The organism is Streptomyces sp. NPDC035033 (genome assembly GCF_040636735.1).
GTDB lineage: Bacteria > Actinomycetota > Actinomycetes > Streptomycetales > Streptomycetaceae > Streptomyces.
On the sequence record NZ_JBEZUZ010000066.1, the window covers coordinates 1 to 44,871 of the forward strand.

Here is a 44,871-nt window from a genome sequence, read left to right on the forward strand (position 1 = left end):
CCGGGCCGGGCCCGCCTGCCCGGGGCGGTCCGTCGCCGGGCGGAGGGTGAGGGGCGGGCGGGCCGAGGTGGCGCGCTCCGCTCGCGGGAGCGGTTGTGGGGGCGGTGTGGCGGCGGACGCGAAGTCCACCGGGCGGGCGTCCTGTTCCGGCCGGGGGGCGGACGGCGCCGGAACCGGGACGGCGAAGCCCGCCGGGGCGCTCTCCCGGGGAGCGACGGCCTGCGCGGGGGCCGGGAAGAGGTCCTTCGGCCGCTGGTCGGCGGTCGGGCGGTAGAGGTTGACCGAGACGGTCGCACCGATGTCCCCGACCGAGGGGTGCGGCGGGGAGACTTCGAGCCGGGCCGCCGGATCGGGCAGGTCGGTCCTGCCGCTCCGCCGCAGCCGCGTCGCGGACTCCTCGCGCAGCAGCCGCGCGAGGTTCGCCACGGCGGGCCGGGGGCCGCCGTCCGGGGCGGGGGAGGCGACGATCCGCAGCCACGGCTGCCTGCCTTCTCCCAGACGGTGCCAGACCTCCGTCTCGGAGTGGACGTGATCCAGCCACGCGTCCAGCCGCTCCCGGTCCCGCGGGGTGAGCGTGCCGTCGTCGGGGAGCAGGAGGTTGGGGCCGTCCTTCCGGTGCTCACGGAGCCACGCGTTCAGTTCGGCGGCCGGACGGAGGGCGGGAAGCTCCCGCGCGTCGACGCGCCGGGGGCGGAGCGGTGCGGCGCTGCCGGGCCGGTCCTCGGTGACCAGCAGCGGTCCGGCGCCGCCGGGGACGACCGGGAACGCGCGGGCCCGCGCCGGCCCGGCCGGGACGACCGGCAGCGGACGGGCCTTCACCGGTCCGGCGGAGGACGCGGCGGGGCGACCGGCCGGCGTCCGCCGGCCGGTGTCGAGGCGGAGCGTTCCCGCCGGGGTCTCCAGCGGTTCCGCGGGAGGCAGCGGCCGGCCGGCCGGGCCGGACGCCGGGGCGGTGTCCGCGGCCCCGGTGCTCCGCGGAGGCAGGACGGCGAGCCATTGCCGGGGCGCTCCCCCGGGCTGCCTGAACACGGAGACGGCGAGGGGTCCGGAGGCGGAGACGGACGTTCCGGCGAGGGGGACGAGGTCGGCGCGGCCGGTGTGGACCCAGACGGTCCGGCCGGTGACGGCGGCCAGCGCGCGGGCCGGTTCGAGCCCGTCGAAGGGGGCGTCGGCGAGGAGGAGGAGCGGGGCGGTGGGGTCGCCGTCCATGCCGGGCAGCCGGGCGGCGTGGGCCGCGAACTCCCCGGCCTCCACCTCCCGGTCTCCCCCGGGCCCCGGGAGCACCAGGCGGCCCGGCGCCCTGCCGGGACGGACGCGCAGCAGGTAGGGGTCGCCCGCGCGGCCGTCCGCTCGCCGCCACGGGGCCCGGTGGTGCAGCACCCCCGCGACCGCCGGACGTCCTGACCGGTCCAGCGGCACGTCGGCCGTACGGTGGATGCCCGGGGCGTCGGCGAGGACGCGGTCGTCGCTCCCGGCGGGCCCGGTCAGGTCCCAGCCCGCCAGCCGTCCGTCGCGCAGCAGCGCCGCGCCGGAGGTGCCGTACGTGCGGGACAGGGGGTACTCGGGGACGAGCGGGCCGCCCGCCTTCAGCCCGTCCACCTGGTCGAGCTGGCCCTGGGTGAGCGTCAGCCCCAGCGGGTTGAGGACGTCGTCCATCACGCCGCCGGCCTCCTCCGGCGCGGTGGACCGGGGCGCCAGCAGGGCGCCGGGAGCCGCCTTCCCGTGGCCGAGGCCCACGTAGTGGAAGTACTCGTGGAGCAGTTCCGCGTCGGAGTGGCCGGGGTGGAGGGTCCGTTGCCGGGGGGCGGGAGGCGTGCCTCCGGCCGGGAGCCCACCGCCGAGGGCGATCGCGTCGGGGTGGCCGGGGTCGACGGTCAGCGCGGCCGACAGGTGCAGCTGGTCGCCCGAACCGAGCACGAAGCCCTGGCTGTTGACGTAACGGTCGAGCACGTCCTGGTAGCGGCGTGCGAAGCGGTCCACCTCGTCGGGGGTCATGCCGACGGGGGCGACCGGCAGCGGCACGACGACGTCGAACACCCAGCGGCCGTCACGGGCCTGGACCCGGCGCAGGCGGGCCCGGATCAGCGTCGTCCCCTGCGGGAGCTCCAGGGGGCGGCCGCCGGCCCAGACGTCGCCGCCGGCCGCGGGGTCGTACCGCTCCGTGCGGTGCTCGGCGTACGGGAGTCCCTGCGCGAGGGGTTTCCAGTCCTCGGGGCGGACGGGGTCGGCGGACCGCGCGCCCGGGCGGACCCGGCGGGGTTCTCCGCCGCTCGGCGAGTGTGCCGGGGCGCTCGAGGTGGTGTCGGGGCCGGCGGCCTCCCGGGCCCGTGCCCTCGCCTCCTCCCTTTCCCGGGTGAGCCGTCGCAGGCGCTCCACGGATTCCTTCAGGAGGGTTTCGGACGAGAGGAGTTCCAGGACCAGGGGCGGGTGGGAGCTGTGGCCGGGCCAGCCCTGCCAGTTGTAGGCGTTGCCCAGGCGGTTGCCCGCCTTGGAGTAGACGAACGTGTCCACCCGGTGGTCCTCGGCCAAGAAGTAGACCAGGGCGGCGCCGTGCTGGCCGCTGTCCAGGTGGATGTGCATGCCGTGGTGGAGGCCCGCGCCGCCGTCGCGCAGTCCCTCCCCGAACTCGGCCGCGCGCCGCAGCTGCTGGAGCTGGAGGGGGGTGAAGGTGTCCGCCAGCCCGTGTCGGTAGTGGAGGCGGCCGCTGAGCTCCCAGGTGCCGTGGTCCCGGGCGTTGAGGCGTGCGCGCCGTTCCCGGACGGCCTGGTCGGCGGCGTCCCGGGTCCGCTCCCAGACGGGGGCGAGCAGGTAGCGGAGGCGGGCGACGGTCTGGGACGTACGGGCTCCGAGGACGTCGAGGTCGCGGCGGCCGAGGCTGCGGCGGTAGGCGGCCAGGTCCTCCTCGAAGGTCGCCCCCGTTCCGCCCCGCCCTTCCAGGTGTGCGGCGAAGGAGAGCGGGCGGCCTCCGTCCTCCGCGAGCAGGTCGGCCAGGACCCGGGGGTCGGCGGCGGCCAGCACGAGGAGTTCGGGGTGGTCGGCCAGACGGGCGGTGAGGCCTCCGTCGTTCCGCAGTTCGGCGAGGAGCGCGGGCGCCTCCATGAGGTCGGCGGCCAGGGACGGCAGCAGGGCCGCGACCGGGGCGAGCGCGGGAAACGCCGCGGAGAGCTCGGCGACCGCCCGCGCCGCGTCCCGCGCGGCGGGGGGCGGGGCGGTGTCGCCCTGAGGACGCGGCGCCCCGTCCTCCCGCCGGTTCCTGGCGCGTCCCGCTCCTCGGCCGGAGGGGGCCGTGGCCTGCGGGGCGACCGGGCGTTCGGCCGCGCGGGGACCGGCCGGGTCGGGCCGGTCCAGCGCGGTGAGGAGCGGACGGAGGTCGACGGACCGGTCGCGGTCCGCGGATCGCCGGGACGCGCGCGGCGCGTTGTTCTGGAGGGCCGCCCTGAAGCGTGCCGGCCGGCCGGTGGCCCGGGCCAGGACGCCGGGCTCCGCGAGCAGCGCGGCGGCGACCTGCGGGCGCTGGTTGAGCAGGCTGGGGAGCTCGGGGTCGGTGATGAGTTCGCCCAGGACGCCGGCCGGCAGGGCCTCGGCCCGTTCCCGCGGGAGCTGTTCGAAGGCGGCCAGGAGGTCGGGGTTGCGGCGCAGCCTGCGGAGGACGTCGAGGTTCGCCTCGCCCACCGCTGTGGCGAGGGCGGGGACGCGGGCCATCGCGCGCCACAGCGGGCTGTCGGACTGCTGGTCCTCGTGGAGGAGGCGCTGGTGGCGCAGGGCGTGCAGGAGCCCGGGGTTCGAGGCGAGCGCCAGAGCGGTGGGGCGGCGTTCGGCGAGCTGCTCGGCCAGCCGGGGGTGGGCGCCGACGACCGCCCGCAGGTCCGCGGAGTCGGCCAGGGCCCGCAGGAAGTCGGGTTCGCGTGCGAGGGCGGCGGCGACACCGGGGCGGCCCAGCAGCCAGGCGACGGGGCCGTCGCCGAGCATGTGGGGGTGCAGGGCCGGGACCTGGGCCAGCAGGGGGAAGAGCTCCGGCCTGCTCAGCGCCAGGGGTGTCAGCCCGGGTTCCTCGACGAGGGTCGTCAGGGTGGCGCGGGTGAGCAGCGGGAGGAGGTCGGCCGTGGGGAGGCTTCTCGACGCCAGCGCGTCGCGGAGCGGGTCGATCCGGTTGAGCGTTTCGAGCAGGCCCGGGTCCGCGGCGAAGACGTCGACCGTCCGGGGGCTGGAGAGCACGGCTTCGATGAGCCGCTCGGCGCGCTCGTGATCCGGCTCGAAACTGGACCGGGGTGCCGGGGGCAGCGGGGGCAGTCCCGCGTTGAGGCGCTGGAGGTTGTTCACCCGTGAGGGGCCCTCGCCGAGCGTTTCCAGGAGTTCCGCGAGGGCGGGTGCCTCGCTCAGCCGCCGGAAGACGTCGAAGTCGGCCGTGATCGACCGGGCCGCCGCGGGGCTGTGGGAGATGAGGTTGGAGACCTGTCGCTTCCCCTGCATCACCTCGCGGACCCGGTTGTTCTCGATCAGACCCACCATGTCGGGGTTGACGACCATCGACATGCGGCCGCCGTCCGTCACCATGGCCCTGGCGATGAGGTCGGTGGCGATGAACCGCAGCGCCATGCGGTCGTGGTCGCGCAGTGATCGGCTCAGCAGGCGGTTGCCGTGGACGGCGGCCATGGCCGCGCGGTGGGGGTCGGCGAGGACCCGGACCAGCTCCGGGCGGGCGTAGACGGCGTCCGCCAGTTCCGGGACGGTGAGCAGCGCCGCGAGGGTGGGCGCGTCGTTCCTCAGCTCGGGTATGGGCCGCAGGGTGTCCTGCACCATGAGCCGGACCGCGTGGATGCGCACGGGGCCGCCGAGGAGGGCCGTGGCCGCCTCGTCGGCGAGGATCGCGTCGAGCACGGCCCGGCCCCGGTCGCCGCCGAGGACGATGGCCTCGGCGGCGCGCATCGCGGTGGGGTGGACGATGAGACCGGTGGGCGTGATGGTGCTGGGGCCGCTCTCCTCGACGAGCCGGCGCAGCGCGGCCTTCTCGGTGGCCCCGGTCAGGACGGCGCGCCGGGCCGTGTCCTTCACCCGGTCCAGGAAACCCGTGCGCGCGAGGGCCTCGGCGAGCAGGCCGTGGCGCAGGAGGTCACCGACCAGCCGCAGTCCCTCGGGCGCGCCCAGGACGGACATCAGGTCCTGGTCGTCGAAGAGGCGCCGCCAGTGCGCGGCGGTGCCCTCGCTCGTTCCGCCGGCCAGCGTTTCGAGCAGCCGGTCGTGGATCAGCAGGGTGCGCGGGGAGGGGTGGTCGCGCAGGGCGTCGGCCAGGCCGGCGTGGCCCGCGGCCAGCCGGACGAAGACTCCGTCGTGGGCCTGGAACAGGGAGACGTGTTCCGGGAGCAGGTCCCAGAGGCTCTCCTCCCGCTTCAGCAGGCGGGGGACCAGGCTGTCGCCGGTCAGCAGGGGGGTGAGGGCGGAACCCGTGCGTGACAGGACCTGGCGGGCGGCGTTGGCGTTGAGCAGGAGGTCGCGCACTCCCGAGTCGCGCCGGGCGGCGCGCAGCAGCTCCGGGTCCGCCGCCGCCAGTCGTGCGGTGTCGACGGGGCTGAGCGACGCGAGCCTGTCGGGCGCGTGGAGGAAGAGGGCCAGCACGTGCGGGCGGAGGAGGGACGGGTCGGTGAGCAGTCTCCGCCGGACGGGGGCCTCGGTGGACAGGAAGAGGCGCCTGGCCGTCACCGGCGTGTCCGCCAGGCCGGGGTGGGCCAGGAGGAAGGAGACGAAGTCCGGTTCTTCCTGGAGCACCCGCAGGACCTGCGGGGAGGGGAGCGCCCTGCCGTCGACGCTGTCGGAGAACAGCGGTCGCAGCGACGGCAGGGAGGCGAGCCGGCGCACCGTCGCGTCGCCCCTGGTGACGGGGGCGAAGGGCGCCGGGCCCCGTACGCCGGGCAGCACGCGCCGCAGTTCTTCGTGGCGATCGGGGGGCAGGAGGCCGTCCAGCAGGAGGGGGCGGGCCATGAGCGCGGCGGCCAGGTGGGGGTTGCGGAACGCCGCGCGCAGCAGCCCCGCGTCCCCGGCCAGCCGTTCGGCGAGCCTCGGGTTCTCCTCCAGTGCCAGGAGCAGGTCGGGAGCGCCCGCCATGAGGGGGAGCAGGCCGGGATCCCGTGCCACCGTCCGCAGCAGGGTGGGGTGGGAGGCCAGGTACCTCTGGACGGCGGGGTTCCTGCGCAGTGCGTTCCGCAGGTCCTGCCGGAGGGCGAGCTCGGAGAGGCGGTCCGGCGTCGCGGCGGCCCCTCGGGCGGGCCGCCCCATGTCGACGGTGAGGCCGCTGAACGCGGACAGGGTGCGCAGCGTGCCCAGGGGGTCCGCGTCGTCCAGGACGGCCCGTGCGAGAGCGGGCGTCGCGACCAGGGCCTTCCTGAGCGACCAGTCGTCCAGGACGCGGTGCAGCAGGGGGACGCTGCCTTCGACCGCGACGAGCACGTCGGGGCCGTCGAGCACTCCGTCCCGGAACTCCGCGTCCGCTTCCATGGCCGCCAGCAGGTCGGAGCGGGTGGCCAGGAGCCGGACGGCGGCGGGATGGTCGATCAGGCGGGAGATCCGGAACCGTCCCGCCGGGCCGGTGAGCGCTTCGAGCAGTTCGGGGTGGTGGGCGAGGGGGAACGTCAGTGCCGGGTGGGCCAGCAGCAGGTCGGCGAGCGGGGGGAGTTCCACCGCGGCCCGCAGGACGGTCCGGTGCTGGAGCAGCCGGTCGACGGCCGGCGCGGTCGACCGCGACACCGGCACCCGGGTGAGGAAGATCCTCGCGAGTTCGGTCGTGGGGGCCCGGCCGAGCGGATCGCGCAGGGCGGGCAGCACCGTCGCCATTCGCCGCTGCACCGCCTCGGTGATCTCGGCGTCGTGGGTGCCGAGTCCGTGGTCGTAGCGCTCGTGCCGGCTGAACCAGGAGTCCTGGTACGCCCGGACGGCGGCCTCGGCGACGGCGCGGTACGAAGCGGGGTCGGAGGGCCCGGGCGCCGCCTCCGGTTCCGTTGAAGGGCCCGCGGCCGCGGAGGAGGAGCCCGAAGGGCCCGCGGCGGAACGGTCGCCGGCCTTCTTCTTCCCCCTGCCGGCGCCCGGGCGGCCGGTCATCAGGGAGGCGGGCAGCCGTCCCGGCACGGCCAGCAGGACCTGCCGGGTCCGGTCCGGGTCGGTGTGGAGGGCCAGCGCGATGCGGACGACGGCGTCGCGGCGGCGCTGCCGTTCGGCGTCCTTGTCCGCCCCGATGAGCACCGGGTCGGGCAGGAAGGCGCGGAGCTCCAGCCAGGCGTCGCTCAGCAGGTGCTGTGCGGTCTCCTCGCCGGTCTCGGCCCGCAGGTCGTCCCACAGGCGCTCGGTCTCCGCCGCCCGCGTGGCCGTGCGGGGGGTCCGGCGGGAGGAGCGCCCGGGGGACGTCTCCGACCACCGGTTCATCCACGCGGCGAGCTGTCCGGGGCCCCAGTCCCGTCGCGGCCGGCCGTCCTGCGCCCGGTGCTTTCCCTTCCCTTCCGTCTCCGCGGCCGGCCGCGGGACGGCGCCGGGCGCCGACCAGGCGGTGAGCCCGCGGCCGGGGTCGGGAGCGGTCAGCCGTACGGCCGTCGGGCGGGCCTCCCCGTAGCGGGTGATCCGTCCGTCCGGTTCCTCCACCGTCACGCTCAGCCCGTCGCGGGCCGAGGCCAGGGCGAGGAGCAGCCTGTCGTCCTGGGTGCCGGGGAGATCGGTCCGCGCGGTCAGTTCGGCCACGAGCGCCCGCAGCCGGGGCCCGCTGTCCGGTCCCGCCGGAGTCGCGGGCGTCGTGTCCAGGATCCGTGCCAGCCAGCCGGCGGGGTCGGTGCCGACCGTCCGGGCCTGCCGTTCGACCTCGGCCAGCAAGGGGCGCGGACCGCTCCGGGCGCCGGGTTCCAGTTCGGCGGCGAGGGCGGCCAGCAGGTCCGCCCGCCAGCGCGCGGCGTCGGCCGCGGGAGCGGGGCGGCCCGCGGGCAGGGTGCCGAGCAGGGCGTCCAGCGCCCTCGCGGTCCCCTTCGTGCCGCCGGGGGCGTTCCGGTCGTCCGGAGCGGCTTCTCGGGCGGGCCGGGCGGAGGGCGCGCCGGTCTCGGGGAGGGCCTGGGGCGCGGCGGCCGGCCAGGGGGCGACGGGCGCCTGCGGCGCCGCCGCGGGAGTGCCGGCGACCGCGCCGGAGGCGCCGTCGTCCGCCGGGCCGGTGACGAGCGGGGAGCCCGTCGGCGTGACCGGACGCTCGGCGGCGGGGGAGCCGGAGGGGGTGCCCGTCGCGGTGGACGGCGCGTCCGCCCCGGCGGGGGTGCCGGCCACCTGCGGGGTGACGTCCGTGGAGGTCACCGGCGCCTCGGCGGCGGGGATGCCCGTCACGGTGGACGACGCGTCCGTCCCGGCGTCGGTGCCGGCCACCTGCGGGGTGACGTCCGTGGAGGTCACCGGCGGCTCGGCGGCGGCCGCCTCGGCCCCCGTGGCCGCCGGGTCCGAGGCGCCGTGCACGCCGCCGGCCGTCGCTCCGGCGGAGCTTGCCGTCTCCGCGGCCGTCCCGGTGGTGGCCGGGTGGGAGGCGGGGCGTCCGTCCTGGGCCCGTGCCGGGTCCTGTTCCGTCTGCCGGCCGCGGTCCGGTGCGTCCGTGGTGGCCTCGGTGCCGGGGCGCTGCTGCGCCGCCCGCTCGCCGGGCTCCTCGGAGGGTGCGGTGGAGGAGGACGTCTCGGCCGTCCCGGGACGGCCCGCGGATCCCACCGGACCGGTGGGGGCCAAGGAGGTCGAGGAGGTCGAGGAGGTGGCGGGGGTCGTCGCGGCGGCGGCCGGCGCCAGCCCGGCGGCGCCACCGGCGACGGCGGTGACCGTGCTCTCCTGACGGTCCGCACCGCCGGCCCCGGCCGGCTCCCCGGCGGTCCCGGGCGTGTCCGCCGGGGTTCCGGCGTGGTGCGCCGTGGCCGTGCCGCCGGTCTCCGACGGGGACGCGGCGTCGCGGTCGGCGGCGGAGAGGGTGTCGCGGCCGGGCGTGGAGGTCACGTCGCGGGCGGTCGCGGAAGTGCCGGCGCCGCCCGCCGCGGAGGTGGCGTCGTCGCCCGTGGTGGAGGTGCCGGCGCCGTCCGTGGTGGACGGGACGCGGGTCTCGTCCTGTTGGTGGTCGGCGGACGCGCCGGAGGTGCGGGCGTCCCCGTCGCCGGACGTGCCGTTCGTCCCGCCGTCGGTCTCGGCGGGCCGGGAGGCCGCGGGGCCGATGCCGAAGACGTCGCCGGGCCCGCCGCCGGCGCCCACGGTGTTCGCGCCGAAGGCTCCGTTCCCGGCGGTGTCGATGTCCCGGGCACGGTTGACGAAGGCCGCCGCCAGGTCGTTCCAGCCCGTCTTCTCCTTCAGCTGTTCGACGGTGGTCGAGATGCCGTGCTCGCTGAAGACACTGCCCACCGTGCCCATCAGGTCCTGCCACGAGAAGGAACCGCCGAAGGCCACGCCGATGGCGCCCTCCAGCAGCCCCTCCGCGATGCCTTCGGTGAAGATGCTCCAGAAGTTGTTCGGGTTGAGGTTCAGGTCCTTGCCCGTGAGGAGCTTGTAGGCCAGCGCTCCCGAGAGGACGTGGTGGACCGGGCCGGCGAAGCCGCCGACGAACGCGCCCACGGCCGCCGCCTGGCCGACCTCCGACCAGTCGACCTTGCGCTGCCGGATCTCCTTGGGCGTGGCGGAGCCCGACACGTGCAGCTGGACGGCCAGTTCGGTGAGGACCTCGGAGATGGCCTCCACGCCCGCGTAGTAGGCGATGCGCCCCAGCTGCATGAGGCGCAGCAGTCCCAGGAGCAGTCGGATGCGGGTGCGGGCCATGCGGATGACCCGCATGGCGGAGACCCAGGCGGGAAAGAACGGTTCGAGTGCCGCCAGGACGACCAGTTCGATCGCGAGCTGGATGAGCTCGGCCTGCTGGGACTTCTTCTCCTTGTTGATCTGGACGGCCTGCTTCTTCTGGCCTTCCGAGAGCCCGTCCGTCTGCGTGCCGAACTTGCCGAGGACGTCGCCGCCGCTCGTGCCGAAGACACCCAGGACGCGGCGGTAGTTCTGCGCCGTGTCTCCGGGCAGGTGCTGCGAGGCGAGGTCCAGGTACTCGTCGATGGAGTCGCGGAGCTGGAGGAAGAGCCGCCCCAGTTCTTCGGCGTCCTGCGAACTGCCCAGCGCCTTGGTCCACGAGGCGGTGAGGGGCTCCTGCCCGGTGAGGGCGGTCATCAGCAGCCACAGGAAGGAGCCGCGCTCGATCTGCTGTTCGGGCATGCGCGCGTCGCTCCTTTCCTGTGGTGTTCCGGTTCTCCGGGGGCTCCGGATTTTTTTGGGGGGGATCAGGTCCGTACGGACGCCGTCCCATGGCCCCGGCCGGCTCCGGACAGTGTGCCCGCGGGGCCCGCGGCGGAGGAGCCCGTGAGCCCTCCGAAGGCCCGATCCGGCCCTTGCGTACCCGTGCCGCTGCCCTTGCGGTCGGGGCCCGCCGTCAACTGCCGCGTCAGCGGCGGGGGGTGCCCTGGATCGTCCCGGTGGCCTCGGCCTGCTGGTTCGTCAGGTTGCCCGCGGTCCTCAAGGTGGCGTCAGCGGCCGCCTGGAGGGCGCGGAGGGCGGCGATGACGACCTCCCTCATGGCCCGCTCGGTCCGGTCCCAGGGAGGCCCCGCCATCTTGCCGTACGGCTGGTCCGGGTCGCCGGTCCAGCCCTTCGCACGGACGAACAGGCGGTCGACATCGCTCTCGAGGGCGCCGGCCTGCTGACTGATGTGGTCGAGGAGCCGGGCGGCCTTGGCCACGCCCGCCGGGTTCGCGCTGAATTCCGTCGCCATGGGAGTTCCTCCGTGTGGTCTCGGGCCGCCGGTCTCAGGACGTGGCGGGCCGGTGGCCGCCGCCGTCCTCGGCGTCCTCGTCGTCGATCTCGTCGCGCAGGTGGCCGTCGGCCGCCGGCCTCCGGCCCGGTTCCGGCGGAAGCTGGGCGAGCAGCTCCTTGAAGAGGCCCTGGACACCGCCTTCGGCGCCGGGCATGCCGTCGAAGACGGGCGTCATCTCCTCCAGGGGCCGCACCGCGTCGACGACCGCGTCCGCGGCCTTGCGGCGGGCCTGTCCGACGGCGTCCAGGATGGTCGCGGCGAGCTGCGGCCCCGCCATGGACTGGAAGCGCTGGTTCAGGAACCGCAGGTCCAGCAGTTCGCCGCCCGCGCCCACGGTCGCCTCCACCGAGCGGTCCTGGGAGACGCCCTTGAGCCTGGCGGCGCGCAGGGTCTCGGTCGACGCCGCCGCGGCGGCCTCGGCGCGGGCCAGGAGGTCTTCGGCCTCCTTGAGCCGGTCCTCGAAGGACTGCATCAGCGTTCTCCTGTCATGTAGCGGTTCTGCGTGGCGGCGGGGACCTGTTCGACCCGGCCGATCACCGCCGGGTTGCCGTCCGTCTCGACCCCCCAGACGTCCTCCTCCTCGGCCATCCAGTTGGTCCGCTCGCGGTCCTTGCTCTCGGTGCCCTGTCCTCCGCCCGGCGCGCCGCCGGGCGGCATGAAGGGCATGCCGGAGGACGCGGCCGAGGCCGGTCCGCCGGCTTGGCCGGCACGACCGCCCGACGCGCCGGCGTCGCCCATGACCTCGCGCATCCGGTCGGCACCGAGCGCCCCCGCCGCTCCGCCGCCCATGCCCATGCCCGGCATGCCCAGGGCGCCCATCCCCATGCCGCCGGCATGGGCCGCGGCGGCCACGGCGGCCGGGTCCATGCCGGCTCCGGTGAAGCCGCCGCCGGTCCGGCCCTCGTCACCGGTGCCCCCGTAGTCACCGAAGTCCGTGGCGACGTCGTACCCGTCGTCCTGGTAGTCGGGGACGCGGAGGCCGCCGCCGCTGCCTCCTGTTCCCGCGCCGTTCCCGGAGCCGCCGTGTCCCGCGCCTCCCCCGGCACCGGCCGCCTCGGAGACGGAACCGGGGACGTGGCCGGTGGTGAGCCGCGTCTCCTTGACCGGGAAGAGCGGGGAACCGTCGGGGCCGTGGACCGAGGAGTGTCCGTTCTTGTCGGTCACGGTGGTGAGGCCGCCGGGGTGCTTGGTGACGGAGGAACCGTCCGGCTGGACGGTCGTGACCGATCCGTCGCGTCCCGTGATGGTGGTGACGCCGTCCGGCCGGGTGACGGAGAGGGTGCCGTCGGGGCGGCGGACGGTCTCGGTGCCGTCGGACGCCACGGAGGTGACGGTGCCGTCAGCGGCCGTGGTGATCTGCGAGCCGTCGCTGTCGATGGCGACCGAGCTGCCGTCCGGGTTGTCACGGACCGTGGTACCGTCCGGCGAGGTGGTGACGGTCGTCCCGTCCGGCCACGTCGTGACCTTGCTGCCGTCGGCATAGGTGACGGTGCTGCTGCCGTCGCTGTTGCGGACGGGGCCGCCGGCCGGTGACTTGCCGCCCCCGCCGGTCAGGCCGGTGCCCGGACTCGTCACCACCGTCGTGGTGTCGTCCCTGCCGGGTCTCCCGCCCTGCGCTCCGGTGACCCCGCCCGGCATGCCGGGCAGACCGGGCAGGCCGGACAGGCCCGCTCCTCCCCCACCGCTTCCGGCGCCCTGGAGCGAGGTGCCGTCATGACCGGTGGCGACGGTCAGGGAGCCCGCGCCGCCGGCCGCGTCGGACGCGATCTCGGCCGGGTCGATGCCGGGCGCGCCCGAGCCGCCTCCCCCCGCGCCTCTCGCGCCCGCGCCGCCGAGGCCGTCGGCGCCCTGGGCCGCCCCGCCGCCTCCGGCGCCGCCCCCGACGGAGTCCGGCAGTCCCTTGATCCCGGACACGTCCGTACGGATGCCGCCGCTTCCCCCGCCGGTGCCGTCCTCTCCGCCGCCGCTTCCGCCCGCGCCGTCCGCGCCCAGGGAACCGGTGTCGACGTCCGGACCGCCCTCGCCCCCTCCCCCGCCGTCCGCGCCGAGGTCCTTCTTGAGGTCCGCCCTCGCCTTGTTCGCTTCCTCGCGGATGTTCCCGGTCGTCTTGGCGTCACCGGTGTGGCGGGTGGTCACCTGCATGCTCAGCGCGTCGGACGCCTGGATGAAGGCGTTGTTCACCGTGCTGGTCTGCAACTGTCCGACGGGGCTGAGCATGCTGTCCACGGTCTGCGCCCAGAAGTCGGCGGACCACTGGCCGATGCGGGCCCAGGTGGCCGTCTCGGTGAGGTCGCCCCAGTCCGAGACGCTGTCCTGGAAGCCGGGGCCGGCGCCGACGTACTCGCGCTCCAGGTTGCCCGCTCCCGTGGTGTTGTACTGCTGGTAGTGCAGGACCTGGCTGATGTTGTGGTCGAGCAGCCAGTTGGCCAGGCCGTGCACCTGGGTGTGGAGGACGTGCAGCGGATTGGAGTTGGGGTGCGCCGCCCAGTTCTGCCAGGCGGCCAGCATCTGGTAGGCGGCCTGTTGGACGGTGTGCTGGGCGGTGATGAGGGCGTCGCCCTGCCGCGTCACCGACCGCGGCCGGCCGTGGACGGGGAACAGCGCGTCGTGCGTCCCGCCGAACCCCTGGGGGGACAGCTGGTCGTGGTAGGCGTTCTCGTTCTTGGCCGCGGTGTCCAGCACCGTACGGAAGGCACCTGCCGCCGTGCCCTGCCAGGCGGCGTCGGCGCGGTTCAGGCTGTCGTGCCATTCCTTGAGGTCGGCCGCCCGGTCCTTGAAGAACTGGGCCGCCCGGTCCCATGCCCCGGCCGCTTCGGAGAAGGACTCCAGCACCACGGAGTTGATGTCCTCGACCGCGGTCCCGTCGAAGGCGAGCCCCCGGGTGGAGTGGGGCGGGTAGGCCAGGTTGATCAGCATGGGGAGCGGACCGAGGATGTACTTGTAGAGGTTGCTGCCGGGGCGCGCGGGGCCGCTGTTCACGTCCCAGAGGAAGTCGATGGAGATGCGGTGCAGGTAGAGGGTGCCGCCGCGGTCCTTGTAGGCGTACAGGGTCCAGTGGTTGCCCGACCCGTCCGATCCCATCTCTTCGGGAGGGAGGACCCCTCCCCCGAGTTGTTTGACCCGGACGTTCATCATCGGGGTGGAGGAGTCGTCGCCACCCTTCTGGTCGTCGAAGAGCTTGGTCCGCTCGGGCATGGTGAAGCCGGTGAGCAGGCGGACCGCGGGGCCCCAGTGGTCGTCGGGCATGGGTGTGGGCGCTCCTGATGCCGGGCGGACGGATCGGGTACGGGGTCAGGTACGGGTCGTGTTCGCACCGGTGTGGGCGGGGTTGTCGGTGGTCGCGACCGTGATGTGGTCCAGGAACTCCTCCGCGGAGATCCGGTCGAACTGCTGGTGCTGTTTCTGCAGGAAGTCCTGGATGAGCTTGATCAGGCCGTCGTGCAGCTGCTGGTAGCTCTGCTGCTGGCCCTTGAGGATGTCGTCGATGTTCTTGGCACCGCTGACCGTGTTGGTGTTCAGGGACGCACCGTGCACGCTGTCGTCGCCGGCCATGAAGCCGATGGCGAGCGGCCGGCGCAGCGCCACGTTCTCCGTGTTGGTGTAGCCGTTCGCGATGTCGCCCACCGAGATCTGTCCGCCGTGCTCACGGCGGGCCTGCAGGATCGAGTTGACGAAGTCGGTGACCGGGCCGTCGACGAACCTCTGCAGGGCGGCGGCGTCGAGCTTGGTCAGGTCGGCGGTGATCGGCACGTGCGCTCCTTCGGGGACGGGGACGGGAGGACCGGCGCGGCGCGGCCCGTCGGCGGGCCGCGCCGCGCGGGACGTCAGATCGCCATGCCGTCCCAGCTGTCGGCGAGTCTGCGGTCGAAGCCCTGGTACGCGCTGCCGATCTCGTCCAGCAGACCGGCGTGGGACAGCAGCGTCTTCTGCGCGTTGTCGAGCATGGTCTGCCACTCGCGGAACTTCGCCTCGAAGCTCGCCGCCGCGTTGCCGGAGGCGTTGGGGGCCCACTGCCGTACGGCGTCGTGGGTGTCGGCGAGGAGGGCCTCGATCTTGTTGCTGGCGTTGAAGAGCGTCTCGACGACCTGCCCCGTGGCGCCGTACTGGATGAAGATCGAGCCGAAGTCTTGCCCGGGCGTAGCTGGCATGGCTTTTCCTTTTCCGGGGGGATACAGAGGAGGTGACGGACCGGCGCCGTGCGGAGCCCGTCGGCGACAGGGGGTCAGCGGCCGATGAGGTCGCTCTTCGCGCCGTGCGACCTGATGGAACTGGTGACGTCGCTGACCATCTTCCGCTGCCCGGCGTCGTGCGTGTCGACCATGTTGTTCGCCACGGTCCGAAGGCCGTTGACGACCTTCTGGACCGAGGCGTCCCAGTCGGCGAGCACCTTCTGGAAGGCCGCTCCGTCCTCGCCCTGGTAGGCGCTGCTCAGCGCCGAGGCCTGCTCCTTGGCGGTGTTCTTCACCGCCGTGATCTGGTCCACGCCCTGCAGCATGCGATCGGCGATCTTCCGGTTGTCACTTGATGAGCTCGACTGGGTGCCGTCGGCCACAGCGTTCCCCTTTCGTGGAGCAGTCGCCCGTTCCCGTCACGGCGGGACGGGGCGCTGCGAAGACAGAGTCACCGGGCCGGCACCTCACGGCGGGCGAGGCACCGCGCGCTCGTGTTCCCGGCCCTGTCCTGGCGGACCACGCGGGGGGCTCGGGGGAAAGCGTCCCTCCGGCCACCTCGCGGAACAGTGGAACTGCTCAGGGTTTCGTCACGAGGATCGCGCGGTGCCGCGGAACAGTCGATACGTCACCTGACTGAATCGCGTCGCGACCGGCGTCCCGGGGCACGCTCACGAGAACAGCCCGCGGACGTCGAGGACCCGGGCGGCCAGGAACAGCAGCACCACGGCTCCGGCGACGCGCCCCCACGGGGAGGCCCGTCCCCGCACCACCGCGTCACGCACCACCGCGAGGCGGCGCGTGACCGCTCCCGCCCTTTTCGTCCGCCCCCACGCCGCCGCGAAGGCGATCATGGCGAGACCCAGCGCGACGCACCCTCCCGCGACGGCGAAGCGGACGGTCTGTGACGCGGGGAGCGCCGTCGCCAGGATCAGCGCGACGGCCACGGCGGCGGCCGGTACGAGGGCGGTCAGCCGTTCCGGCGGGCCGCCCGGCGCCGTCGACTGCAGGAAGAGAAGCAGGGCGAGTCCTGCGGCGAGCGCGAGGCCGGGGGCGTCACCGACGACGACCAGCACCAGACAGGCGGCCGCCAGCACCGACCGGGCCCCCGCGAGCACGGCGACACGCCAGTCGTCGGCGGCACGCCCTTCGCCGCCCGGCCGTGGCGCGGGCCACAGCCCCGCCAACTGGACGGCGAGGCGCGCCGCGAAGGCGCCCGGGCCGAGCGCCACGAGGGCCACCGTCGCGGCCGCCCGGCCGGAGGACAGTCCGACCAGTTCCACCAGTGCTCCGGCCAGCGCCGCGGCCGCCCCGAGCAGCACCAGGGCGGCGAAGAGCATCGGCCGGACGCCCACCACGACCATCACCACCACGGCGCCGCCGACGACGCCGGCGGCGCCGGGCAGCAGTCGCTCCGCCGAGGGCCGCCACACGTCGGGGTCCGGTGGGACGAGCCATCCCGCCAGCGCGCAGAAGGCCACCGCGGTCACGCCCAGCACGACCGCGGTCGACGGGTCGCCCGCGGCGCGCGAGGCGGCCAGGCCGCCCGCCAGTGCCAGGACGGCGGCCGTGCCGGCCACCGTGAGGGCACCGGCCCGTCCGGTGTCCGTCGCGGGGACCGACAGGAGGAGCAGGACGAACAGGGCGGCTGTGAAGACCACGGCCGACCAGCGCAGGACCCGGCGGGCGGCGTGGTCGCTCCAGTGGTGGCCCAAGGTGTCCATGCTGGCGGCGATGCCGTCGACGAGGTCGTCGTAGGGCGGCTCCGGCCGGGCGTCGGCCCGTGGCCGCAGACGCAGTACCGCGCCGTCCCGTCCGTCGACCGTGCCCTCGTGGTCGAGCGGGGAGGCCGCCGCGTCGAACAGGGTCCATCCGCCGTGTTCCACGCCCGACTCGACCGTGTCCTTCCCGGCGATCCTGAGGACGGTGGGCAGCAGGTCGGCGACGGTCGTTCCCGGCGGGACGGAGAACTCTGCGGTCTGCTCGGGCAGTTCGACGGTGATCCGGATCGGTCCGGCGGATGCGCGTTCGGCCACGGGTTTCCTTCCTTCAAGGGCGGACATCGGGGCGCGGCCCCGTCGACGGCGGCCGAGAGGCGCCGGACGTTGCTATGGTCGCGACACCGCCGTCAGGTCGTCCCTTCCTCCGGCAGGGCGTGCACCGTCCGCCCTGTCTCCTTGCCCGGAGTGCCGCCCCGTGGAGCCCGTCGTCCTCCCGGAGGAACCCCGCGCACCGGCCCGGCGAGCGTCGTCACCCTCCTGGAGGCCCCTTTGAGCGTGGTCCTGTTCCGTCGTCCAGCCCGCCGCAGGGGGCCGGAGATGCCCGACGGCGAGGTGAGTCTTCAGGAGCCCCCGGCGATGCCGGAGGCCGCTTCCAACTCGGCGGCGCTGTGGACGTTCATGCCGATGGCCATGATGTCGATGTCGATGATGGTGCTGTTCCTGCGCCCCGGACAGAGTTCCGCCCTGAACTACGTCGCGATGGGCATGATGGCCGGCTCCTCGGTGATGATGATGGTGGGTCAGGTCGTCCAGCGGCGCGGTGAGCGCAAGACCCAGATGAACGGTCAGCGGCGTGACTACCTGCGCTACCTGTCGCAGGTGCGGCGACGGGTGCGCCGGGCGATCGACGAGCAGCGCGACGCGCTGTTCTGGCAGCATCCCCACCCCGAGGCGCTCGTCTCGCTGGTGGGCACCAGCCGCCAGTGGGAACGGCGCGGGACCGACGAGGACTTCGCGGAGGTGCGGATCGCCGTCGGCGAGCAGCGGCTGGGACTGCGCCTGGCGCCGGTGTCGACGCGTCCGGTGGAGGACCTGGAGCCCTTGTCCGCGCACGCCCTGCGCAGCTTCATCCGGGCGTACACGTCCATCCCCGACCAGCCGATCGCGCTCTACCTCCGCGCGTGGTCCCGTGTACTGCTGCAGGGCGACCCCGCCCGGGTGCGGGACACGGCGCGGGCGTTCGTCGCGCAGCTCGCCGCGTTCCACAGCCCGGACGAACTGTGGATCGCCCTCTGCGTCTCGCCGGAGGCACAGCGCGAGTGGGAGTGGGTCAAGTGGCTTCCCCACGCCCAGCACCCCCAGGCCGGCGACGGGGCCGGCCAGACCCGGATGGTCGCCGGTTCGATGAGTCAGCTGGAGGACCTGATCGGGGCCGAGTTCGGTGAACGGGCGGGATTCGACCCCACGATCTCTCCCGGCCGCGAGGAGCCCTTGGTGGTGGTCGTGATCGACGGTGGCAACGTCCCCGCCGGCCACCGTTTCGACGGCTCCGGTTTCCGCAACGCGGTGGCGGTCGACCTCTCCTCGGCACTCCGCTGGCGGGCGGGCCGCACCACCCTGCGGCTGCGGGTCGGGGAGGACGGGCTGGAGCTGATCCGCACGGACCGCAACCGGCGGGAACAGGCGACGGCGCTGGGCGCACCGGACGCCCTGGGCCGGCACGGCGCCGCCGCCCTGGCCCGCGCCCTCTCCCCCTTCCGGACCTCGTCCGGCGGCGGTGACGGCGGGGAGGGGCTGGGCGGCGACGTCCAGCTGACGAACCTGCTCGGCATCAACGACCTGCGGAGCCACGACGCGGCGGCCCTGTGGCGGGGGCGCGGCGAGAGCCGGCACCTGAAGGTTCCGATCGGGGTGGCGGCCAACGGCGCGCCGGTGGAGCTCGACCTCAAGGAGTCGGCGCTGGGCGGGATGGGTCCGCACGGGATGCTGATCGGCGCGACGGGCTCCGGGAAGAGCGAACTGCTGCGGACCCTGGTGCTGTCGCTCGCCCTGTCGCACTCCTCGGAACGCCTGAACTTCGTCCTGGTGGACTTCAAGGGCGGCGCGACCTTCCTGGGTCTGGACACGCTGCCGCACGTCTCCGCGGTGATCACCAACTTGGCCGACGAGGCCGCGCTGGTGGACCGGATGCGGGACGCCCTGCACGGAGAGCTGATGCGCCGCCAGGAACTGCTGCGGCAGGCCGGCAACTACGTCTCGGCACTGGAGTACGAGCGGGCCAGGGCGGGCGGCGCGCCGCTGACTCCCCTGCCCAGCCTGTGCGTGGTGGTCGACGAGTTCAGCGAACTCCTCTCCGCCCACCGCGACTTCATGGACCTCTTCGTCATGATCGGCCGGCTCGGCCGCAGTCTCGGCGTGCACCTGCTCCTCGCCTCCCAGCGTCTGGACGAGGGCCGGGTGCACCAGCTGGAAGGGCACCTGTCGTACCGGATCGGTCTGCGGACCTTCTCCGCGATGGAGAGCCGGGGCGTGCTGGGGGTGCCGGACGCGTACCAGCTGCCGCCGGAGCCGGGGAACGGTTATCTCAAGAGCGGTACCGAGGAGTTGCTGCGGTTCAGGGCGGCGTACGTGTCGGGTCCCTACCGGGGTCGCGACCGCACCGCCTCGCAGGCGCGGGCCGCGAGCCAGATCGTCCCGTGGAGCGCCGAGTGGGTGGTGCCCCGGCAGACGGAGCGGCCGGCCGCGCCGGTCGTGGAGGAGAGCGCGGAGAGCCTGCTGGCGGTGGCGGTGGACCGGCTCCACGATTCCGGGCCGCCCGCGTACCAGGTCTGGCTGCCGCCGCTGGAGGCGTCCCCCGGCCTGGACCAGCTCCTGCCCCCGCTGGAACCCGATCCCGAACGCGGGCTGATCACCGCCGGACGGGGCGTCGAACCGCATCTGACGGCCACGGTGGGCGTCGTGGACCGGCCCTTCGAGCAGACCCGGGACCTGCTGCGGGTGGACCTGTCGGGCGCCGGCGGCCATGTGGCGCTGGCGGGCGGCCCGCAGAGCGGGAAGAGCACCCTCCTGCGCACCCTGCTGTGCTCCCTCGCCCTCAGCCACACCCCGCGGGAGGTCCAGTTCTACTGCTTGGACTTCGGCGGTGGGGTCCTGACCGGACTGGCCGGGCTGCCCCATGTGGGCGGCGTGACGGGGCGGCTGGATCCCGAGAGGGTCCAGCGGACCGTGGCGGAGGTCGGTACGGCGCTGGCGCGCAGGGAGCGGTTCTTCCTCGAACACGGCGTCGAGAACATGGCGGCGTACCGCCGGCGACGGGCGGCGGGCGAGTTCCCGGAGGAACCGCTCGGCGACGTCTTCCTGGTGATCGACGGGTGGGCGACGGTCAAGCAGGACTTCGAGGGCCTCGTCGAGGAGGTCGGCAAGCTGGTCCAGCGCGGCCTCACCTACGGGATCCACGTGGTGATCGCGGTCAGCCGGTGGATGGAGCTGTCTCCCGCCCTGCGCGATCAGGCCGGGACCAAGCTCGAACTGCGCCTGGGTGACCCGATGGACTCGACGGTGGACAGCCGCAAGGCCGCCACCGTCCCGCGCGACGCTCCCGGAAGGGGCCTGACCGCCGCGTCGAAGCTGCACTACCTCACCGCGCTGCCGCGCGTCGACGGCTCCTCCGAGACCGAGGACCTCGCCGAGGGAGCGGCGGCCCTGGTGGCCGCGGTCAGGGAGCACTGGGGCGCGCGTGCGGGCGCGCCGGCCGTGCGGATGCTGCCGACCGAGGTGCCGGCCACCGGGCTGCCCGCCCCCTCGGGAACGCGTCTGGCCCTGGGGGTCGAGGAGACGGAGCTGGGCCCGCTGTGGCACGACATCATGGAGAGCCCCCACCTGGTGGCGGTCGGCGACACCGAGAGCGGCAAGACGAACCTGCTGCGCGTCTTCGCCCAGGCACTGGTCGCGCGGTACTCGCCGGCGGAGGCCCGCATCCTGGTGGTGGACTACCGGCGCGAACTCGTGGAGGCCGTGCCGGAGGAGTACCGCCTGGGACACGCCGTCACCGTCGACGCCCTGCGCGAGTACGTGCACGGCGCCTCGGAGGCGATCCACGACCGCATGCCCGGTGAGGACGTCCCTCCGTCCCGCATGCGCCTGTGCGACTGGTGGTCGGGGCCGCGGCTGTTCGTCCTCGTGGACGACTACGAACTGGTGGAGAACGGCCTCGACAACGCCTTCCAGCCGTTGTTCCCCTACATCGCTCTGGGGTACGAGGTCGGGATGCACTTCGTCGTCGCCCGGGCGTCGGCCAACGCCATACGGGGCATGAACGATCCTCTGCTGCGGCGGATCGCGGAGGCGAACAACACCCAGCTGGTCATGTCCTGTCCGCCGTCCGAAGGCATGTTCGTCGACGGCGTCCGGCCCAAGCTGCTGCCGCCGGGGCGGGCGTTCCACGTCGCGCGGCGGAAGGCGACGATGGTCCACCTCGCGCAGGCGGCGTCCACCGGGGAGCGATCCGGCCGGTGAGGACGCGACGGGGGCGGCCGAGGCATCGGTCCGCCCCCGTCACGTGCTCACGTGCCGGAGCCGTCGCCGCCCGCGGTCACCAGGCCGGGGGCGGTCGGACGGTACGGAAGCGAGGCCGCCGGACGGCCGGAGGGGCGGCCGGTGTCGGCCGCCCACTTCTCCACCGCCTGCTCCAGGCCGACGAGGGCCGCCTGGTCGGCCGCCTGGAGCCCTCCCGTGCCGCCGCCCTCGGCCGCCGCCTCCCCCGCGGCCGCCTCCCGGAGCCACACGCTGCGGCGCCCGCCGTCCTCCCGCACCGCGAGCACGGTGAACCGGGTCTCCGGCAGGAAGACGACCCGGGTGGGAAAGGCCCGGTCCAACAGGGCCGTCCTCCTCGCGGTGGCCGCCCAGAACAGCAGATCGGTGTTGCCCTGCTGGGACGGGTCCACCCGGATCAGGGCGGTGGTGAGGGACCAGTCGACGACCGTCGTCCGCCCGCGGAACCAGGCGAACTCCGCGTCGCCGAGATCGGTCCGCATGATCGCGGCGCCCCGGTACGACGGGAGCCGCCGCAGGCCGGCGACCACACAGCGGGCGGTTCCCGGCCGGGTGCCCGGCGTGCCCGCGCGCAGCTCCCGATCGAGCTCCGGCATGGTGCCCGTCAGGTACAGCCGGGCGGCGGTGAGGTCGGCGACGGCTCTTTCGCCGTCGCCCGACGGGCCGCGCAGCCCCGGTACCTCGGACAGGGTGCGCAGCACGGAGCCGGCCGCCGTGTCGTAGTCGGCGCCGAAGGAGGTGCGCAGCTCCGCACGGGCGGGATCCAGTTCGTCGGTCTCCGCGACGGTCCTCGTCCCGGACGGGGGGACCGGCTGCACGCGCACGCCGGAAGGTGCCGGAGAAGGGACGGGGAGGGAGGAGGAGCGTTCCACCGGTGCCCCGGGAACCGCCGGAGCGCCGGTCCGCTCCTCCTCCCCCGCCGGGTCCACGAGGCCGTTCAGCAGGGCGTCGTCCCCGGTGAGCAGGACGGGGACGGGGCCTGCGGCGGAGGGCGCACCCGGGGGCCCGGCGGGCTCGTCCGGCCGCTCGGTCGACGGCCCGGCGCCCTCGGGACCGGCCGCTCCCGGACCGGCTTCTCCCGCCGGGAGGGACGCGGACGCGGCCTCGCGTCCCGTGGTCCCGGGACCGAGCCTCGCGGCGGGCGTCACGCCCGCCGCGGGGGCCGGCGGGCCCTCCGTCCCGGCCGGGCCCGTCCGGTCCGGGGGATCTTCCGGCGCGGGGGGAACCGCCGCCGCGAACCGTCCGGCGGCCTCGGCCGTGGGTTCGGGGAGCCCGTCGGGGACGGGCCGCGGGGGGAGGAGGCCCCCGGCGGCCGCGGAGACGGTCCGCGGGGAGGAGGACGCCACCGTCCCGGCGGGCACCGGCGGCGGACCCGCCGGGCGGCGCGCTTCGGTGTCGGGGTCCGGCACGGACGGCGGGAGGCCGGGGACGGTGCCGCCGGGCGACCGGTCGTCCTCGGGCGCCGCAGGTCCCGGTGCGGGCAGGACGAGCGAGAGCGCCCGGGTCTCGGCGTCCAGGTCGAGCAGGACCCGGTGGGCCAGTTCGCGCAGTCTGCGCTCCGAGTCCGGCGGCACCACGCTGTGCAGCAGCGAGGCACGGTGCGGATCGGGGGGCAGGGCCCGTACGGCCTCCGCGCCCTCGGGGACGGCGGCCGGTCTGACCCACAGACCGCTCTGGACCACTTCCAGGACGGCTCCGGACTCCAGGGCGTACGTTCCCGGAGCGACCTCGTCCCCGTCCGTCGGAGGCCGGCGGTGGGCCAGCACCTTGGGGGCGGGGGCGGGCGCACCGGGGGCCGTGCGGGGGTGGAAGCGCACTTCCTGGGCGAACGCGTGCCAGGTCTCCTTGCCGTCCCCGTCGAGGACGTGCGTCTCCGTCCGGTGCCACGTGCCCGAGGGAAGGCCGTTGAAGCAGTCGACGGGTCGGTCGAGCAGGTCGGCGAGGGACTGTCCGAGGGGTTCGGGGCGGGCGGCGTCCACGGGACCGTACTGGAAGAAGCGCACGAGGGGCCGGGCCGCGATCCGCACGGAGTCCCAGTAGCGGGCCACGTCCCGGAGGGGGACGGGCTCTCCGCCCGGGCTGCCGACCGCGACCGGCAGCAGGTCCCGCCGCGGCTGGACGGCCGCGACGAGGCGCTGCCGGTGCGCCGCGAGGTCCGGGGCGTCCGCCGTGACGCGCACCCACATGCCGGCCGGGAGGGGCTCCACCACGGTCCGCTCGCTCACCCTCCACGGGCGCTCGGGGACGAGCGGCTCCCAGACCGGTGCGGGATAGCGCTGCGAGACCCGCACCGGTGAGGCGTCCGGGGAGAAGCGCAGCCACCCGCTTCCCTCCTCGGCCGCGACGTAGAGGGCGCCCCCGCGGGCGACGCGCAGGGTCCCGTCGGGCAGGAGCACCGTACGGCCCAGCCGGTCGGCGAACCACTGCCCCACCGTGCGGGTGTCCTCGTCCGGCGGGCGTCCCGGAACCATGCGGAGAGGGCCTTCGAGCTCTTCGAGCAGGGAGGCCACCTGGCGCCAGGCCGCACGCCCGGAGTCCGCCGGCAGGTCGAGGACGACCAGCGCGTTCCCCTCGTCCGGCGGAAGTCCGGCCGCGAACGCCCGGGACCGGTCGTCAAGGGCGTCCCTGGGATGGACGAGCAGGGCGTCGCCCGCCCTGCTCGCTGCCATCGGGACGTGCTTGCGCCCCCAGCCGATGCGCGGTGCCACGGGTGGCCTCCCCGGTGTCGTGGACGACGGTGTGGTGGGCCGGGGCGGCGGGCCGTTCGCCGGACTCGTACGGACCCGTGGCGGGCCCCGGCCGGATCGTGACGACACTACGGCGGACGGCGTCGCGACCGGCCCCGCGCCCGGCGGGACTGCCTGAACGAGCCGCGGGTCCTTCCCGTCCGGTCGCCGTCCGCCCGGCCCGGCGGCCCGGGGCCGCCTCCAGGGGCGTGGTCAGCGGCGCACCCACTTCTGGTGCGCCCTGCCGTTGCAGGACCACAGCTGCAGCCGGGCGCCGTTGCCGGCGTTCGCGTCGATGATGTCGAGGCACTTGTCGGCGGCTGGATTGACCAGGTCCTCGCGGGAGTTGAGGACCCACTTCTGCCGGGCGCCGCCGGTGCACGCGGCGAGCTGGATCGGCGAGCCGTCCGCTCCGGACTGCCACGCGCTCGTGAGGCAGAAGCCCATGGCGCGCAGGGTCCCGTCCGAGCGGAACTCCCAGCGCTGGTTGGAGTGGGGAGCGCAGTCCCACATCTGCAGCCGTGTGCCCGCGGCGGCCCGGTAGTCGGTGACGTCGACGCAGCGGCCGTTCAGCTTGCTGACGATGTGGTGGACGACGGGTGACGCGGCCGCCGGCGCGGCGGGGGCCGCGGTGGTGGACGTGGGTCTGGGCGTGGGCCCGGGCGTGGACGTCGGCCTGGCGGTGGCCGTGGCTCTCCGCGTGGGCTCGGCGGTGGGCTTCGCTCCGGTGGTGTCGCTGTCCCGGCCCTCCCTCCGGGGCGCCGTCCGGAAGTCGTGACCGCTTCCCGAAGCCGTGTCCTGCCGCGCGGGCCCGGCCGGGAGCGGTCCTGCCGCGCCGCCGGCCCCGCGCGGGGGGCGGGGGAGCCGTGCGGCGGCGGTCGGTGTTCCCGATCCGCGCCCCTTGCCGGACGGCACCAGGGCCGGATCGTTCCAGGTTCGCGGTGCGGACGTCGAGGGCGAGGGGCTGACGCCCGGGGGCAGGACGGAAAGGCTCTGCGCCGCTCCCGGGCCGTCCGCCCCGGCCTCGGTGTCCCCGTCGGCAAGCGGTTCGCCGCGCGCGCCCAGGGTGACGAGCGCGACCAGCACTGCGGCTCCGCCGAGTGCCGTCGCGGCGAGGAGGACCGGCCGATGGCGCACGGGACGCGGCTCGTCCTCGTCCTGGGCGCCGTCCGGGGCGCCGGGGTCCGCGGCCGCGCCCTCCTCTTCTCCTCCGCCGCTCGCCGGGGTCCCTGCCACGGAGGACTCTGCGGTCGCCGGGACCGGGAAGGACGTCCGGTCCTCCGGCCCGCCTTCCACCGCCGCCTCCTCCTCGGCCGTCCCGTCCTCGTTCCGGAGCGGTGGGGTTTCCTCCAGGGGGGACCGGGAGGTCGCGCCGGAGGACGGTCGACCGGGGCCGGGTGCCGTTCCGTCGGACGCGCCGGCGGCTGCGCCGGTGCGAGCGGCGTCCGCGGAGTTCTCGCGGGTCCCGGTCTCCGGCCACGGAAGCGTCTGCTCCCACACGGCGGCGCGGTCTCCCTCACGCGGACCCGGAGCGGCCCCGCCGGCGACGGCCGGGGACGAGGCGGCCGGAGCCGCCGGCGGGGCAGGACCCTCTTCCTCGTTCGCACCGGGGGTTCCGGTCTCCTCGGGGAGCGGCTGTTCCCACACGGCGGTCTGCGGCGGTCGTCCCGCCCTCCCACGTGTCACTGCGCACCTTCCCGTTCGCGTACGACGCACCCTTCACGGGCGGGCCGGTTCCAGGCCCACGCGGCCAGTAGGAGGAGTCCGCCCCTCGGCCCACAAGGGTTCGCTTCCGGGTCCGGCCGTCCTTACCGGGCCCGTTGCACCTTCGGTCGTCCCGGCGCGGTCCCCGGAGAGCGCCGGTCGTGCGGGGAAGGCCGCCGCGCGGCCCCTCGGGCAGTACCGGGTGTCCGAAGAGGGCGGATCCGCGTGCCGCCCCGGCGGGGGCGGGCCCGTTCCTGTTGTGATGGACCGCCGTCCGAAGCGGTACGTGTCCCCACCGCGGCCCGGACCCCGCGGGGCGTCACCGCTGCGCGGACGGCCGTCCGAGGGGCGTTCGTCGAGAAAGGTCTGATCGTCCATGTGTCCCACCAGGCCCTCTGTGGCGAATGCCCGTCCTTTACGCGACACGGCGCACGACGGCCGGGTCCGTCTGGCCGCCGCGAACGCCCGTCCGGAAGGCGACGGGACCGTGCCCGGACGGGAACGCGTCGAACTGCTGGGACACCGCGCTCCCCGTACGACGCTGGCCAAGGCCCTGACCGCCGCCCGCGCGCACGGCCAGGGCAGCGCGCTCCAGTTGTCGGGGGACGCCGGCGTGGGCAAGAGCGCTCTGCTGGCGTACGCCTCGGCGGAGCAGCGGGCGCGCCGGGGCACTTGCGTGCGGATATCGGCCGTCGAGTCCGAACGGGGCCTGCCGTACGCGGTGCTGCACCAGCTGGTGTACGCCCTCCGGGCCTCGCTGGCGAGGTTGCCGTCCTCGCCCCGGGGGGTTCTGGAGACGCTCCTGGGCAGTCATCCGCCGGGCCTGGCCCCGGTGAACGCGCTCCCCCACCCCCTGCTGGGCGGCCGGGACGCCGACGAGGAGGCGTGGGACCAGCGGTCGTTCTCCTTGTCGGTCTCCCTGCTGGCGTTGCTGCACGAGGCCGCCGAGGAGGCGGGTTCCCTCCTGGTGTGCGTCGACGACGCGCAGTGGACCGACGTGCCGAGTGCCCGGGTGCTCGGGTTCATCGCCCGGCGGCTGCGCACGGAGCCCGTCGTCCTGCTCACCGCGATACGCGCGGACCGGGCGGGCGGGCTCGCGGACGAGCACCTTCCCCCCGTCCGGGTTCCCCCGCTGGAGGCGGAGGACGCCGAGCGCCTGCTGCGGCTTCGCTTCCCGGACCTCGCGCCGGAGGTCCGGACGGCCGTCCTGCGCGGCGCCCGGGGCAATCCGCGGGCGCTGCTGGACCTGCCCGCGCTTCTCGACGCGGACCAGCGGACAGGCCGGGCCCCCCTGCCCGATCCGCTTCCGGTCACCCCCAGGGTGGCGCGGCCCGTCCTGGAGCGGGTGACGGCGCTGTCCCCGGCGGCAGCCGAGTTGCTGATGCTCGCGGTGGTGGAGGGCGACGCCACCCTGCGGACGCTCTGGGCCGTCCAGCCCGGAGCCGGCGACGCGCTCGCGGAGCTGGAGCGGGCGGGGCTGGCACGGGTCCCTCCCGGCGGGGAGCGACTGGAGTTCCCGGAGCCGCTGGTGCGCGCGGCCCTGCTCCACGACGCGGAACCGGGGCACCTGCGCACCGCGCACCGGATGCTCGCCGACGCTCCGGACCAGACGGCGGAGCGCAGGGCCGCCCACCTCAGCGCGGCGGCGCTCGGTGTGGACGAGACGGCAGCGCAGGCGCTGCAGGAGGCGGCGCTGCAGGTGGGCGGCGAGGGTGCGGCCGCGACGGCGGTGGCGGCGCTGCGCCGTGCCGCCGATCTGAGTCCGCGGCCCGCGGGACGGACGCGGCGACTGGCGCTGGCGGCGGCCGCCGCCGCGCGGTCGGGGCTGCTGACCGAGGCCGCCGATCTGACCCGGCACACCGCCGTCGTGACGGCCGGGCCGGTCGATCGGATGTACACGGCCCTCGCGGAAGCGGCCCTCCTTCTCGACCACGAGTGCGACCCCGACTCCGCCGTGGACTGCCTGGTGGACGCCCTCGCCCTGGGGTCCTCCCTGACGGACGAGGAGACCGATCTCACGGCGCTGCGCGGAGAGCTGGGGTCCGCTCTCCTCTTCGCGCGGGCCATGGCCGGGTCGGCCCCCGTTCTCAACACGTCGTCCCCTGCCGGCCCGGCGTCGGGGCCCGGGGAGGAGGCCCTCCTGGTGGGTCCGGCGGGACCGGACCCCTCGTGGAGGCTTCTCTCCCGTGCGTGGCACGAGCTGGCGGCGCACGGCTCCCTCGGCCTGTCGCGCCCCGGGACCAAATGGTCGGTGGCCCGGGCGGGCGAGCGGGGTGAGGTGCCGACGCGCGTCCAGGGGCTCCTGCTGCTGGCACGGGACGCCTACACCCGGGGCCGCTGGCAGGAGGGCGAGGCGTTCGCCCTGGAGGCCGCGACGCTCGCGGAATCACGCGGCCTGCGCGTCTCCCGCGCCTTCGCGGCCGCGCAGGCGTCCCTGTTCGCGGCGGTGCGCGGCGACGTGGCGGCGGCCCACCGGCGGCTGGCGACCGCCGAGGAAGGCGTACCGGGGTGCTGCACCGGGGTGCGCGCCGCGGCCGCGCACACCCGGCTGATGCTGGCGCTGGCACGTGAGGACGGCGTGGCGGCGGCTTCGGCCGGTGCCTCGCTGCCGGCTGACTCGACCGTGCTGGGGGACTCCCTGCTGTTCGACCGGGTCGAGGCGGCGCTGGTGGCGGGGATGCCGCGGGTCGCCCGCGATCTGCTCTCCCCGGATGCCGCGGCGGCGGGCGGGGGCGCGCCGGAGCGGCGGGCCGTGCCGGCGAGGGCCGCGGGTGTCCTGCTGACGGAGGCCGGAGGGGCCGAGGCGGCGCTCGCGGGCCTTCCGTCCGTCCTGCGGGACGTGGCCGCGCCGTTCGAGAAGGCCAGGGTCCAGTTGTTCCTGGGCAGGAGGCTGGCCGAGGCCGGTGCGAAGGAGCAGGCCGCAGCGCTGCTGGACGCCGCCGCGACGGCGTTCCGGGGCATCCACGCCGTTCCGTGGCTGGAACGGACCAGGAGCGTGCGGCGCGGTCTGCGGATCACGGGGCAGTCCCCGCTGGTCCAGGGGGAGCTGACGTCGCAGGAGCTGCAGATCGCCAGGCTCGCCGCGAGCGGTCTGTCCAACCGGCAGATCGGGGCCCGGTTGTTCGTCTCGCACCGCACGGTGAGCACCCACCTGTACAACCTCTTCCCCAAGCTCAACGTCGCGTCGCGGGCCGCGTTGCGCGACGCCCTGCAGGCGGCCGGCCTGGACGGCGCCGAGCCGGCGGTGAGCGGCGACGCGGAGGACCGGGACGGCGGTGACGCGGAGGCGACGTAGACGTATCCGGTCCCCGCGTGACGGCACGGCATGACGTATTGGCTCAGACGGATGACGTAGTCGTCTTCTCGGGCCGAGTGGGCCTGCCTACGATCGCGGGCATGCGGCACGGACCCGGTCGCCGGCCTGTGCGGGCGACGGCGACGAGGTCGAGGGACGCGACCTCCCCGACCGGCGTCGCCGCACGCCCCCGATCGCCGGCCCCCGCTGTTCCCGACCCGGAGAAGCCTCCATGACCACGACAGAAGTGGCGTTGATCGCCGATGACCCGATCACCGCGGCCGGGATCGGAGGCCTTCTCACCCACAAGGACGGGCTGCGGTTCCTGCCCGCGGCCGACGGAGTCCCCGCCGATGTGGTGCTGGTGGTGGCGTTCGCACTCGGCGGGGACGTGCTCGCCCGGCTGCGCGCGGCGGTGACGAGCGCTCACGACCCGTACGTGCCCGTGGTCGTCGCCTCCGACGGACTGTCGCGGGAGCAGTACGAGCGCGCTTCGGCGGAGCGCCTGCTCGTCCTCCTGGACCGGCGGAGCACCACGTTCGCGGAGGTCCGGCGTGCCGTACGGGACCAGGCCGCCGCCGCGGCGCTCCGCCGCGCGGGCACACCGGAGACCGGTCCGCCCGTGCGGCCGACGGGAGACGTGCTCGACGAGCTCTTCCCCGAGGACTCCCCGCCCCACGGAGGTCTGCTCCACCGCGAGATCAGGGTGCTCCGCCTTCTCGCCCTGGGGCGGACCACCGAGGAGATAGCCGAGGAACTCAACTTCTCGCAGCGGACGATCAAGGCGATCATCCACGACATGCTGGTCCGGATGCACCTGCGCAACCGGCAGCACGCGGTGGCCTACGCCATCAGGCACAGCGTCCTGTGACACCGCGCCGGGGCTCCCGTCCCCGACCACGAGGCCCCGGGGCGACCGCCGGACGGCGCCGTCGTGCTCGCCGGTCGCTCCCCACTGTGCCCCGTCGTGGGCCGCGGGCCGGGCCGTACCCCTCGCCGCCCGCCCTTCGCGCCGTGCGGTCGTGCCCCATCGGCGGTGCGGCGGAACCGGGTTCGCCGGACGGGGCCGGTCCGCCCTGCCCGGACCCTCGCGGCGGCATGTCGGGCACACCCTCGGGCGCCGGGGTCCACCGGGGCCACGCGGCTCGTGCAGCAGATGACCGAGACGTCCCCGTCCTTCCCTCCCGGACGGACGGGGACCGGGCGACCGGGAGTGCCCGGCCGGCAGGTGAGGAGAGACGATGGGCGGGCCGGTGCGGACCGAGGCGGTGGTGGGGCGCCGTCTGTTGCTGCGGGGCGCGGTGTCGGCACCGCTGGCGCCGGCGGTGGCCGGATGCGGGCCGGCGCTGCGGCGGAACGGCCGCGGACCGGTGACGCTGGCGACCGGCAAGGACCTGACGGGCTACCTGCCCGGCGTCCTGGCGGAGTGGAACCGGCGCAGGCCCCGGGAACGGGTGCGGCTGGTGGAACTGCCGGAGTCCGCGGACGAGACCCACGCGCAGCTGGCGGACGGCCTCGTCGGGGGAGGAAGCCGCTTCGACGTCCTGAACATCGACGTCTCGTGGACGGCGCGGTTCGCGAGTCGCGGGTGGATCAGGCCGCTGGAGCCCGGACGGTCGGACGAGGACGGGCTGCTGCCTCAGGTGCGGCGGAGCGGGACGTACCGGGGCGGGGTGTACGCCGCCCCGTACGTCACCGACGCGGGGTTGCTGTATTACCGCAGCGACGTGCTGGAAGCCGCCGGCGAACGTCCTCCGGTCACCTGGCGCGAGCTCGTCCGCCAGGCGTCGGTGCTGGCTCCGGAGGCGGGACTGCACGGCTATGCGGGGCAGTTCCTGCCCTACGAGGGTCTGACGGTGAACGTGCTGGAAGCGGTGGCGTCCGCCGGCGGCTCGCTCGTGCGCACCGACGACGGCTGTCCGGAGGGCCTGTCGCCGCGCGTCGCCGCGGGGCTCCGGTTCCTGGCGGACGGGGTGCGGGCGGGCTGGATACCCCGCGCCGCCCTGGGTTTCAAGGAGGAGGAGTCCCGGCGGGCGTTCGGGGCGGGGAGGCTGCTGTTCCTCCGCAACTGGCCGTACGCCCACGCGCGGCTCCAGCACGGCACCTCGGCGGTGGCGGGCCGTTTCGGGGTCGTCCGCCTGCCGGGGCCGGCGGGTCCCGGCAGACCGGTCCTCGGCGGATCGGGCCTCGCCCTCGCCGCCGGAAGCGCCCACCCGAGGACGGCGGCGGACCTGATCGCCCACCTCACCGGGGAAGAGGTACAGCGCCGCGTCCTGGAGGTGGGAGGGCTCCCGCCGGTGAGGGAAGACCTCTACCGCGACCGGGAGCTGATCGCGCGTCACCCGTGGTTGCCGGTGCTGAGGCAGTCGCTCGCCCGTGCCGTTCCGCGTCCGGCCGTCCCCTGGTACGGACAGGTGAGCCTGGTCGTGACGGCGGTCGTCCATGACCTGCTGAACGGCCGCACGTCGGTACCGGACGCGGAGCGGCGCCTGCTCGGTGAACTGCGTGCCCTGGGTCCGTGCGACTGACTTCTCTACCTATCGGTTATGTAGCGAGAGTGTCGTCGACTCGACCAACGCCGGACTCGGCTTGCCCGAAATAACCAATGGGCCACGGTCTTAGAGGGCAACCCTCTTGCCGAACATTGACAGCACTCTCCCTCACATACCTAACATGCATGCATGAGTAAGGAAGGAAGGCAGCATGTGTCCGGTCGGGGGAGGCCAGGATGACCGGCCCGGGACAGTCCGCGTCCCCCGTCTCCCGGCCGACGCCCTGGTGGCGTGACGCCGTGCTTCACCACCTGGACACGCGGCATCCGCGCGACGGACGCGACGACCGCCCGCCGCGGGAGGAGCTCCTTCACCTGAGCGGACTCGGGGTGGACGGAGTCCTCGTCGCTCCCTCCGCTCCCCCCGCGCTGTTCGGGCAGGCGCGACTCCTCGGCCTCAAGGTCGTCGTCGACGTCACCGGGCTCCGCGTCGCGGACGAGGCGGACCCCGTCCTCCGCGGCTGGCTGGACAGAGGCGCCGACGGGATCCGGGTCGATCTGCCCTCGGCCCTGCCCGGGCACCCCGTTCCGTGGCACCGCTGGAGGACGTGGTGCGAGTCGCTCACCGCCCGGGACGGCCGGCCGCGCCTCCTCATGGGAAACGCGTCCTTCGGTTCCCTCGTCGCGTCCTCCGGAAGCACCCGCTCGGCTGCGGCCCGCCCGATGTCGCTCCTGCGGCCCCTGACCGCCTCGTGGCACGCCCCGGCCCTCCGCCGGATCATCGACGAGGCGTTCCACGAGAGCACCGCGACCGGCTCGACCGTGACGTGGGCCGTGAACCGTCCCGGCATCACCCGCTCCGCCCCGCGGTACGACGCCACGGGCGTCCCCGTCTCCGGGCGGGACCGCATGCGCGCGGCCACGCTCCTCGCGCTGGCCCTCCCCGGCGCGGCCTGTCTTCGCCGCGACGCGCTCCCTCGACCGCCGCGGCAGCGATCGGCCTCCCCTCACCCGCCCACGCACCCGCGGCGGGCCCCCGGGGCACCGGGGAGTCTCCGCCGGGGTGCCCTGGCCCTGCGCCGCCGGCTCCCTCAGCTCGGCGAGGGACCGATGCGCGGCCTGGACACACCGCCCGAGGTCCTCGCCTTCGTACGCGGCGAAGGGCTGGTCTGCGCGGTCAACTTCGGCGACGCTCCGCGGCCCGCGCCGATGCCCGGCCCGCCCCACCTCGCCAGTCGGCTCTGTCCCCCCGGGCTCCTCCCGCCCCACACCGCCGCCTGGTGGATCACGGACGCGCCGCCCTCCTGAGCCCCTCCCGGGCCACCGGACGTCCTCCCTCCCGCCCTGCCCCGTCCCCGCACCCGGCGCACCGCGGCCCCGTCCGGGGCCCTCCGGTTCCCCAGCGCACACGGCAAGGAGTCGCACGATGGACCACAGATCCGGTGGCGTCACGACGCCCCGTTCCCGCACGCTGCCGACCCGCCGCCGGCCGGCCGGCGGCACCGAACGCGGCCGCGGCCCCGCCGATCTCCGCCATCCGTGCCGGGCCGTCCGTCCGTCACCGCAGCCGGAGACCCGGGTGCCGGCGAAGCACGACCCGCCTCCGCGCAGGCGGCTCCCCCTGCCCCCGGTCCTCCTGTTCTCCTCCGACGTCGGCCTGTCCGAGTCCTGGGCGTCCGCGCTCCGCAGGGCGGGCCTGCCGGTCCTCGGCTGCCGTCCCTGGGGTGACGGCGTGGGCTACGCCTACGTCCTGGACAGACCGGAGGTCCTGGCCCTCCTCGACGTGCCCCGCCCCCACCCGGGGGCCCCTCCCCTCCTGCTCGCCAGGTCCCTGGCCCTGATCGGCCCCACCACCGTCGCGGTCCCCGCGCACGTCGACCCCGTCCCGCTGCTGGACTCCGGCGTCCTGAACACGGTGCGCCGTGACGACCCGCCGCGCGAGCTGGCCGCCCGGATAGCGGCGGACGCCCGGCGGCTGAGGAAGCGCGATCCCGCACCGCGCCGGGACGGAAGCCCGGCGCCGGACCCGGTGTTCCGCTCCCAGTGCCTCCTGCTGGAGATCCTGTGCCGCGCCGCGGCCCCCGTGTGCTGTCACGATCTGCGCCGCCTGCTGGGGCACCTGGGCCGTCCGCTGAGCCTCCCGGCCCTGCGCGGCCGGCTGGAACGGCTGACGCCCCACCTGGCGGAGCGCGGCCTCGCCCTCACGCGCTCGCACTCCTGGGGCCAGGACGTCTTCCAGGCCGTCTCCCTGGACCGGCCTCGTCCCGCCGACGCCCTGGGCTGACACAGCTCCTCGACCGAAAGGCCATCATGTCCCGGCTCCCCTCCCGTCCCGGCACCCCGCGCCCCGGCCGCTTCCCCGCCGATCCGGCCCCGGAGGCCGGGGAGCCGGGCCACGGGAACGAGCCCCCGGCCCGGCCGCCCTTCGCCGAGCGCACCCCTCCGCCCCTTCCCCTGACCGTGGCCGTGCACTCCGAGGACCGGCTCAGCAGGGAGGCGACCGAGGCGTGCCTGGGCCTGAACGGGCGGCTGTCCGTCCTGCCCCCGGAGGAACACCACCGCGCCGCCGTCGTGCTGATGCTCGCCACGGACGTGACCGAGCGGACCCTCACCCAGATGGAACGGATGGTCCGAGCCGCCGAAACCCCGGACGTGCCCGTCCTCCTCGTCGCCGACCGCATCGGCGAGCGCCGGCTGCTCCAGGCCCTCGGCCTCGGACTGGTGGGGTTCCTTCCCCGCGACCGGGCGAACATGACGCGGCTGCGGCAGCTGCTGTGGGAGGGGGCGTCGGGCCGGGCGGTCCTGCCCGGCTCCCTGGTGGGCGTCCTCATCAGACAGGTCAGGCACCTGCAGCGCCATGTGCTGGAGCCCCACGGCCTGGCCATCGCCGGGTTCACCGAACGGGAGGTGGAGGTGCTGCGGATGCTCTCCGAGGGCGTCGGCACCGCCGACATAGCCCGCAGGCTGAACTACTCCGAGCGGACGATCAAGAACATCCTCGCCGCCATGATGAGCCGCGTCGGGCTGCGCAACCGCTCGCACGCCGTGGCGTACGCGCTTCGCACCGGAGCCATTTGACGGGGCGTCTTGCCGGCACGTGTCTGGTCGGGCATCGCCACGGGCCCCCGAGGGCCCTCCGGCGGGGCCGGTCGTGTCTCGAAACAAGTGGCTGGATAACCTGCGTCCGGCGCACGGGCTCCCGAACGGGTGCGTCCCGCGTGCCTGCCACAGGTCGGCCGGCCACTGGCCCTCGGTACCACCGTGCGCCGGGCGACCGTCCCCCACCGGACAGGAAACGCCCATGCTCGACGAGACGTCCGCCAGAGCCACGGTGCCGCTCGAAAGGCCCCCCGCCGACCCGCGCACCCACCGGGCGACCGCTCCACCGGCCGGCGAACCGCCCACCGGGCCCTGGGCGGCGATCACCCACTTCGCCGAGCACACGCCGCACGCCCCCGCCCTGGGCGACAGCCGGCGCACCGTGACGTACGCCGCGCTGGTCGAGCGCGTACGACACCTCTCCGCACAACTGCGCGGGAGGGGGATCGGAACCGGGGACGTGGTCGGTGTCCTGCTGCCGCGGAGCGCCGACTTCGCGGAGGCCGTCCTGGCGATCTGGCACGCCGGGGCGGCCTACCTGCCCCTGGACCCGGCCCACCCGGAGGCGTGGACGGCCGACGGCCTCCGGCAGGCGGGTGCCGTCCTGTGCGTCACCCGCTCGGAAGGGGGAACCCCGGACGGGGCCGGGCCGCGGGCACCGGGCTCTCCCGGACTGCCGGTGCCCGTCCTCGACCTGACGCACCTCGCGTCGGCCCGGCCCCCCGCCGTCCCCTCCCAGGGGCGGCCGGAGGCCGGATCCCCCGACCCCGACGCCTGGGCGTACCTCATCCGCACGTCGGGCAGCACCGGGCGCCCCAAGCTCGTGCCGGTCCCCCACGGGGGCCTGCCCCATCTGGTGGCCGTACAACGCCGGTCGATCTCGGGGCTCGGGCCGGGCAGCGTGGTGCTCCAGCTGTTCACGCCGCTCTTCGACGGCTGGGTCTTCGACCTCCTCCTCGCACTCGGCCACGGCGGACGCCTGGAGGTGCTCGACGAGGAGCGGCTGGGCCGCCCCCTGCACACCGTCGCCGCCGAGACCGCCACCACGCACGTCACCGTGCCGGCGGTGCTCGCCCGCACCCTGCGGCCCGCGGACTTCCCCGGCCTCAGGGTGCTGCTGAGCGCGGGGGACGTCTGCCTCCCGGAGACCGCGCGGCAGTGGGCCGGCCACGTCCAGTTCGTCAACGGGTACGGCCCGACCGAGACCACCGTCTGCGCGACCCTGCACACGGTCGACCCCTCGGCCCCTCCCTCCGGGACCGTTCCCATCGGCCGCCCCGTCCCCGGCCGCCGGATCCTGCTCCTGGACGACGCGCTGCGGCCCGTTCCCGACGGCGAGTTCGGCGAGATCTTCATCGGCGGCTGGGGCCTCACCCCCGGATACGTCGGTGACGCGGAGGAGACGGCGCGCCGCCTCGTCGAGGACCCCACGGGCACGGCCCCCGGCATCCTCTACCGGACGGGCGACCGGGCCCGGTTGCGCCCCGACGGGGAACTGGAGTTCGGGGGACGCCTCGACGCGCAGACCAAGGTGAACGGGTACCGGGTGGACCCGACCCAGGTCGAAACGGCCCTCGCCCGGCTGCCGGGCGTCCTCGACGCGGTGGTCGTGGTCGACGGCGGCGTGGAGGGACGGAGGATGCTCGGCTACGTCCGGCTGCGGGACTCCGGGTCCCGGCGGCGGGACGGCCGTGATCTGAGGACCGAGCTGCGCGACGCGCTCCCGGCCCACCTCCTGCCGGCCTCGGTGACGGTGCTGGACGCGTGGCCGCTGACCCCGTCGGGCAAGGTCGACCGGAACCTCCTGCCGCCGCCCGGCCGTGCGGCCGCCTCCGCCGCTCCGGCGACGGGTCTGGCCGCCCGGCTGTCCCGCATCGCCGGGGACGTCCTCGGCACCGGAGCGCTGGGAGCCGGCGACTCCCTCACGGCACGCGGCGGCGGCTCGCTCCAGGCCATCACGTTCACCGAACGCGTCCGGACGGAGACGGGGACGGCCCTTCCCCTCCGGGCCGTTCTCGAAGGGCTCGACATCACCGAACTCGCCTCCCGCGCGGTCCCCGTGGCGGAAGACGGCCCCACGCCCTCCACGACCGCCGACGAGAGCGCCGGACCGCCGCCCTGCTCGGCCGCCCAGCAGCGCGTCTGGCTCGCCGAGAACATGTCCGGCGGGACGCCCGCCTACCACGCGGCCTCGCTCGCCCACCTCCGCGGCCCTCTGCACGAGCCGTCCCTGCGCGCCGCCCTGCAGGCGCTGATGGACCGTCACGAGGCGCTGCGCTGCCGGCTCCCGGTCCACGACGGGACCCCCCGCTACGTGGTCGATCCCTCGGTCGGGGCGGAGGTGCGGTTCTCCGACCTCCGCGGCGCCCCGGCTCCCGAGCGGGCCGCGTCCGAGGCCGCTCTCGCCGAGGCCCGTCGCCCCTTCGACCTGGCGGTGGGCCCCCTGATCCGCTGGCACCTGATGCGGACCGCGGACGAGGAGCACGTCCTCGTCCAGACCGAGCACCACGCCGTCCACGACGGGCACTCGGCGCGGCTGCTCCTGGCCGAGCTGGTACGGGGCTACGCCGAGCACCTCCGCCACGGACGCGTCGGCTCCCGGCCCGCCCCTCTCGGCTACGGAGCGCTGACGGCCGCCGAACACCGCTGGACCACCGGGCCCGAGGCCGACCGGCAGAGAGCGTACTGGCGCGCCGCGCTCGACGCACCGCCGCCGCCCCTGCCGCTGCCGCCGCGGAAGGGTTCCGGCTCCGGCGACGGGGGCGCGGAGCAGCGCCTGCACCTGGACGCGGAACTGCTGCGCGGCGTCCGGGCGTTGGGGCGCGCCCACGGGGCCACCGTCTTCATGGTCGCCTTCGCCGCGTTCCTGGCCGTCCTGCACCGGACGATCGGTGCGGGCGACGTGCTCGTCGGCTCGGGCATGGCGAACCGGCGCCGGCCCGGAACGGCCGACGTCGTGGGCATGTTCGTGAACACCGTGGTGCTGCGCGGCAGGCCGCGCCCCGGCATCTCCTTCTCCTCCTTCCTGGCGGAGGTGCGGTCGACGTGCCTCGACGCGTACGAGCACCAGGAGCTGCCGTTCGAGGAGGTGATCGCCCTGCACCCGCGGCACTCCGACACGGAGAGGAACCGGCTCGTGCAGACCGCCTTCAGCTTCCACGACACCCCCCTCCCCGCCCTTCCCGAGTCACCGCTCGACATCACGGTCCGTGAGGGCGTGCCCCTGGGCGCGGCCAAGTTCGAACTCGGCGTGACCGGCTTCCCCCACCAGGAAGAACAGGCGGAGCGCAGTGGGGTCGGCCCGGACGGCCTGCTGCGCATACCCCGGTCCGGGGGCCCGGTCCGCCCGGCGGACCGGCCGGCCGGACTCACGCTGACCTGGCAGTACGACACCTCGCGGCTCGACGACGACGCGGTGCGCGGAATGATGGACTGCTACGAGGCCGTCCTGCGCGCGGTGGTCGACCGCCCCGACACGCCGATCGGGGAACTCCCCCGGTGGACGCCCCGGGCCGCCGAGTCCGTGGAACCCTCCCGCCCCGCGCCCGGCACGCGGGCGGAGGGGCCCGTCCGCGGGCCTTCCGGTCCGTCCGCCGCCGGGGCGCGCGAGCACGCCGTCGCCCTCGCCCGGTTGCTGGGCCGGGTGCTGGGGGTGCCCGACATGGGTCCGGAGGACGACTTCCTGGAGTCCGGCGGTGATTCGCTCGGCGCGCTCCGCTTCACCCTGCTCGCCCGTGCCGAGCTGGGCCTGGAGGTTCCCCTGAAGCTCTTCCTCAGGGCGCCGACGGCCGCCGCGGCCGCCGCCCTGGCGCGGCCCGCGGTCCTGGACCTCATCCCGCCCCGTCCCAGGCACCGTTCGCCGGAGGAGGAGTAGGAACATGCCGTCGCACGACCGTGTGTGCTTTCCGCTCGCGGAACCCCAGCGCTGGCTCCTCGACCAGATCGGTCCCGGCGCCGACGCCTCCGCGTACGTGAGCTTCCTCGCCCACCACGTCCACGGCCCCCTCGACCTCCTCCGGCTGCGGCGGGCCGTGGACGCGCTCACCGCCCGTCATGAACCCCTCCGCACGACCTTCCCCGCCGACGAGGACGGCATCGTCCGGCGCCAGTGCGTCGAGGCACCCGGCGCGGTGCCCTGGGACCTGACCGTCGTCGACGCCCCCTCCGCCGTGTCGGGCACGCCGTCCCTGCTCAGCGGCGAGGACGCCCTCCTGCGGGAATTCGCCGGGCTTCCGTTCGACCTGGCCCGAGGCCCCCTCGCACGCGTGCTGGTCGTGCGCCGGGCGGCCGAGGAGCACCTCGTCGTTCTGGCGGTCCACCTCCTGGCCGCCGACGGGTGGTCGTTGCGGATCCTCCTCGACGAGCTGGGCGGATACTACGACGACGCGGAGCGGACGGACGCGCTCCTTCCGCCGCTCGGCATCCAGTACGCCGACTGGGCCCACTGGCAGGCCCGGAGAGCGCCCCTCCCGGAAAGCGGCCGCCGGGTGGTCCCTCCTCCCCGCCCGGCCGACGGGCCGGGACGGCGCCTGCGCACGTCTCCCGTGCGGATCCTGGGGGCGGAACTCCTGGCCCGCCAGGAGCGGGTGCCCCTCTTCACCGTGCTCCTGACGGCCTTCGCCCTGGCGGCGCGGCGGGCGGCCTCCCCCCACGTGGTGGTGGACGTTCCGGTCTCCGGTCGCGATCACCCCCAGCTCGCCGCGATCGCGGGCTTCTTCACCCGGCTCCGCCGACTCGACGTCCCGCTCCCCGGCGACACCACCTTCCGGCAGGCGGTGCGCCGGGTGCACGGCGTCTGGGCGGAGGCCGAGGAGAGCGGCACGGGCAGCGCGCACCCGCCCCGCACGGCCCGGACGGGCGGCGTCGTCCCTCTCTTCTCCTACCGCGGCGGCGACGTGCAGCCGCGGCTGCGGCTGGAGGACTGCGCGGTGACCGAGGCCCGCTGGGTCCACGACGCGGCGAAGGTGGACCTCGGGCTGATCACGGACCGCGTCGAGGACTCCGTACACCCCCTGCTCGAATTCCGGCCGTCCGTCTTCTCGGAGCAGGCCGCCGGCCGCCTGGGCGGGCGCTTCGCGGCGCTCCTGGACGGAGTGACCGGCGATCCGGACGGAGGGCCGGTCCCCCAGGGGGAAGGAGCGCCCTGACGACCGCCCGGGCAGACCGGCGGGCCGGAAGGGCACCGCACCGTCCCGGGGCGGTGCCCCGCCGTGCGGGCTGTCCACGATGGCCGCCAACCGCACCGCAGCCGTACGCCCGACGAGCGGCGGAAGCCGGGCTGCGGCAGAAAGGGGAACCACGTTGCCCGCGCTCGGCCTCGCCACTCCCTTGTCGCGCATCCACTGTCCCGTGCCCGGGGCGATCCATCCCGATGCCGAGGACATCGACGCCAGGACCCTGGCATGGGCCTTCGGACACGGCATACCCGAGTCCGCACGGCACCGGGCACGGCTGGAGGCCGTGCGCCCCGGCCTGCTGACGGCCCGTGTCGTGCCGGACGGGTCGCGGGAACCGCTCCAGGTCTTCACCGACTTCCACACCTGGCTCTTCGCCTTCGACGACGACCACTGCGACGAAGGGGCCGGCGATCGCTGGACGGCGGACGGCTGGGCCGCCCACCTGGCACGAATGGGCCGGGTCGCGGAGACGGGCGACCCCGCGCTGCTCACCGGCGACCCGTACGCGCGGGCCCTGGCCGACGTCTCGCGGCGCCTTCGCGGCTGCGCCTCCGACGCTCAGCGGGCTTCGTGGGCGCGGGCGGTGCGGGACTACTTCGCGGCGCTGCTCTGGGAACGGGTCCAGCGGTCGGCCGGGCCGTTCACGGGTGGCCTGGACGAGTACGTGCTGCTGCGGCTGCGCAACGGGGCGATGCAGGCGAGCATCGCCCTCCTGGACGTGGCCTCCGGATACGAGGTGGACTCCGACGACCGCCAGTCGCCCCGCGTGCGCGCGCTCGTCGAGATGACGGCGGTCCTCGTCTCGTGGGACAACGACCTCTTCTCGCGGCACAAGGAGAACGCGGGAGGGAGCGGGGCCGCCAACCTGGTCGACGTGCTCGCCTCGGACCCCCGCGTCGGCCCGCGCGCGGCCGTCGACGAGGCCGTCGGGCTCCGCAACCAGGTGATGGCCCTGTTCCTGGAGGTGCGCGGCCTGGTCGAGCACGACGCCGGCCCGGAACTGCGGAGGTTCCTCGCGGCCCTGGGGCGGTGGGTGCGGGCCAACCTCGACTTCAGCGCGGCGAGCGAGCGGTACGCCGACCCCGCGCGGACGTGGGACGGCGAGCCGGACTGGAACGCGGTCCCGTCCTCCGGAACCCCGGAGCGGGCTCCGGCCGCCGTGCTGGCGTGGTGGTGGACCCTGCGCCACGACGGACTCGACAGGGTTCCGGCGGCGCCGGTGCCCGCGTGAGCGTCGGCCGGCGGGGACGGGCCGCCCCGATCCGCGGAGGCCGGCCGGCCGGTGCGGCGACGCGACGTAGACGTAGACCGGTCGCGAAGGCGGCGGGCAGCGGTGACGTAACCGGAGGGGTACGCCGTGGTCCCGGAGGAACCGGACGCGGGGCGTGGCTACGCTCCCCCCATGCGACGACCTTCCCGCCGGGGGCGGAGGGCGGTCCTGGTGGGAGCGGCCGCTTCGGCCGTCTTCGCCTGCTCCTTCGCGCCCTTGCCCGCCCGGGCCGCCGGATCCGGGCAGGCTCCGCTGCCGGTGGTGGTCCAGACCCTGGCAGAGGACGCCCCGTGCCGCGCCGGCTCCACCGTGGCCGCCGTGGAACCGCCGTGGACACAGGGCCTGTTCGGGCTGCCCCGGCTGTGGCGGCTGACACGGGGCGCCGGCGTGCTGGTGGCCGTCGTGGACACCGGAGTGGACCCGAAGGCCGAGGCGTTGGCGGGGCGGGTGAGCGTCGTCGGTGACGGCGGCAAGGACTGCGTCGGCCACGGCACCTTCGTCGCGGGTCTGATCGCGGGCGCCCCGGTGCCGGGGGGCACGTTCACGGGCCTGGCGCCCGAGGCGCGTGTCCTGGCGCTGCGCGGCACCGACACGCTCGGCAGGGCGTCCGCCCGGTCGGTCGCCCTGGGCGTCCGGACGGCGGCGGACCGGGGAGCCGGTGTGATCGCGGTGCCGATCGCGCTGCCGGAGAGGAGTCCGGAGGTGGCCGCCGCCGTCGCCCACGCGCGGTCCAAGGACGCCCTCGTCCTCGCCGCCGCCGCGCCCGACCGGTTCGACGGTGCGTCCCCGGCCCCGCCCCGCGCCTACTGGCCCGCTGCCGAGCCCGGTGTGGTGTCGGTGCTCGACTTCGGCGCCGACGGCGAGCGGCCGGACGGGGCCCCCGCGCCGCTGACCGCGTCGCTCGCCGCTCCGGGCGACCGCGTGGTGGGCATCGGGCCCCGCGGGAACGGCGCGTTCACGGGCTCCGGCTCGTCGCTCGCCGTCGGCTTCGCGGCCGGTGCGGCGGCACTGGTGCGTTCCTACCGACCGGCCCTGCGTGCGGACGACGTGGCCCGGCAGCTGGTGGGCACGGCCTTCCCCGGCCGGACTCCCCGCGTCGACCCGGGAGCCGCGCTCTCCGGGACGCCGACCGCCCAGGGCACGGCCCCGGCCGCGGGTCCCGACGCCGTGATGCCGCCCGTACCGGACGATCACGGAGCTCAGGGCCGGGCGTGGCGCTCCCTGGCGGTGGCCGTCGCGCTGGCGGCCGGGGTGGGGGCGGTCGCGTGGGCGCTGCCCCGCGGCCGTGCCCGCCGGTGGCGTTCCGCCCACTGATCGCGTGTCCCGCACCCAGACGGTTCGAGAGGTGGATCCATGAACGAGGCGGTGGTGTCCGAGCTGTGCCGCCTGCACATCAGGATGAGCGACCGGACGGAAGACCTGGCGGTTCCCACGGACGTCCCCGTCGCCGACCTTCTGCCCGCTCTGCTGGTGTTCACGGGGCTGGCCCCCGCGGCCACGGAGGCGGAGGAAGGCGGTTCGCCCGCTCCTGAGGCGGCGGAACCGCCGGAGCAGTGGGTGTTGCAGCGGCTCGGCGACCCGCCGCTGGACGGCGACACGACCCTGGCGTCCCTGGACCTCCACGACGGGGACACCGTCCACTTGCTGCCGCGGCGGGACGCGCTTCCCGCCGCCGTGCTGACTCCGGCCGGGGGCCGGGAGGCGGAGCGCGGCCGGGCGTCCGGGCGGTCCCGGCGCCACGCGGCGGTGCTGCTCCGGTCCGGTGCCGGGGCGGTGCTGGGGCTCGCGGTGGCGCTGGCGGCCTGGCCGGGGTCCTCCGCCCCGGTGCGGGGCGTCGTCGCGGCGGTCGGCGGCGCCGTACTGCTCGCGGCGGCCGCTCTCTTCACGCGCGCGCTGCGGGACGCGGCGGGCGGGGCCGTGATCGGCGGCGCCGCCGTCGTCTCGCTGGCGGTGGCGGGCTGGCTGCTGCCCGGAGGGCCGGGCACCGTCGGCGCGGAGGACGTGGTGCTGGGCTCGCGGCTGCTGTCGGCGGGCGGGCTCGGTGCGGCGGGAGCCGCGGCGGCCCTGGCGGTGCTGCCGCGTTTCCGGCCCCTGTTCGGCGGGCTCGGTGTCGTCGCGTTCTTCACCGCGCTCTGGGGCGCCCTCGGTCTCTGGTGGTCGGTGCCGCCCGCGCACGGTGCCGCGGTGGTCGCCGTGCTGGTGACCACCCTCAACGGCTTCGTGCCCGTGCTGTCCTTCCGCATCGCCGGCATGCAGATGCGGCCGCTTCCCACCGGTCCGGACCAGCTGCAGGAGCGCATCGACCCCTTTCCCAGCACGGAGGTGGCCAGGCGTTCGGCGGTCGCGTCGGGGTGGATGGACGCCCTGTTCGCGGCCACCGGGGCCGTGTCCACGGCGTGTCTGGTGAGCCTCGCCGCCGGTGGCGGCAGCGCCGCGTCCTGGACGGCCGTGGTCCTGGCTCTGCTCCTGCTGCTGCACGGACGCAATCAAGGCAGCGTCCGGCAGCGGCTGCCGGTCCTGCTGTCGGGCTCCCTCGGCCTCGCCGCGCTGGTGCTGATGTGGGCGGTGCGCGGCACCGTCACGATGACCTCCCTGGCCGTGGCCCTCATGCTCGCCACGGCGGTGCTGACGATCGCGGTGCGCCTGCTCCCCGGGCGCCGCCTGGTGCCGTACTGGGGCCGCGCCGCCGAACTCGCCCACTCCGCGGCCGCGCTCGCCCTCGTTCCGCTCGCCCTCTGGGTCCTCGGCGTGTACGCCCGGCTCCGCGCCGCGATGGGCTGACCCCGCTCCCCGCCACCCCTCCGTCCGGAAGGCCGACCCGCATGCAGACCAAACGCGACCAGGTCCAAGCACACATGTTCCTCATGGGCCGCCTGGCGTCGGGGCTCCTGCGCAGCAACCCCGACAACGACGGCAGCCCCGGGGTCCGCACCCACAAAGGGCTCGCCATCGGCGTCGTCATCGGCGCCCTCCTGAGCGCGGGGGCCTGTCTGCTCGGCCTGGTCTCCCCGGGCGCCACGGACGGCTGGCGCAAGGAGGGAACGCTGGTGCTGGAGAAGGGCACGGGAACCCGCTACCTGTACCTCGGGGGCCGGCTGCGCCCGGTGGTCAACCACGCCTCGGCGCGCCTGGTCGCCGGAGGGGCGCTCACCACCGTCGAGGTCAGCGCCGCGAAGCTGGCGGGGACGCCGCGCGGCCGGCCGCTGGGCATCGCCGGCGCCCCGCAGTCCCTGCCCGCCGCCTCGTCCCTCGCGGACGCGCCGTGGCAGGTGTGCGCGGGCCTGGTGTCCTCGGCCGCCGTCGCGCCCCTCGCCGTCACCATGCTCGGTGTGGGCGTCACGGACACGGGCGTCGTGCTGCGGGACTCCCAGGCGCTGTTGGTGGAGGGCCCCGACAAGGTCCGGCACCTCCTGTGGAAGGGCAGCCGGCTGCGTCTCGACGGCGCTTCCGAGGCGCAGGCGGCGCTGGGGCTGGGGTCCGTGCCGGCGCAGCCGGTGTCGGCGGCGTTCCTCAACGCCGTTCCCGCCGGGCCCGACCTCGCTCCTCCGGAGGTCGCCGGCATGGGCACGGCCGGCCCGGCGATCGAGGGGCGGCCGACCCGGCTCGGGCAGGTCTTCGACGTTCTGGTGCCCGGCGGCGGCTCCCGGTTCCACCAGCTCACCAAGGCCGGTCTGGTGCGGCTGAGCGCCACGCGCGCCGCCCTGGCGCTGGGCGATCCACGGGTCCGGGACCGCGCGTACGCGGGGGGCACGCCGTCGGCCCTGCCGGTCACGGCGGCCGCCGCACGCGGGCACGTCGCAGCCGCCGGCACCGCGGCGGCGCTCGGGCTGCCCGAGG

At 75.5% G+C, this 44,871-nt stretch carries 23 protein-coding genes; 13 read left to right on the forward strand and 10 right to left on the reverse strand.

What is annotated here, in order from left to right; all coding sequences use genetic code 11:
- From AB0E83_RS24350 to AB0E83_RS24385, 8 genes are all read right to left on the reverse strand, one after another.
- The coding region (locus AB0E83_RS24350; RefSeq protein WP_362115605.1) for a hypothetical protein at positions 1–10,236 on the reverse strand (10,236 nt) is incomplete at its 3' end.
- A gap of 226 nt (positions 10,237–10,462) precedes the next feature.
- On the reverse strand, positions 10,463–10,789 hold the full coding sequence (locus tag AB0E83_RS24355) for a hypothetical protein (protein WP_362115608.1): 327 nt from the start codon (positions 10,787–10,789) through the stop codon (positions 10,463–10,465).
- 34 nt (positions 10,790–10,823) lie between these two features.
- On the reverse strand, positions 10,824–11,303 hold the full coding sequence (locus AB0E83_RS24360) for a YbaB/EbfC family nucleoid-associated protein (RefSeq protein WP_362115611.1): 480 nt from the start codon (positions 11,301–11,303) through the stop codon (positions 10,824–10,826).
- Positions 11,303–14,077: an AAWKG family protein gene (locus AB0E83_RS24365; protein ID WP_362115614.1), complete on the reverse strand. Its 2,775-nt coding sequence runs from the start codon at positions 14,075–14,077 to the stop codon at positions 11,303–11,305. The genes AB0E83_RS24360 and AB0E83_RS24365 overlap by 1 nt, the downstream gene beginning before the upstream one ends.
- Before the next feature lie 45 nt (positions 14,078–14,122).
- On the reverse strand, positions 14,123–14,581 hold the full coding sequence (locus AB0E83_RS24370; protein ID WP_362115617.1) for a type VII secretion system-associated protein: 459 nt from the start codon (positions 14,579–14,581) through the stop codon (positions 14,123–14,125).
- A 74-nt stretch (positions 14,582–14,655) separates the two neighbouring features.
- Entirely contained in the window at positions 14,656–14,979 is a 324-nt protein-coding gene (locus AB0E83_RS24375) for a hypothetical protein (RefSeq protein ID WP_362115620.1), read from the reverse strand.
- Between the two features lie 74 nt (positions 14,980–15,053).
- The gene (locus AB0E83_RS24380; RefSeq protein ID WP_362115624.1) at positions 15,054–15,383 is read right to left on the reverse strand and encodes a WXG100 family type VII secretion target; all 330 of its coding nucleotides are present in this window, start codon (positions 15,381–15,383) and stop codon (positions 15,054–15,056) included.
- A 288-nt stretch (positions 15,384–15,671) separates the two neighbouring features.
- Positions 15,672–17,036 (reverse strand): EsaB/YukD family protein, encoded by a 1,365-nt coding sequence (locus tag AB0E83_RS24385; RefSeq protein ID WP_362115627.1) that lies wholly within the window; start codon positions 17,034–17,036, stop codon positions 15,672–15,674.
- A gap of 282 nt (positions 17,037–17,318) precedes the next feature.
- On the opposite strand from AB0E83_RS24385, the gene eccCa reads away from it, so the two are divergent.
- On the forward strand, positions 17,319–21,236 hold the full coding sequence (eccCa, locus tag AB0E83_RS24390; RefSeq protein ID WP_362115630.1) for a type VII secretion protein EccCa: 3,918 nt from the start codon (positions 17,319–17,321) through the stop codon (positions 21,234–21,236).
- Positions 21,237–21,283: 47 nt separating this feature from the next.
- Here the strand turns inward: eccCa and AB0E83_RS24395 are convergent, their stop codons facing one another.
- Positions 21,284–23,980 (reverse strand): hypothetical protein, encoded by a 2,697-nt coding sequence (locus tag AB0E83_RS24395; protein WP_362115633.1) that lies wholly within the window; start codon positions 23,978–23,980, stop codon positions 21,284–21,286.
- A 231-nt stretch (positions 23,981–24,211) separates the two neighbouring features.
- Positions 24,212–25,234 carry a ricin-type beta-trefoil lectin domain protein gene (locus AB0E83_RS24400; RefSeq protein ID WP_362115636.1) on the reverse strand — a complete coding sequence of 341 codons (1,023 nt, stop codon included), beginning with the start codon at positions 25,232–25,234 and terminating at the stop codon, positions 24,212–24,214.
- Positions 25,235–26,189: 955 nt separating this feature from the next.
- Here AB0E83_RS24400 and AB0E83_RS24405 point away from each other — a divergent pair.
- The 12 genes from AB0E83_RS24405 to eccB all read left to right on the forward strand — a co-directional run.
- Positions 26,190–28,997, forward strand: a complete 2,808-nt coding sequence (locus AB0E83_RS24405) for a LuxR C-terminal-related transcriptional regulator (RefSeq protein WP_362115639.1) — start codon at positions 26,190–26,192, stop codon at positions 28,995–28,997.
- Between the two features lie 232 nt (positions 28,998–29,229).
- Positions 29,230–29,868: a LuxR C-terminal-related transcriptional regulator gene (locus AB0E83_RS24410; protein ID WP_362115642.1), complete on the forward strand. Its 639-nt coding sequence runs from the start codon at positions 29,230–29,232 to the stop codon at positions 29,866–29,868.
- A 370-nt stretch (positions 29,869–30,238) separates the two neighbouring features.
- Complete coding sequence (locus AB0E83_RS24415) at positions 30,239–31,525, forward strand: ABC transporter substrate-binding protein (RefSeq protein ID WP_362115645.1); 1,287 nt, start codon at positions 30,239–30,241, stop codon at positions 31,523–31,525.
- Positions 31,526–31,788: 263 nt separating this feature from the next.
- A complete protein-coding gene (locus tag AB0E83_RS24420) occupies positions 31,789–32,796 on the forward strand; it encodes a DUF3459 domain-containing protein (RefSeq protein ID WP_362115648.1) in 1,008 nt (335 codons plus the stop codon).
- Positions 32,797–32,914: 118 nt separating this feature from the next.
- A complete protein-coding gene (locus AB0E83_RS24425; protein WP_362115651.1) occupies positions 32,915–33,772 on the forward strand; it encodes a hypothetical protein in 858 nt (285 codons plus the stop codon).
- A 26-nt stretch (positions 33,773–33,798) separates the two neighbouring features.
- The gene (locus tag AB0E83_RS24430; RefSeq protein WP_362115654.1) at positions 33,799–34,566 is read left to right on the forward strand and encodes a response regulator transcription factor; all 768 of its coding nucleotides are present in this window, start codon (positions 33,799–33,801) and stop codon (positions 34,564–34,566) included.
- Positions 34,567–34,789: 223 nt separating this feature from the next.
- Positions 34,790–38,461 carry an amino acid adenylation domain-containing protein gene (locus AB0E83_RS24435; protein ID WP_362115657.1) on the forward strand — a complete coding sequence of 1,224 codons (3,672 nt, stop codon included), beginning with the start codon at positions 34,790–34,792 and terminating at the stop codon, positions 38,459–38,461.
- Positions 38,462–38,465: 4 nt separating this feature from the next.
- The gene (locus tag AB0E83_RS24440) at positions 38,466–39,734 is read left to right on the forward strand and encodes a condensation domain-containing protein (protein ID WP_362115659.1); all 1,269 of its coding nucleotides are present in this window, start codon (positions 38,466–38,468) and stop codon (positions 39,732–39,734) included.
- A gap of 202 nt (positions 39,735–39,936) precedes the next feature.
- On the forward strand, positions 39,937–40,995 hold the full coding sequence (locus AB0E83_RS24445; protein WP_362115662.1) for a terpene synthase: 1,059 nt from the start codon (positions 39,937–39,939) through the stop codon (positions 40,993–40,995).
- A 171-nt stretch (positions 40,996–41,166) separates the two neighbouring features.
- The gene (locus AB0E83_RS24450) at positions 41,167–42,348 is read left to right on the forward strand and encodes a S8 family serine peptidase (protein WP_362115665.1); all 1,182 of its coding nucleotides are present in this window, start codon (positions 41,167–41,169) and stop codon (positions 42,346–42,348) included.
- A gap of 39 nt (positions 42,349–42,387) precedes the next feature.
- Positions 42,388–43,815: a type VII secretion integral membrane protein EccD gene (eccD, locus tag AB0E83_RS24455; protein ID WP_362115668.1), complete on the forward strand. Its 1,428-nt coding sequence runs from the start codon at positions 42,388–42,390 to the stop codon at positions 43,813–43,815.
- Between the two features lie 41 nt (positions 43,816–43,856).
- On the forward strand, positions 43,857–44,871 hold a 1,015-nt coding region (gene eccB / locus AB0E83_RS24460), incomplete at its 3' end, for a type VII secretion protein EccB (RefSeq protein ID WP_362115671.1).

What these genes read in the sequence shown, in the direction of transcription:
- AB0E83_RS24355 (WP_362115608.1), bottom strand. Translation starts at nt 10,789, where the DNA reads ATGGCGACGGAATTCAGCGCGAACCCGGCGGGCGTGGCCAAGGCCGCC.
- AB0E83_RS24415 (WP_362115645.1), top strand. Translation starts at nt 30,239, where the DNA reads ATGGGCGGGCCGGTGCGGACCGAGGCGGTGGTGGGGCGCCGTCTGTTG.
- AB0E83_RS24435 (WP_362115657.1), top strand. Translation starts at nt 34,790, where the DNA reads ATGCTCGACGAGACGTCCGCCAGAGCCACGGTGCCGCTCGAAAGGCCC.
- AB0E83_RS24360 (WP_362115611.1), bottom strand. Translation starts at nt 11,303, where the DNA reads ATGCAGTCCTTCGAGGACCGGCTCAAGGAGGCCGAAGACCTCCTGGCC.
- eccD (WP_362115668.1), top strand. Translation starts at nt 42,388, where the DNA reads ATGAACGAGGCGGTGGTGTCCGAGCTGTGCCGCCTGCACATCAGGATG.
- AB0E83_RS24430 (WP_362115654.1), top strand. Translation starts at nt 33,799, where the DNA reads ATGTCCCGGCTCCCCTCCCGTCCCGGCACCCCGCGCCCCGGCCGCTTC.
- AB0E83_RS24365 (WP_362115614.1), bottom strand. Translation starts at nt 14,077, where the DNA reads ATGCCCGACGACCACTGGGGCCCCGCGGTCCGCCTGCTCACCGGCTTC.
- AB0E83_RS24375 (WP_362115620.1), bottom strand. Translation starts at nt 14,979, where the DNA reads ATGCCAGCTACGCCCGGGCAAGACTTCGGCTCGATCTTCATCCAGTAC.
- AB0E83_RS24450 (WP_362115665.1), top strand. Translation starts at nt 41,167, where the DNA reads ATGCGACGACCTTCCCGCCGGGGGCGGAGGGCGGTCCTGGTGGGAGCG.
- eccCa (WP_362115630.1), top strand. Translation starts at nt 17,319, where the DNA reads ATGCCCGACGGCGAGGTGAGTCTTCAGGAGCCCCCGGCGATGCCGGAG.
- AB0E83_RS24410 (WP_362115642.1), top strand. Translation starts at nt 29,230, where the DNA reads ATGACCACGACAGAAGTGGCGTTGATCGCCGATGACCCGATCACCGCG.
- AB0E83_RS24425 (WP_362115651.1), top strand. Translation starts at nt 32,915, where the DNA reads ATGGACCACAGATCCGGTGGCGTCACGACGCCCCGTTCCCGCACGCTG.
- AB0E83_RS24440 (WP_362115659.1), top strand. Translation starts at nt 38,466, where the DNA reads ATGCCGTCGCACGACCGTGTGTGCTTTCCGCTCGCGGAACCCCAGCGC.